52 protein-coding genes and 3 tRNA genes (2 of these 55 only partly in view) are annotated in these 57,671 nt (G+C 47.6%); 26 read left to right on the top strand and 29 right to left on the bottom strand.

Translation table 11 applies throughout. The features are described from left to right. The 3 genes in view from HGH91_RS23795 to HGH91_RS23785 are tightly spaced (at most 35 nt apart) and all read left to right on the top strand, a layout consistent with a single transcriptional unit that may run on beyond the window. Window positions 1-517, top strand: partial view of a glycosyltransferase family 2 protein gene (locus HGH91_RS23795; RefSeq protein WP_145671925.1) — the 3' portion only. The gene continues 221 nt to the left of window position 1, outside the view; the window shows 517 of its 738 coding nt (coding positions 222-738); the start codon falls outside the window, past its left edge; its stop codon occupies window positions 515-517. Between the two features lie 16 nt (window positions 518-533). Further along, a complete protein-coding gene (locus tag HGH91_RS23790; RefSeq protein WP_168741313.1) occupies window positions 534-1,331 on the top strand; it encodes an O-methyltransferase in 798 nt (265 codons plus the stop codon). Between the two features lie 35 nt (window positions 1,332-1,366). Beyond that, window positions 1,367-2,164 (top strand): alpha/beta hydrolase-fold protein, encoded by a 798-nt coding sequence (locus HGH91_RS23785; RefSeq protein ID WP_168741311.1) that lies wholly within the window; start codon window positions 1,367-1,369, stop codon window positions 2,162-2,164. Between the two features lie 75 nt (window positions 2,165-2,239). On the opposite strand, the gene HGH91_RS23780 is transcribed toward HGH91_RS23785, so the two are convergent. The 11 genes from HGH91_RS23780 to hemA form a co-directional block, all read right to left on the bottom strand. Then, complete coding sequence (locus HGH91_RS23780; protein ID WP_211092399.1) at window positions 2,240-3,673, bottom strand: TolC family protein; 1,434 nt, start codon at window positions 3,671-3,673, stop codon at window positions 2,240-2,242. After that, entirely contained in the window at window positions 3,666-6,806 is a 3,141-nt protein-coding gene (locus HGH91_RS23775; protein ID WP_168741309.1) for an efflux RND transporter permease subunit, read from the bottom strand. Before HGH91_RS23775 ends, HGH91_RS23780 begins: the two co-directional genes overlap by 8 nt. Before the next feature lie 31 nt (window positions 6,807-6,837). After that, a complete protein-coding gene (locus HGH91_RS23770; RefSeq protein WP_168741307.1) occupies window positions 6,838-7,956 on the bottom strand; it encodes an efflux RND transporter periplasmic adaptor subunit in 1,119 nt (372 codons plus the stop codon). Between the two features lie 136 nt (window positions 7,957-8,092). Then, entirely contained in the window at window positions 8,093-8,512 is a 420-nt protein-coding gene (locus HGH91_RS23765) for a hypothetical protein (protein WP_168741306.1), read from the bottom strand. A 189-nt stretch (window positions 8,513-8,701) separates the two neighbouring features. Continuing rightward, the gene (hemL, locus tag HGH91_RS23760) at window positions 8,702-9,988 is read right to left on the bottom strand and encodes a glutamate-1-semialdehyde 2,1-aminomutase (protein ID WP_168741304.1); all 1,287 of its coding nucleotides are present in this window, start codon (window positions 9,986-9,988) and stop codon (window positions 8,702-8,704) included. A gap of 37 nt (window positions 9,989-10,025) precedes the next feature. Then, window positions 10,026-10,997, bottom strand: a complete 972-nt coding sequence (gene hemB / locus HGH91_RS23755) for a porphobilinogen synthase (RefSeq protein ID WP_211092398.1) — start codon at window positions 10,995-10,997, stop codon at window positions 10,026-10,028. A gap of 22 nt (window positions 10,998-11,019) precedes the next feature. Continuing rightward, window positions 11,020-11,937, bottom strand: a complete 918-nt coding sequence (gene hemF, locus HGH91_RS23750; RefSeq protein ID WP_168741302.1) for an oxygen-dependent coproporphyrinogen oxidase — start codon at window positions 11,935-11,937, stop codon at window positions 11,020-11,022. 39 nt (window positions 11,938-11,976) lie between these two features. Further along, complete coding sequence (gene hemE, locus HGH91_RS23745) at window positions 11,977-13,005, bottom strand: uroporphyrinogen decarboxylase (protein ID WP_168741300.1); 1,029 nt, start codon at window positions 13,003-13,005, stop codon at window positions 11,977-11,979. Beyond that, window positions 13,002-13,745 carry a uroporphyrinogen-III synthase gene (locus HGH91_RS23740; RefSeq protein WP_168741298.1) on the bottom strand — a complete coding sequence of 248 codons (744 nt, stop codon included), beginning with the start codon at window positions 13,743-13,745 and terminating at the stop codon, window positions 13,002-13,004. The genes hemE and HGH91_RS23740 overlap by 4 nt, the downstream gene beginning before the upstream one ends. Beyond that, entirely contained in the window at window positions 13,735-14,655 is a 921-nt protein-coding gene (gene hemC / locus HGH91_RS23735) for a hydroxymethylbilane synthase (RefSeq protein ID WP_168741296.1), read from the bottom strand. The genes HGH91_RS23740 and hemC overlap by 11 nt, the downstream gene beginning before the upstream one ends. 3 nt (window positions 14,656-14,658) lie before the next feature. After that, entirely contained in the window at window positions 14,659-15,912 is a 1,254-nt protein-coding gene (gene hemA / locus HGH91_RS23730; RefSeq protein ID WP_168741294.1) for a glutamyl-tRNA reductase, read from the bottom strand. A gap of 227 nt (window positions 15,913-16,139) precedes the next feature. On the opposite strand from hemA, the gene hemH reads away from it, so the two are divergent. The 7 genes from hemH to HGH91_RS23695 all read left to right on the top strand — a co-directional run bounded on the left by hemH (window position 16,140) and on the right by HGH91_RS23695 (window position 24,330). After that, a complete protein-coding gene (gene hemH, locus HGH91_RS23725) occupies window positions 16,140-17,186 on the top strand; it encodes a ferrochelatase (RefSeq protein ID WP_168741292.1) in 1,047 nt (348 codons plus the stop codon). A gap of 9 nt (window positions 17,187-17,195) precedes the next feature. Beyond that, window positions 17,196-18,542, top strand: a complete 1,347-nt coding sequence (gene hemG / locus HGH91_RS23720) for a protoporphyrinogen oxidase (RefSeq protein ID WP_168741290.1) — start codon at window positions 17,196-17,198, stop codon at window positions 18,540-18,542. A gap of 60 nt (window positions 18,543-18,602) precedes the next feature. Beyond that, window positions 18,603-19,733 (top strand): Re/Si-specific NAD(P)(+) transhydrogenase subunit alpha, encoded by a 1,131-nt coding sequence (locus HGH91_RS23715; RefSeq protein WP_168741289.1) that lies wholly within the window; start codon window positions 18,603-18,605, stop codon window positions 19,731-19,733. A gap of 28 nt (window positions 19,734-19,761) precedes the next feature. Next, complete coding sequence (locus tag HGH91_RS23710; protein ID WP_145671870.1) at window positions 19,762-20,073, top strand: NAD(P) transhydrogenase subunit alpha; 312 nt, start codon at window positions 19,762-19,764, stop codon at window positions 20,071-20,073. 120 nt (window positions 20,074-20,193) lie between these two features. Then, a complete protein-coding gene (locus HGH91_RS23705; protein ID WP_168741288.1) occupies window positions 20,194-21,600 on the top strand; it encodes an NAD(P)(+) transhydrogenase (Re/Si-specific) subunit beta in 1,407 nt (468 codons plus the stop codon). A 63-nt stretch (window positions 21,601-21,663) separates the two neighbouring features. Further along, window positions 21,664-23,067: a methyltransferase RsmF C-terminal domain-like protein gene (locus tag HGH91_RS23700; RefSeq protein ID WP_168741286.1), complete on the top strand. Its 1,404-nt coding sequence runs from the start codon at window positions 21,664-21,666 to the stop codon at window positions 23,065-23,067. Between the two features lie 282 nt (window positions 23,068-23,349). Beyond that, a complete protein-coding gene (locus HGH91_RS23695; protein WP_168741285.1) occupies window positions 23,350-24,330 on the top strand; it encodes a LysM peptidoglycan-binding domain-containing protein in 981 nt (326 codons plus the stop codon). Window positions 24,331-24,401: 71 nt separating this feature from the next. Here HGH91_RS23695 and fmt read toward each other — a convergent pair whose 3' ends face one another. Together fmt and HGH91_RS23685 are read right to left on the bottom strand one after the other, a co-directional pair. Then, window positions 24,402-25,334, bottom strand: a complete 933-nt coding sequence (gene fmt / locus HGH91_RS23690) for a methionyl-tRNA formyltransferase (RefSeq protein WP_247651827.1) — start codon at window positions 25,332-25,334, stop codon at window positions 24,402-24,404. Window positions 25,335-25,372: 38 nt separating this feature from the next. Further along, window positions 25,373-26,539, bottom strand: coding sequence for an exo-beta-N-acetylmuramidase NamZ domain-containing protein (locus HGH91_RS23685; protein ID WP_168741283.1), 1,167 nt, complete (start codon window positions 26,537-26,539; stop codon window positions 25,373-25,375). 104 nt (window positions 26,540-26,643) lie between these two features. Here HGH91_RS23685 and HGH91_RS23680 point away from each other — a divergent pair, with 104 nt between their 5' ends. Next, complete coding sequence (locus HGH91_RS23680; RefSeq protein WP_145671860.1) at window positions 26,644-27,072, top strand: peptidylprolyl isomerase; 429 nt, start codon at window positions 26,644-26,646, stop codon at window positions 27,070-27,072. 62 nt (window positions 27,073-27,134) lie between these two features. On the opposite strand, the gene HGH91_RS23675 is transcribed toward HGH91_RS23680, so the two are convergent. Both HGH91_RS23675 and metE read right to left on the bottom strand, forming a co-directional pair. Continuing rightward, window positions 27,135-27,335, bottom strand: coding sequence for a cysteine-rich CWC family protein (locus HGH91_RS23675; protein WP_168741281.1), 201 nt, complete (start codon window positions 27,333-27,335; stop codon window positions 27,135-27,137). An 8-nt stretch (window positions 27,336-27,343) separates the two neighbouring features. Further along, window positions 27,344-29,641 (bottom strand): 5-methyltetrahydropteroyltriglutamate--homocysteine S-methyltransferase, encoded by a 2,298-nt coding sequence (gene metE / locus HGH91_RS23670; protein WP_168741279.1) that lies wholly within the window; start codon window positions 29,639-29,641, stop codon window positions 27,344-27,346. A 194-nt stretch (window positions 29,642-29,835) separates the two neighbouring features. Between metE and pepT the strand changes: the two genes are divergently transcribed. From pepT to HGH91_RS23655, 3 genes are all read left to right on the top strand, one after another. Beyond that, window positions 29,836-31,083: a peptidase T gene (pepT, locus tag HGH91_RS23665; RefSeq protein ID WP_168741277.1), complete on the top strand. Its 1,248-nt coding sequence runs from the start codon at window positions 29,836-29,838 to the stop codon at window positions 31,081-31,083. Window positions 31,084-31,168: 85 nt separating this feature from the next. Next, the gene (locus HGH91_RS23660; RefSeq protein ID WP_145671852.1) at window positions 31,169-31,885 is read left to right on the top strand and encodes a MotA/TolQ/ExbB proton channel family protein; all 717 of its coding nucleotides are present in this window, start codon (window positions 31,169-31,171) and stop codon (window positions 31,883-31,885) included. 11 nt (window positions 31,886-31,896) lie between these two features. Next, the gene (locus HGH91_RS23655) at window positions 31,897-32,292 is read left to right on the top strand and encodes an ExbD/TolR family protein (RefSeq protein ID WP_145671851.1); all 396 of its coding nucleotides are present in this window, start codon (window positions 31,897-31,899) and stop codon (window positions 32,290-32,292) included. A 122-nt stretch (window positions 32,293-32,414) separates the two neighbouring features. Here HGH91_RS23655 and prmC read toward each other — a convergent pair whose 3' ends face one another. Further along, complete coding sequence (prmC, locus tag HGH91_RS23650; RefSeq protein WP_168741275.1) at window positions 32,415-33,266, bottom strand: peptide chain release factor N(5)-glutamine methyltransferase; 852 nt, start codon at window positions 33,264-33,266, stop codon at window positions 32,415-32,417. Between the two features lie 108 nt (window positions 33,267-33,374). Here prmC and ribD point away from each other — a divergent pair, with 108 nt between their 5' ends. From ribD to HGH91_RS23630, 4 genes are all read left to right on the top strand, one after another. Beyond that, window positions 33,375-34,418: a bifunctional diaminohydroxyphosphoribosylaminopyrimidine deaminase/5-amino-6-(5-phosphoribosylamino)uracil reductase RibD gene (gene ribD / locus HGH91_RS23645; protein WP_168741273.1), complete on the top strand. Its 1,044-nt coding sequence runs from the start codon at window positions 33,375-33,377 to the stop codon at window positions 34,416-34,418. Between the two features lie 25 nt (window positions 34,419-34,443). After that, complete coding sequence (locus HGH91_RS23640; protein WP_168741271.1) at window positions 34,444-35,046, top strand: IMPACT family protein; 603 nt, start codon at window positions 34,444-34,446, stop codon at window positions 35,044-35,046. Window positions 35,047-35,322: 276 nt separating this feature from the next. Beyond that, window positions 35,323-37,131 (top strand): type VI secretion system Vgr family protein, encoded by a 1,809-nt coding sequence (locus HGH91_RS23635; RefSeq protein WP_168741269.1) that lies wholly within the window; start codon window positions 35,323-35,325, stop codon window positions 37,129-37,131. A 19-nt stretch (window positions 37,132-37,150) separates the two neighbouring features. Further along, window positions 37,151-38,524, top strand: a complete 1,374-nt coding sequence (locus HGH91_RS23630) for a hypothetical protein (protein WP_168741267.1) — start codon at window positions 37,151-37,153, stop codon at window positions 38,522-38,524. Between the two features lie 57 nt (window positions 38,525-38,581). Here HGH91_RS23630 and HGH91_RS23625 read toward each other — a convergent pair whose 3' ends face one another. Both HGH91_RS23625 and HGH91_RS23620 read right to left on the bottom strand, forming a co-directional pair. Continuing rightward, on the bottom strand, window positions 38,582-39,472 hold the full coding sequence (locus HGH91_RS23625; RefSeq protein ID WP_168741265.1) for a 3-hydroxyacyl-CoA dehydrogenase family protein: 891 nt from the start codon (window positions 39,470-39,472) through the stop codon (window positions 38,582-38,584). A gap of 60 nt (window positions 39,473-39,532) precedes the next feature. Continuing rightward, window positions 39,533-40,198 carry a carboxypeptidase-like regulatory domain-containing protein gene (locus tag HGH91_RS23620; protein WP_168741264.1) on the bottom strand — a complete coding sequence of 222 codons (666 nt, stop codon included), beginning with the start codon at window positions 40,196-40,198 and terminating at the stop codon, window positions 39,533-39,535. 129 nt (window positions 40,199-40,327) lie between these two features. Here HGH91_RS23620 and HGH91_RS23615 point away from each other — a divergent pair, with 129 nt between their 5' ends. Next, window positions 40,328-41,425, top strand: coding sequence for an Mrp/NBP35 family ATP-binding protein (locus HGH91_RS23615; protein WP_168741262.1), 1,098 nt, complete (start codon window positions 40,328-40,330; stop codon window positions 41,423-41,425). A 333-nt stretch (window positions 41,426-41,758) separates the two neighbouring features. Next, entirely contained in the window at window positions 41,759-42,583 is an 825-nt protein-coding gene (gene pyrF / locus HGH91_RS23610; protein ID WP_168741260.1) for an orotidine-5'-phosphate decarboxylase, read from the top strand. Between the two features lie 63 nt (window positions 42,584-42,646). Here the strand turns inward: pyrF and HGH91_RS23605 are convergent, their stop codons facing one another. After that, a complete protein-coding gene (locus HGH91_RS23605) occupies window positions 42,647-43,084 on the bottom strand; it encodes a YciI family protein (RefSeq protein WP_168741258.1) in 438 nt (145 codons plus the stop codon). An 81-nt stretch (window positions 43,085-43,165) separates the two neighbouring features. Here HGH91_RS23605 and HGH91_RS23600 point away from each other — a divergent pair, with 81 nt between their 5' ends. Together HGH91_RS23600 and HGH91_RS23595 are read left to right on the top strand one after the other, a co-directional pair. Next, complete coding sequence (locus HGH91_RS23600; RefSeq protein ID WP_168741256.1) at window positions 43,166-44,344, top strand: acyl-CoA dehydrogenase family protein; 1,179 nt, start codon at window positions 43,166-43,168, stop codon at window positions 44,342-44,344. A gap of 48 nt (window positions 44,345-44,392) precedes the next feature. Continuing rightward, entirely contained in the window at window positions 44,393-45,409 is a 1,017-nt protein-coding gene (locus HGH91_RS23595) for an FAD:protein FMN transferase (RefSeq protein WP_168741254.1), read from the top strand. Window positions 45,410-45,484: 75 nt separating this feature from the next. Here HGH91_RS23595 and HGH91_RS23590 read toward each other — a convergent pair whose 3' ends face one another. The 8 genes from HGH91_RS23590 to HGH91_RS23555 all read right to left on the bottom strand — a co-directional run bounded on the left by HGH91_RS23590 (window position 45,485) and on the right by HGH91_RS23555 (window position 52,055). Then, window positions 45,485-46,105: an outer membrane beta-barrel protein gene (locus HGH91_RS23590; protein ID WP_168741252.1), complete on the bottom strand. Its 621-nt coding sequence runs from the start codon at window positions 46,103-46,105 to the stop codon at window positions 45,485-45,487. A 32-nt stretch (window positions 46,106-46,137) separates the two neighbouring features. Beyond that, window positions 46,138-46,776: a DUF4136 domain-containing protein gene (locus HGH91_RS23585; RefSeq protein WP_168741251.1), complete on the bottom strand. Its 639-nt coding sequence runs from the start codon at window positions 46,774-46,776 to the stop codon at window positions 46,138-46,140. Between the two features lie 209 nt (window positions 46,777-46,985). Beyond that, entirely contained in the window at window positions 46,986-47,603 is a 618-nt protein-coding gene (locus tag HGH91_RS23580) for an HAD family hydrolase (protein ID WP_168741250.1), read from the bottom strand. A gap of 30 nt (window positions 47,604-47,633) precedes the next feature. After that, window positions 47,634-48,926, bottom strand: a complete 1,293-nt coding sequence (locus tag HGH91_RS23575) for a DUF2130 domain-containing protein (protein ID WP_168741249.1) — start codon at window positions 48,924-48,926, stop codon at window positions 47,634-47,636. Window positions 48,927-49,165: 239 nt separating this feature from the next. After that, on the bottom strand, window positions 49,166-49,588 hold the full coding sequence (locus HGH91_RS23570) for a hypothetical protein (protein ID WP_168741248.1): 423 nt from the start codon (window positions 49,586-49,588) through the stop codon (window positions 49,166-49,168). A gap of 157 nt (window positions 49,589-49,745) precedes the next feature. After that, window positions 49,746-50,480 carry a DUF3800 domain-containing protein gene (locus HGH91_RS23565; RefSeq protein WP_168741247.1) on the bottom strand — a complete coding sequence of 245 codons (735 nt, stop codon included), beginning with the start codon at window positions 50,478-50,480 and terminating at the stop codon, window positions 49,746-49,748. A 259-nt stretch (window positions 50,481-50,739) separates the two neighbouring features. Further along, window positions 50,740-50,826, bottom strand: a tRNA-Leu gene (locus HGH91_RS23560). Window positions 50,827-50,906: 80 nt separating this feature from the next. After that, window positions 50,907-52,055, bottom strand: a complete 1,149-nt coding sequence (locus HGH91_RS23555; RefSeq protein ID WP_168741246.1) for a sensor histidine kinase — start codon at window positions 52,053-52,055, stop codon at window positions 50,907-50,909. A gap of 119 nt (window positions 52,056-52,174) precedes the next feature. On the opposite strand from HGH91_RS23555, the gene HGH91_RS23550 reads away from it, so the two are divergent. The 4 genes from HGH91_RS23550 to HGH91_RS23535 all read left to right on the top strand — a co-directional run bounded on the left by HGH91_RS23550 (window position 52,175) and on the right by HGH91_RS23535 (window position 55,364). Then, window positions 52,175-53,194: a glycosyltransferase family 2 protein gene (locus HGH91_RS23550; protein WP_168741245.1), complete on the top strand. Its 1,020-nt coding sequence runs from the start codon at window positions 52,175-52,177 to the stop codon at window positions 53,192-53,194. A 468-nt stretch (window positions 53,195-53,662) separates the two neighbouring features. After that, window positions 53,663-54,889, top strand: a complete 1,227-nt coding sequence (locus HGH91_RS23545) for a PepSY-associated TM helix domain-containing protein (RefSeq protein ID WP_168741244.1) — start codon at window positions 53,663-53,665, stop codon at window positions 54,887-54,889. Window positions 54,890-55,115: 226 nt separating this feature from the next. Beyond that, window positions 55,116-55,188: transfer RNA gene (locus HGH91_RS23540), tRNA-Gly, on the top strand. A gap of 103 nt (window positions 55,189-55,291) precedes the next feature. Continuing rightward, window positions 55,292-55,364 (top strand) — tRNA-Gly (locus tag HGH91_RS23535). Window positions 55,365-55,564: 200 nt separating this feature from the next. On the opposite strand, the gene HGH91_RS23530 is transcribed toward HGH91_RS23535, so the two are convergent. Together HGH91_RS23530 and HGH91_RS23525 are read right to left on the bottom strand one after the other, a co-directional pair. After that, window positions 55,565-56,734: a hypothetical protein gene (locus HGH91_RS23530; RefSeq protein ID WP_168741243.1), complete on the bottom strand. Its 1,170-nt coding sequence runs from the start codon at window positions 56,732-56,734 to the stop codon at window positions 55,565-55,567. Then, on the bottom strand, window positions 56,718-57,671 hold the 3' portion of the coding sequence (locus HGH91_RS23525) for a DUF2157 domain-containing protein (RefSeq protein WP_168741242.1). It continues 30 nt past the right edge of the window; only the last 954 of its 984 coding nucleotides appear in the window; the start codon falls outside the window, past its right edge; it ends in the stop codon at window positions 56,718-56,720. The genes HGH91_RS23530 and HGH91_RS23525 overlap by 17 nt, the downstream gene beginning before the upstream one ends.

Raw genomic sequence — 57,671 nt, 5'->3', positions numbered from 1 at the left:
TTATAATAAGGCATTGGAGCTGGGCGCAGACATTGTAGTGATGCTGCATCCTGACTACCAGTATACGCCCAAGCTGATTACAGCCATGTGCAGCATTATTGCCAACGATGTATACCCGGTGGTGTTTGGCTCCAGGATCCTGGGAAAGGGTGCGCTGAAAGGCGGTATGCCGATGTATAAATACGTATTTAACCGTTTCCTGACACTGACACAAAACATCCTGATCGGCCAGAAGCTGAGTGAGTATCATACAGGTTACCGTACTTTTTCGGCAGAAGTACTTAACAATATCAATTACATGGCTGATAGCGATGACTTTGTGTTTGACAATGAAATGGTTTCACAGATCTTCATGAAAGGCTATGATATTGCTGAGGTGACTTGTCCTACCAAGTATTTCGACGAGGCATCCAGCATCAATTTTAAGCGGAGCGCCATTTATGGATTGGGCGTATTGAGAGTGTCGGTACAGCATCGTTTGCACAAATGGGGTATTATAAAAGCTAAGATTTATTAAAAATTTAATATAAGCAGTGGGTTTAGCGCAACAGTATAATTTAGCCGGTAAATACCTGAAGTACTATTTTACTTCGGGTAATCGTCACGATGTACATTCTCCTTTTGTATATGCATTGATAGAGGATGTGTTGCTGGATAAAAGCAAGCATGCCGCGTTTGCGGAAATAGAAGCGTTGCGCAAACAATTGCTGCACAGTGATGAAACGCTGCAGGTGACCGACCTGGGCGCCGGATCGCTGATTTCAGCCGGTAATGAACGGCGGGTAAGGGATATTACCCGTTATGCCGCCAAACAGCCCAAATTCGGGCAGTTGTTCTATCGGCTGATACAATACCTCCAACCGGCCCGGATCCTTGAATTGGGGACCTCTATGGGCCTTTCTACGGCTTATATGGCCAAAGCGGCTCCCAAAGCAAAAGTATATACCATTGAAGGCTGCCCAAATATTGCTGCCCGGGCAGCGAAAAATTTTGAAGCCCTGCATCTCCGCAATATCATCCAGGTAACGGGGAACTTTGATACCGTACTGCCGGACGTGTTAAAGCAGATGCAGTTGCCGGATTGGGTTTATATAGACGGCAACCACCGTAAGGAACCAACGCTGGCATATTTTGAGCAATGCCTGCAGTTTGCTGATGAGTACTCCGTTTTCATCTTTGACGACATTCACTGGACACCTGATATGGAAGCCGCCTGGCATACCATCCAGGCACATCCCCAGGTAACTTTAACCATCGACCTGTTTTTCATCGGGTTGGTATTCTTCCGGAAGGATTTTAAAGTGAAACAACATTTTACATTGAAATACTGACTTAGCGGTAGTATATTGGGTATAAAATTCCCGCTATGCAATACCTCAAAGTTTTGTTACTGGCCTGCCTGTTAACTACCGGTATGGTGGCCTCGGCGCAGGAGGACCTGTCTACCTATAGCTCCCAAACATTTATCCGTAAGGGAGATACCCTTCGTTACCGTCTTTTGCTACCGCTGCATTACGACGCCCATAAGAAATATCCGTTGATCGTATTCCTGCATGGCGCAGGGGAGCGTGGCGCCGACAATAATGCGCAACTGCTGCATGGCGGCACGATGTTTTTGCGCGATAGTATCCGGGAGCATTACCCCGCGATTGTAATTTTCCCACAATTACCATTAAACCAGACCTGGGCGCCTATGAATTTTGTAAGTGATAGCGCCGGAAAGTTTCAACGGGTAGATTTTCCGCTGGATGCTACCCCTTCACCAGCTACTACACTCGTCAATAGCTTACTGGATAGTCTATTGGCTTCTGGTAAGGTAGATACCAAACGTGTATACCTGGGCGGTTTGTCGCTGGGTGGCATGGGTACGTTCTACCTGATTACCAAACGGCCTAAGCTGTTTGCCGCTGCTTTCCCCATTTGCGGCGCCGGCAACGTAGAAGCGGCCGGTAATTTCGCTAAAAAGGTACCAGTATGGATTTTCCACGGCGGCGATGATAAGGTGGTACCGGTAGAAGCCTCCCGCGCTTATGACGCCAAACTGAAGGCCCTGGGAGCAGAAGAAAAGTATACGGAATATCCCGGCGTGGGACATAATAGCTGGGATAATGTGTTTATAGAGCCGGGATTAATGACCTGGTTGTTTGAACACCAAAAGAAATAATAACATTTTTAAAATAAATTGGGGAGATAGCAACCACCTGGTGACCGCTATCTCCCCATATTTTTTCCCTGCCTGCTATTGGGCAGCGTTAAACCCTCCGCCCAGGGCGCGGTACAGGGAAACCAGGCCCTGGTATACGTTTCGCCGGGTAGTGACCAGCGCCAGCTCTGCTTCCAGCACATTTTTCTGTGCGGTAATTACCTCCAGGTAATTGGCATAGCCGGTGGTAAACAGGATGTTAGCAGTAGATACTGCTTCCTGCAACACCAGCACCTCATTGCTTTTTAGGGTAAAAGCCTGTTGCTGGTTGTCTACTTTGTTCAGCGCTGAGGCTACTTCCTGGTAGCCATTCACGATCGCCTGCTGATAGTCATAGAAGGCCGTATAGGCGTTGGCGGTATTGATATTATACTGTGCTTTTAGCTGTTTTTTATTGAAGATAGGCGCTGTTAAATTGCCTACCGCGCCCCAGGCGATAGAACCGGGCGATTGAAACAACAGTCCCGCTTTAAAGGCATTAAAGCCGGTATAGGGCGTAATGGTCAGTGAGGGTAGGAAGGCAGCTCTCGCCGCTTTTACATCTGCTTGGGCAGCTGTAAGTTCCAGCTCTGCACGTTGTATATCGGGCCGCAACAGCAGGAGATTAGATGGAATACCTCCTTTCACCGCAGCAGGCAGCGGCTGTGTACCGGTAACGGTAGTACGTAAAATGGGTTGTGGCAGCCTGCCCATTAAGGCGTTTAACTGGTTTTCCAGCGAAGTAATTTCCTGTTTTACGCCAAACTCGAGGGCTTTGGTGCTCAGCAGTTGCGCCGTAAATTGCTGCACCGCCAGTTCGGTGGCGCGGCCCCCGGCTTTCTGTATATGTACAGTGGCCACAGCTGCTTCCTGCAGGGTGATGTTGCGCTGAATAATAGCCAGCTCGTTGTCCATCGCAGTGAGTTCATAGTACAAACCGCTAACGCCTGCTACAATTTGTGTTACCAGCAGGCGGCGCCCCTGTTCGCTTCCCAGGAAACGGGCATAGGAAGCCTGGCGCTGGCTTTTTAATTTCCCCCAAAGATCTATTTCCCAGCTGCTGCGTAAGCCGGCAAAGTATTCCGGCGTAGGACCGGGAATGTGCTGGTCTTTACTGATGTTGGGCGACAGGTTGGTATCGAAATTACCAACGCCGTTGAGGGTATAATCTGCGTACTTATCCACGCCGGCCGACAGTGCCAGGTTGAGCGATGGCAGCCAGGCGTTTTTAGCCATCACCAGGTTGGCCTGGGCTACGGCTACCCGTTGCGCAGCAGACAGCAGGTCGAAATTGTTATGCAATGCGGTATCTATCAGTCCCCGTAAGTACGGGTCATTGAATACCTGCGAAAAATTACTGAGCGAGAGCGTATCTGTAGTAACAGGCACGGTTATACGTTCTGGTAGCGACAGTTCTTTCTGGGTGCTGCAGGCGACTATGGTAACAGCCATACCTGCACTGAGTATATAGTGATATATTCGTTTATTCATTAGTGTAAGCTTTAAGTTCTACGGATTTTTTCCGGGTCATTGAGGCAAACAGCACATATAATCCGGGTATGATTAACACGCCGAAGATGGTGCCGATCAACATACCGCCGGCAGCGGCAGTACCAATGGAACGGTTCCCCATAGCGCCGGCGCCGGAGGCAATACAAAGCGGGATCAATCCTGCAATGAAAGCAAAGGAGGTCATCAGGATAGGACGCAACCTGGATACGGCGCCCTCTTTGGCTGCTTCCATTACTGTGGCACCATGCTTGTTCCGCAGGATGGCAAATTCTACGATGAGAATAGCGTTTTTACCCAGCAAGCCAATCAGCATCACCAGCGCTACCTGCGCGTAGATGTTGTTTTCCAGACCCAGTAGTTTCAGCGACAGGAAGGCGCCGAAAATGCCCGCCGGCAGTGATAATAGTACCGGCAGTGGTAAAAGGAAGCTTTCGTATTGGGCGGCCAGCAACAGGTATACAAACACCAGTACAATAATGAAAATGTAGATAGCCTGGTTACCGGAGAGGATCTGTTCCCGCGTCATACCGCTCCATTCATAGCTATAGCCCCGGGGCAACTCTTTTGCCGCTACTTCCTGTACGGCTGCAATGGCCTGGCTGCTGCTGAATCCGGGGGCTGCGTCGCCATTGATCATAGCGGCAGTGTACATATTGTAGCGCGTTAGTTGCTCCGGGCCATATACCCGCTCCAGCTTTACAAAGTCGGAGTAAGACACCATTTCGCCGCGATCATTTTTTACATGAAGGCGCAGCAGGTCGTCGGGTTTGGTTCTATAGCGGGGATCGGCCTGCACCATTACTTTATACATCTGGCCAAAGCGGATAAAGTTAGAGGCGTAAAAGCTTCCCAGTAGTGTTTGCAGGTTGCTCATCGCATTATCGATACTCACGCCTTTCTTGGCCGCCATGGCCTGATCCACATGAATTAAGTATTGTGGAAATTCTGCATCGAAGCTGGTGAAGGCGCTGCCTATTTCTTTCCGCCGTTTCAGTGCATCAATAAACTGGTTGGTGATCTGGGCCGTCTGGCGCAGATCGCCGCTACCGCTGCGATCCAGCAACCGGAGCTCAAAGCCGCTGGAGTTACCGAAGCCGGGAACAGTGGGAGGCGGGAAAAACTCGATGCTGGCATCAGCAATACCAGCAGTTTTTTGTTGCAGCACTTCGATAATTTTTTGTACCGACGCTTTGCGATCCTCCCAGGGTTTCAGGTTTACCATGCCCATCCCGTAAGAGGCGCCGGCTACTTCGTTTACCAGGCTATAGCCTGCCAGGGTAGATACCGATTCTACTTCGCCCAGTTGTTGGGCGATAGCCTGTACCTGGTCCAGTACTTCCTCTGTACGCTCTACAGTGGCGCCGGGGGGCGTGGTCACGTTTACATAAATCATTCCCTGGTCTTCCGTAGGAATAAAGCCGGAAGGCAGGATAGCGCTTACGCCCCAGGTGGCTGCAAAGAAGAAGAGCAGCGCTGCCAGTGTGATGAGGCGTCTGCCGGCGATGAAACCTACCAGTTTGGCGTATTTATTTTCGGTGGCATTATAACCTTTATTGAAGCCGTTGAAGAACCGTTGTAATAAGTTCTTTTTACGGGGTTTGCCATGGGTATCTTTCAGCATGATGGCACAGAGTGCAGGCGTTAACGTTACCGCGTTGATACCTGAAATCACGATGGAGATGGCCAGGGTGAGGGAGAACTGCCGGTAAAATACGCCCACAGGGCCAGAGAGGAAGGCAACGGGAATAAATACCGCCGACATCACCAGGGTGATCGCTACCAGCGCACCGCTGATTTCCCGCATGGCAGAGAGGGTGGCATCCATAGGTGAAAGATGTTCTTCACTCATTTTTACATGTACCGCTTCTACCACCACAATCGCATTGTCGACCACGATACCGATGGCCAGCACGAGGGCAAAGAGCGTGAGCAGGTTAATGGAAAAGCCCATCATCTGCATGAAGGCCAGGGTACCGATCAATGCTACCGGCACCGCCAAGGCTGGAATGAGGGTAGAGCGGAAATCCTGGAGGAAGATAAATACTACGATGAATACCAGGAGGAAGGCTTCAAACAGGGTGCGTACCACTTCATGAATGGAAGCATCCAGGAAGCGGGATACATCGTAGTTGAAATTGTAGGTCATGCCGGGAGGAAAAGAGCTGTTTTTCATCTCTTCCATCTTCATTTTCACGTTGTTGATAACATCGCGGGCGTTGGAACCAGGCCGTTGTTTGAGCATGATGGAGGCCGATGGTTTACCATCGGTTTTGGATACCATACTGTAGGTGAGTGAGCCGAATTCCACATCGGCAATATCTTTCAGGTGAAGTACTGATCCATCTTGTCCTGCACGTAATACAATCTGCTGGTATTGTTCCGGTTCAAAAAATTTACCGGTGTATCTTAACACGTACTGCAGCATCAGGGGATTTTTATCGGAGCTTTCGCCCGTTTTACCGGGGGCGGCTTCAATATTCTGGCGACGGATGGCTTGTACCACTTCTTCAGCAGATACGTTGTAGGCCAGCATGCGGTCGGGTTTCAGCCACACGCGCATTGCGTATTCCTTGGCGCCCATGATTTCCGCACGTCCTACGCCGTCAATACGCTTCAGCTCCTGCAGTACGTTGATGTCTGCGAAGTTGTAAATAAACTGTTCATTGAGCGTAGTGTCTTCACTCATCACATTGAGGTAGAGCAGCATACTGTTTACCTCTTTCTCCGTGGTCACCCCGGCTTTAATAACTTCTTCCGGCAGCTCATCGATAATGGTGGCTACCCGGTTTTGTACGTTTACGGCTGCCTGATCGGGGTCTGTTCCTACCTGGAAAAATACCTGGATAACAGTGATCCCGTCGTTGCTGGAAACAGACGACATATAAGTCATGCCCGGTACGCCGTTGATGGCCCGTTCCAGGGGAGTAGACACGGCTTTGGCAGATACTTCTGCGTTGGCGCCGGTATATTTGGCTGTTACCGTTACCGAGGGCGGTACGATATCGGGAAATTGGGTTACCGGCAGGGTAAAGAGCGCCAGTAAGCCTACCAGGGTGATAATAAGCGATATGACCAGTGACAGCACTGGCCTTTTTATAAAGATTTCAAACATTATTCCGTGATTTCAGCTGGGTCAGCTGTGATTATAAACTCAGTAAACTATCCATGGGCAGGCTGCGCGGGGCGATTTCGATACCATCGCGGATATTGCGCACGCCTTCGCATACAATGCGTTCGCCGGGATTAAGACCGGATTTTACAATGTAGAAATGTGCGAAGCGGGCCTGCGGGATGAAGTTTTTCATTTTCACTTTGTTGGCAGCATCTACCACGAAAACATAGTTTTTATCCTGCATTTCAAATACAGCTTTCTGCGGAATAATGACAGCGCTATCCATTTCGGTGGTGAGCCGCACTTTACCGCTGGCGCCGTGTTTCAGGAGTTTGGACGGGTTGGGAAAACGGGCACGGAAGGCAATGGAGCCGGTATTTTCTTCAAATTCTCCTTCCATGGTTTCTATATTGCCGGGCTGGTTGTAGTCCGACCCATCTGCCAGTATGAGCGCCACTTTGCGGTAGCTGTTATCGCCTTTGGCGAGTGCCTTATTGTATTGAAGGTATTCCGTTTCTGATACGTTGAAATAAGCGTATACTTCGCGTGTATCCGATACCGTAGTTAACAGGGAACCTTCGCTGATGAGACTTCCTTTTTTCAGGGGAATACGGTCAATGATACCGTCGAAAGGTGCGCGGATACTGGTATAGGAGAGACGCATTTCCGCATTGGAAACAGCGGAGCGGGCTTCTTCTATTTTGGCCTGAGCCGCTGCCAGCTTGGCGTTGGCTACTTCCAGTTCGGAGGGGGCGATTACTTTTTTGTCTACCAGCAAAGTAACGCGATCTACTTCCAGTGCGGCCGCTTTACTTTCTGCGATCAGGCTGCTCAGTACTGCTTTGGCTTTTACCAGCTCAGCCCGGTATTCGGCGTCGCTGATGCCGAAGAGCAGTTGTCCCTTTTTTACTTCCTGTCCTTCATCAACGAATATTTTATCGAGAAACCCGTTTACACGGGCCCGTATTTCTACATTTTGCACTGCCTGTATATCCGTTACGTAAGAGCGGTGGAGGGTAGTATCTTTTGTTACCAGGGTGGTAACAGGTAATGATTTCAGTGCCTCTTTGTTGGTACTTTCTCCCTTGGTGGCACAACCAGCCATAAAAAGAGCGGTCAGCGATGTTAAGATCCCTGTATAATAACGCATAGCAATAAGATATTGATCCCGGTTTAACCGGAATAAGTGAATACAACACAGCAGCTACCTGTTTGCCGGAATAACAGCAAATGCAGGCATCTCCTTAAACAATAAAAATGGTTACAATCGCAAAAGAGGGTGGTATTCAGAAGGGGGTAAACCGGAAGAGAAAGGAATAGTAGGCGGGCAGAAAGGATTTCTGGCGCACGTATTCACCGGTTTTATTTTCAGTGAGATAAACACTTCTCGCCGTGTTATCCGGATCGAGGTATACAATACGGGTAGCCGTACTTACCTGTGGTGCGGATGCAGTGAGGTACCAGCGCGTTTTACGGCGATGTTTGGTCACCTGCCATACATCCATGCCGTCGTCATCGGCTTCCAGTTGCACTGGTATTTTGTGTACCAGGTGCAGTAGTTGGTCCTGCTGTGCCTGTTGTACCCGGATCTCGTGCAGGAAATGACGATGTGCCGCAAACGTAGGTACAAAGCCAGCTACCAGCTGTATACACAGCAGGAAGGCGACAGTTATCCAACGTTTTAATATAGGCAGCTGGTTATTCATGAAGGTCCAAAAATAATATTTTTTGAATTATTGGCAGGTTAGTTTATTGTAAAGGGAATATAGCCGGATAAAAGGTAAGGAGCCCGATGAATAAAAGGTGGCCAGGGGAGCAGGTTTGAAGGTGAAAATAAAAGGCCGTCTCAGGGTATGAGACAGCCTTTTCCACTCAGCACAGGATTGAATTGTTAACTATTTGATTGCCTGCATGGCAGATTTAGCAGCAGTAATGGTTTGATCCAGGTCTTCGGTAGTGAGTGCATTGCACATGAACCAGCTTTCGAAGGCAGAAGGTGGCAGGTATACGCCGCGTTCCAGCATAGCATGGAAGAAACGCCTGAATATTTCGTTATTGGCGGCAGAGGCAGACGAGAAATCGATGATAGGATACTCGGTAAAGTGTGCACTCAGCATAGAGCCTATCTGGTTAATACTATGAACGATACCGGCTGCGCCGAAGGCTTCTTTTAAGCCATTTACCAGGTAGGTGGCTTTTTCGGCGAGTTGCTGGTAGATCACCGGGTTGTCGTTGAGCGTTTGCAGTAAGGTATAGCCTGCGATCATAGCGATCGGGTTGCCACTCAGGGTACCGGCCTGGTATACTTTTCCTGCAGGAGCCAGGTTTTCCATGATTTCCCTTGGACCGGCGATGGCGCCTACAGGCATACCAGCCCCGATAATTTTACCGAAGGTAACCAGGTCGGCTTTAATGCCCAGCAGTTCCTGCGCGCCGCCACGGGCCAGCCGGAAGCCGGTCATCACCTCATCAAAGATCAGTACGATATTGTGCTCATCGCAAACCTTGCGCAGTCCTTCCAGGAATCCCGGTTGTGGCAGGATACAGCCCATATTGCCGGCTATCGGTTCTACGATGATAGCTGCAATTTGTCCTGCATATTCTGCTACCAGTTGTTCTACTGCTGGCAGGTTATTATAGGGAGCGGTAAGTGTGTCATCGGCTACAGTAGCAGTTACACCGGGAATAGACTGAAGGCCCAGCGTAGCAACGCCGCTACCGGCGCTCACCAGGAAGGCATCGGCATGCCCATGGTAACAGCCTTCAAACTTGATGAATTTATTCCGGCCGGTATAGCCCCTGGCCAGCCTGAGGGCCGTCATACAAGCTTCTGTACCGGAGTTGACCATGCGTACCATGTCGATGTTAGGTACCATGCTCACAATCAGTTCAGCGATTTTTATTTCCAGTTCGGTGGGTGCACCGAAAGAGGTGGAGTAGGTGGCATATTCCTGGATAGCCTTTACCACGGGCTCATAAGCATGGCCGAGGATCATAGGGCCCCAGGAATTAATATAGTCAATATAGCGGTTACCGTCTACATCGTACATGTAGGCGCCTTTCGCGCGTTCCATGAATATAGGATTGCCGCCAACGCTTTTAAATGCACGTACGGGAGAGTTTACGCCGCCAGGGATCACCTCTTTGGCCTTCCCGAATAACATTTCACTTTTACTGTACATCTGTGGGATGATTTATTGTTTTACGCAAGATACTGAATTATGCATTCAGCAGTTTTACGGCGTCTTTCGCGAAATAGGTAGCAATCAGGTCCGCACCTGCACGCTTAATGCTGGTAAGGCTTTCCAGGATGGCCTTGTTTTCATTGAGCCACCCTCTTTCTGCTGCTGCTTTGATCATGGAATATTCTCCGCTTACATGATAAGCACTAACGGGAACGGTTACACGATCTTTGATAATACGCATAATGTCGAGGTAGGCCATGGCTGGTTTTACCATCACGATATCTGCGCCTTCTTCAATGTCCATCAGTGTTTCCTTGATGGCTTCGCGGGAGTTGGCGTAATCCATCTGGTAGGTTTTTTTATCACCGAATCCGGGCGCGGAGTCGAGCGCATCCCGGAAGGGACCATAGAAGCAGGAAGCATATTTGGCGCTGTAGGCCATAATGCCGGTTTTATCGAAGCCATTTTCCTCCAGGATATTGCGGATGGCAAGGATTCGGCCATCCATCATATCACTGGGCGCAACGATGTCGGCGCCTGCTTGCGCATGACTGAGGCTCATACGTGCCAGTACTTCCACGGTAGGATCGTTCACAATTTCAGTACCTTCTACAATGCCGTCATGGCCGTAGGAGGAGTAAGGGTCCAGGGCCACATCAGTCATCACCACCATTTCCGGGATGGCACTCTTGATGCCCCGGATAGCACGTTGCATCAGCCCGTTTGGATTAACGGCTTCCGTTCCTTTATTATCTTTTACATGGTCGGGCGCTTTTACAAACAGTAAAACACTTTTAATGCCGAGGCTCCAGAGCTCTTTGGCTTCTTTAATAGTCAGGTCCAACGAGTACCTGAAATAACCTGGCATAGAGCTGATCTCTTCTTTCACATTTTCTCCTTCGGTAACAAATAACGGCGCAATGAAGTCGCTGGGTGTTAATATAGTTTCCGCTACCATTGCACGAATGGCGGGAGATACTCTTAGGATTCTGTTTCTTCTGATCATCTTTATAAAAGTTTTATTGTTTCTATTGGGCTGTCTTTGTCCAGTCGCGCGGCTTTAAAAACTCTTCCAGCTGTGCTTCGGGGCTTCCCGGAGTAGTGTGGAAGTCGTATTCCCAGCGGGCTACCGGCGGGAGGCTCATGAGGATGGATTCGGTGCGGCCGTTGGTTTTTAAGCCAAACAGGGTGCCCCTGTCATGAATGAGATTGAACTCTACATAACGTCCACGTCTATACGCCTGCCAGCTTTTATGTTCTTCCGTGTAAGGAATGTTTTTAGTTTTTTCCACGATAGGGAGGTAAGCCTCCAGGAAGGCGTTGCCATTGGCTTTGGAAAAGGCGAGCAGTTCCTCTGCTGTTTTGCTTTCGCCGGGCCGGAGGTAATCGTAGAAAATACCGCCTACACCGCGGGCTTCGTTGTTGCGATGTTTATTGATAAAATATTCATCGCAGTGTTTTTTATATTTTGGGTAGAGGTCTGTGCCGAAAGGATCGCAGGCATTTTTAAAGGTCTGGTGAAAATGGATGCCATCTTTTTCGTCCAGGTAATAGGGCGTGAGGTCGGCGCCGCCGCCAAACCAGCTGTCTTTCAGTGTACCGTCGGCTTCATACAGTTCAAAGTAACGGAAGTTGGCATGTACGGTAGGAACAAATGGATTGAGGGGGTGAATAACCAGGGAGATGCCACAGGCCATGAACTGGCTGTTGGAAACGCCAAACTGCTGTGCCATGGCTTCCGGCAGGTCGCCATGTACCACGGAGGTGTTTACGCCCCCTTTTTCAAATACATTTCCATTGGCGGTTACGCGTGATTTTCCGCCACCGCCGCCGGCCCGTTCCCAACGGTCTTCCCGGAAGGTAGCTTTACCGTCCATTTTTTCCAGGGCAGCGCAAATTTCGTCCTGTAAGCCGTGTATAAAAGAGATGAAATCGTTTTTAACCATAGTACCTTACTTTTAAAGATCAATCGCCTGTATGCCTTATTACCCGTGCGCTTTCACAGTTTCCACGAATGCTTTTGCGTGGTCTACCGGTACATTGGGCAAAATACCATGTCCCAGGTTAGCGATGTAACGCTGTCTGCCGAAGCCTTTCAGCATTTCCTTCACTGACTTTTCAATTTCAGGGATGGGAGCCAGCAATTTAGCCGGATCAAAGTTGCCTTGTAAGGCGATGTTGTTGCCGGCAAACTGGCGGGCCAGTTCCGGTTTAATGCACCAGTCGATACCCAGTCCATGGGCGCCGGTAGCGGCCATGTCTTCCAGGGCAAACCAGGCGCCTTTGGCAAACACGATAGTAGGGCAGATATCTTTCATGGCGGCTACTATCTGGCGGATATATTGTAGAGAAAATACTTCGAAGTCCTGCGGGCTCAGCAAACCACCCCAGGAGTCAAATACCTGTACGGTATCTGCGCCGGCGGCTACCTGTGCTTTCAGGTAAGCGATGGTGGTATTGGTAATCATTTGCAGCAGCTGATGGGCTACTGTGGGTTGCTGATAGCAGAATGCTTTTGCTTCGTCGAAGGTTTTGGAGCCTTTCCCCTGTACCATATAGCAGAGCAGTGTCCAGGGGGCGCCACCAAAGCCGATGAGCGGCACGCGGCCATCCAGTGTCTTTTTCGTGAGCTTCAGCGCATCGAATACATAGTGCAGTCTTTCCTGTACATCCGGCACGCATACACGTTGCAGGTCGGCGGCCGACTTAATGGGGGCAGGTAGCAGGGGACCTACTTTTTCCACCAGTTGTACTTCCAGGCCCATGGCTTGTGGTACTACCAGGATGTCAGAAAAAATGATGGCGGCATCAACGCCTACCTGGTCTACCGGCATAACGGTTATTTCTGTGGCCAGCTCTGGATTTTCGCAACGTTCAAAAAAGGAATATTTATCACGCAGTTTGATATAATCCGGGAGGTAGCGACCAGCCTGGCGCATCATCCATACGGGTGTGCGGGAAACGGTTTCACCTTTAAGGGCCTTCAGTAATAAGTCGTTCTTCAATGCGCTCATTCGTAGCAATTAATGTTGTTAAAATAAAATATAGCTGTTTGCACCATGTACGCTTCATCTGTACCGGGGCTTATTATAATCTTGTTGTCGGTGTGTTCTTTCAGTGCAGTGGCTGTTGTTCGGCCAATGGCAAAGCAAACCGTTTTAGGCGCCAGTTTATTGGCGGAAAAGTAGCTTTTAACAGCGCTGGGACTGAAAAAGAATATACCATCATAATCGGTGTCGACTACTTCCGGTGTGGGAATATTTTCGTAGATCACGTATTCGTTGACAGTAATCCCTGCTGCTGTCAATATACCGGGTAGTTCATCCCTGCGCTGTGTACCGCAGAAGAAATTTACCTCGGTGATATTGCCCAGTTGGATGATGGCAGCTGCCAGGTCTTTGCCATAGGCTGCTTCCGCGAGTATTTTACAATCGAAGAAAGTTTCTTCCAGCAATTGTTTTGTTTTTCCGGAGATGCAACAGATGTTGGCGTCCCGGATAACGTACCAGTCGGCCCCTTGCCTGATGTAATATTTGGCCAGTATTTTTACGGCATTCGCGCTGGTAAAAACCTGTACAGTACCGGGGCGGAAGAGGTGGAGCATTTTTTCCTGGCCCCATAGGGCTTCGTTGGGAAGCGGTTTTATCTGGATAAAATCTTTGACGTCTATATGAATACCATTTTCACCAGCAACAGCGATGGAGCTGTCTGTTAGAGGCCTGGTGCATAATATGCGGTATTGATCATTTGGCATTTCTGATCTGAGCTACAATTTCAGCGCCACCTTGCGCCATAATTTCCTCTGCGGCACGTTGACCCAGCTGTTGGGCCTGATCCAGGGATACTTCATGTGAAGTACTGAAAAACTGGGATCCGTCCAGGCTGCAGAGTTCTCCGCTAAAGTGAACGGTATGGTCTTGTATATAAGCATACGCGCTGATAGGGGTGGTGCATCCGCCCATCAGGGTACGTAAAAATTCGCGTTCTATTTGTGTGGCCAGGGCAGTATCGGCATCGTTAAAGGCGGCACAGGCGTCCAGGCAAAATTGGTCATCTTCCCTGCATACGGCTACTACGGCGCCCTGAGCGGGAGCTGGCAGCATCCAGTCGAGATAGATGGACGTGGCCGGGCGTACATTAATCCTCTCCAGTCCTGCGGCGGCGAAGATAGCGCCGTCCCAGTTTTCAGCGGCCAGTTTCTGGAGGCGGGTATTTACATTCCCGCGCAGGTTGTGCAGCTGGTGCTGTGGATATCTGCGCAGCCATTGCGCTTTACGGCGCACGCTGCTGGTAGCGATGTGAGCAATGTACCCGGGCTGTTCCAGGAAGTCGGTATTGGTTTTATATACCAGCAAATCTTTTACCGGGCCACGTTTCAGGATGGCGGCATGTACTATTTGCTGCGGTAATTGTGTAGGAACGTCTTTGAAGGAATGAACGGCAATGTCTATACGATTATTGAGCAGTGCCAGGTCCAGGCTTTTGGTAAAGATACCTTGTACGCCTATTTCATAGAGGGGTGTTACCAGGTCAATATCGCCTTCGCTTTTGATGGGCACCAGTTCGGTGCGGTAGCCCTGTGCGGTGAGCAGATCGTTTACCTGGTGTGCCTGCCAGAGTGCCAGCTGACTGTCTCTTGTACCTATCCTGATAACTTTTTCCATTGTTTATTCCTGGTTAACGCCGGTCTCGAAAATATCGTTGATCATAGCAATGTACTGGTCGCTTTTATCGGCTTCCTTGCGTACTTTACCTGCCATGAGATTAATCATTTTTTGTATGATGCGGGAAGATACCAGTTCTATATCTTCCAGTTTATAGTGTTCTCCGTTCTTCTGCTGTTGTATTTCGCGGGTATGTATTTCCTGCAGTTTATCTTTCACTGCTTTCAGTACCACGGCGTGTTTGCGCATTTTGTACCAGTAGAGGAATTCTTCCATGTACTCATCGATGATAGCCATGGCTTTAGGAACTTCACCCAGCCTGTTTTGCAGCGTTTCATCCTGTACTTTGGACAGTTCATCCACATTTACCAGCTGGATATGTGGCAATTCTCCTACGGCGGCTTCTACGTTGAATGGTATAGAAAGGTCGATAATGAGTTTAGGAGAGGAACCCTGGAAATGTTCTGCCAGCACGGTAGGTTGTGGTGCATTGGAGGCCACCAGGATTACATCTGCCTGTTGCATTTCGCTGACCATATTTTCATAGGGTGCGTATCTCAGGCCATGTTGATCTGCAAAATCTGCGGCTACCTGTTCGGTGCGGTTAATGAGGGTAATTTCCTTTACACCGAGGTATTCGATCATGTTCTTGCAGGTGTTGCGGCCTATTTTGCCTACACCCAGCAATACCACTTTTTTATTTTTGATATCGGGGCAGATACGTTCCAGCATCCGTACGGTGGCAAAAGCCACAGATACGGTTCCTTTGCTGAGTCCTGTTTCTGTTTTAATCAGTTTGGAAACCTGTAATACGCTGTTCACCAGTCTTTCGAGAAAACTACCGAGGCTTTGTTGCGCTTTGGCAAATTTGGCGGCATTGCGGATCTGGCCGATGATTTCATAATCACCGAGGATCTGGGAGTCGAGGCCGGTGCCTACCTGGTAAAGATGCCTCACGGCTTCTTCACCTGATTTGGCATAGGCTAATTCTTCCAACTGATTTCTGTCACCGTTTGATTCCTTGCACAACAAGTCTATCAACTGCCCGGGATGCGCGGCAAATCCGTATACTTCTGTTCTGTTACAAGTGGATAGTACAAAAAGATCGTTTAGTTGTACTGTCCTGGCATGCTCCAGGAGCTGTTGGTATTGGGCCGGATTGATGGCGTATAATCCCCTGATAGCAGCGTCGGTTTTCTTATAGTTGATCCCAACGATATGAAAATTTGCTATTTCTTTTGAATGACTGACCTGCATGTTCTTGTATAAGCTTCCGGGTGCAAAAGTACTTGCATACGTTGCAAACAAAAGGGTTTAGGCTGTCATTAGTGTGTCATTTCTCCTACTGGTAATCATCACCATGAAAAAATGATTTTTATCAGGTTTTGTATTTACAAAATAATGACAGTGGGCATGTAAAATGCGAAAAGCCTTGTGCTTTTAGCTTTCCGCTTTTTCCTTAGCTTTGCTGCAATTTATAAGAAATGGTGTCTAAATCTGATGTAGGAATAATATTGATGAACCTCGGGTCGCCCGATTCTACCGCCGTACCGGATGTAAAGCGTTATCTGATAGAGTTTCTGATGGACAAGCGTGTGATAGACTATCCATGGTTGTTTCGTAAAATATTAATTGAAGGGATCATTGTACCCAAACGTGCCGAACAATCTGCCAAAGCGTATGCTTCTATCTGGTGGGACGAAGGTTCTCCGCTGGTGGTGTTAACGAAGCAGTTACAGATGGCCGTGCAGAATGATATGGAAGTGCCGGTGGAGATAGCCATGCGTTATGGGAATCCCAGCCCGGAAGTGGCATTTGAGAACCTGCTCAAACAAAACCCACAGCTGAGGGAAGTAGTGGTGTTGCCATTATACCCGCATTATGCCATGTCGTCTTATGAAACAGCGGCAGAATATGCGCAGGAGATATTCAAAAAGAAGCAATATAAATTTAAGCTATCGATCATACCGCCGTTCTACGATGAACCGGATTATATTCATGCCTTGGCTGAAAGTATGCGCCCTTACCTGCAGCGCGATTACGACTATGTGCTGTTTAGTTATCACGGGTTGCCGGAGCGGCATTTGCGTAAGGGCGATCCTACTGGTGCGCATTGCATGAAAGTAAATGATTGCTGTCACGTAAAATCACCGGCGCATGATTTCTGCTATCGTCACCAGGTAACGATTACATCTGAATTGGTGGCGGAAGAGCTGGGATTGCCCCCGGAAAAATGGGGCATCTCATTCCAATCGAGGCTGGGACGGGAAGAGTGGATGAAGCCTTATACGGCCTCCCGGCTGGAAACTTTACCGGCGGAAGGGAAGAAGAAACTGCTGGTGGTGTGTCCGGCGTTTGTGTCAGATTGCCTGGAAACGCTGGAGGAGATTGCGGAAGAAGGTAAACATAGTTTCCTGCAACATGGGGGAGAAACCTTTACGATGATACCTTGTTTGAATATCCATCCTTTGTGGGTAAAAGCGGTAGTAAAATATTGTACCCAGATCGTCACACAGCAGACAGCTGTATAATTTTTTCTTATGAATGAACAACCCGTATTGATCATTGGCGCCGGTTTATCCGGGCTGAGCATAGCGTATGAACTACAGCGGCAGCAGGTGCCCTACCTGGTGCTGGAGGCCTCGGATCATGCGGGCGGAGTCATGAAATCGTTACATACCGATGGATTTGAGCTGGATGCCGGCGCTAATACCGTTGCTGCTTCCCCGGAAGTACTGGCTTTTTTTAAAGAGCTGGGATTGGAGGGGGAGATTTTGCAGGCAACGGCTGCCAGTAAACACCGTTTCCTGGTAAGAAATAACCAATTGCATGGGGTGTCCCCTCATCCGCTGAAGATCCTGTCTTCACCCTATCTGAGCGGAAGTAGCAAGTGGCGCCTGTTTACCGAGCGTTTTCGGAAGCCGGCACCTGCCAATGGCGAAGAAACCGTAACCGCTTTTGTTACCCGCCGGTTTAATAAAGAGATCGCTGATTATGTATTTGATCCTGTATTATCGGGCATCTATGCGGGCAATCCCAATGCTATGAGCATCGGCGAAGTATTGCCGGCTTTGCCGCGCTGGGAGCGGGAATATGGGAGTATTACCAAAGGACTGATGAAGGATAAAAACGCCATGGGAGGCAGGAAAATCATCAGTTTCAAAGGAGGCAACCAGGTATTGACCAACCGTTTACAACAGTTGCTCTCTACCCCGGTACGATTTAACTGCATCGTCACCGGCATTTGCAAGGCGGATGGAGGTTACACGGTGAACGTAACCGACAACGGGGCATCCACTACCTATACGGCGGCCAGGGTGATATTTACCACGCCTGCCTATGTAACCGCCGATACCATCGGCACGCTGGACCAGTCGTTGGAAAGCCTGTTGCGCCAGGTGGCTTATCCACATATGGGCGTATTACACCTGGGATTTGATGCCACCGCGTTGCCCCAGCCGCTGGATGGTTTTGGTTTCCTGGTACCGCATGCAGAAAACAAGCATTTCCTGGGGGCCATTTGTAATTCAGCTATATTCCCTGATAAGGCGCCAGCCGGAAAGATACTGTTTACTGTATTCCTGGGTGGAGCACGGCAGGAGCACCTGTTCCGCGAAATGGATACGACTACTTTGCAACAGCGCGTGATCGCGGAAATTACTGCCCTGCTGGGCCTTACCGCCGCCCCGGTGATGCAGCAGCTCAGCGAGTGGAAACATGCCATTCCCCAGTTGAATGTGGGACATGCGAAGTTGCGCGAAGCGGTGCGCTCGTTTGAAGAAAAATACCCTGGATTAATTATCAGCGGCAACTATGTGCAGGGCGTGGCTATTCCCGCTTTACTGCAGCATGCTGCTACGTTAGCCGCTTCACTGAAGAAAAATTAATCAAAAAAATAGTTCGTTGTTGCCGTTTTTTCTTTAAATTCCATTATAAATTTCCACCAGATGATTGCAGGAATTCTAAAGGAAAAAAACGGCGAAACCAGGGTGTCGCTAACGCCCGAAGTAGTAAAGCAACTGCGGCAAATGTCGGTGACCGTGTGGGTGGAGCAGGGTGCCGGCGACAGCGCATTTTATAACGATGACGCCTATATGCAGGCGGGCGCGCTGGTTAAAACCGGGGAGGCCATTCTCTCTGGCGCAGATATTATCTTCACCCTGCAAGCTCCTTCCCGCGAATGGATAGACCAGATCCCTCCCGGTAAAATCATTACAGGTATTTTACAACCACTATATCGCGTCAGCGAGGTGGAATACTGGGCTTCCCGGAATATTACGGCTTTCAGCCTGGATACCATTCCCCGTACTACGCGGGCACAGGTAATGGATGTGCTTAGTTCTCAGGCCAATATTGCCGGCTACAAAGCGGTATTACTGGCAGCGTATAGCTATTCCCGTTATTTTCCCATGTTTATGACGGCAGCAGGCAGCATTGCCCCGGCCAAGGTATTGATATTGGGCGCCGGCGTAGCCGGTTTGCAGGCCATTGCCACCGCCCGCCGGCTGGGCGCAGTGGTGGAGGTATTTGATACCAGGCCGGCCGTGAAAGAGGAAGTGATGAGCCTGGGTGCAAAATTCGTGGAAGTGGAAGGCGCCGCAGACGCCTCCGGCGCCGGGGGATATGCAGTAGAACAAAGCGAAAGCTATAAACAACAGCAACAACAACGTATTGCTGAAAGCATTGCCAAAGCGGATATTGTGATCACCACGGCACAAATACCCGGCAAAGCAGCCCCTGTACTGGTTAGCAGCGACATGCTGGACCGGATGCGCCCCGGCGCTGTTATTATAGACCTGGCGGCAGCTACCGGCGGCAATACCTCCGTTACGAAGAACAATGAAACCGTGCATTACAAAGGCATTACTATTATCGGGGATTCCAACCTGGCTGCTACCATGCCAGCCGATGCCAGTAAACTATATGCAAAGAATGTGTTTAATTTCCTGAAACTCCTGCTGACCAAGGAAGGAACACTGCACCTGAATTTTGAAGATGATATCGTGAAAGGTGCCTGTATCACACACAATGGAGAAATAGTGAACGATCGTGTGAAAAGTATGATGCAACCGGCATAATTGTCAGGACCGTAAACATCCGCTCAATATGGAATATATTTTATCGTTTTTGCATCAGCATATCGACCTGATTTATATCGTTATCCTGTCTATCTTCCTGGGAGTAGAAGTCATCTCCAGGGTGCCGTCTGTATTACATACGCCCCTGATGAGCGGCGCCAATGCCATTCACGGCGTAGTCATCATCGGCGCTATCATTGTAATGGGGAAAGCAGAACCGGATAATTACCTGGCATTGATTATCGGGTTCCTGGCAGTGATACTGGGTACTATCAACGTGGTGGGAGGCTTCGTGGTAACTGATCGTATGCTGGAAATGTTTAAAGGAAAAAAGAAATAGCAAACGGATTGGCGCTTGTGTGCAGCATTTTAGCCAATGTTGCAGCTGAAGTGGTACTGATGGCGCCGCATTTACTAACAGCCAAAGACGGAAGGCTAACGGCTTTAAGTACTATTCATTATGGGATCCAGCATTTTATCAATTATCTACCTGATCGGCTCTATTACATTTATCCTGGGACTGAAAATGCTAAGTAAACCGGATACTGCCCGCAAAGGCAACCTGGTGGCGGCTGCCGGCATGACGCTTGCTATCCTGGGCACTATCTTCCTCTATAAAATAGATGATGTTCCCCTGCACAATTACGGTTGGATTTTTACCGGTTTACTCATCGGTGGGATCATCGGCGTATTATCTGCCAAAAAAGTGAAAATGACGGCTATGCCGGAAATGGTGAGCATGTTTAATGGTATGGGGGGCGCCTGTGCGGCATTGATATCTATTGTAGAATTTAATCACCTGGTGGCTTCCGGAGCCAGCGCGGGCGGTATGGTGGCCATTATCCTCCTAAGCCTGGTGATTGGCGCGGTTTCCTGCGCCGGCAGTATTATCGCCTGGGGCAAGCTGGCGGGAAAAATAAAAGACTTTTCGTTTAATGGTCAGCATATACTGAACCTGGGAGTGCTGGCTGTCATTATAGGCCTCTTTGTTTGGCTGGTACTGGGTGTGGGGGCTACTGCCACCAGCCTGGTGGTGTTCTATACCGTACTGGCGCTGGCCTTGTTCTACGGCATTCTCTTCGTATTGCCCATTGGCGGTGCAGATATGCCGGTGGTCATCTCTCTCTTAAACTCCTTTACCGGCGTAGCCGCTGCCTGTGGGGGATTTCTATACAATAATCCCGTGATGCTTACCGGGGGAATCCTGGTGGGCTCTGCCGGTACTATCCTGACTATCCTGATGTGTAAAGCCATGAATCGTTCGCTGAAGAACGTACTGATTGGTTCCTTTGGAGGTGGCGCTACCGTTGCTGCTGGCGGCAACAAAGATCAGGGGCACTATAAGGAAATCAGTTTAAATGATGCGGCCGTCGTGATGGCCTATGCCAATAAAGTAATCATTGTGCCGGGATATGGATTGGCCGTAGCCCAGGCCCAGCACGCCTGTCATGAATTGGAAAAGCAGCTGGAAGAAAGAGGGGTGGAAGTAAAATATGCCATCCACCCGGTAGCAGGGCGTATGCCGGGGCATATGAATGTACTGCTGGCAGAAGCCGATGTACCCTATGAAAAGTTACTGGAGATGGAAGATGCCAATACCGAGTTTCCCACTACAGATGTGGTGCTGGTATTAGGCGCCAACGATGTGGTGAATCCCGCCGCTAAAAAAGATCCGGCCAGCCCTATCTACGGGATGCCTATACTGGAAGTAGAGCAGGCAAAGGTGGTGATCGTAAATAAGCGTAGCATGAAGCCGGGATATGCCGGTATCGAAAACGATCTTTTCTTCCAGCCTAAAACATCGATGTTGTTTGGCGATGCCAAAAAGGTATTGCAGGAACTGCTGGCTGCTATCAAAGAAGTGTAGGCACTATTCTTCATCCACCTGCACAAAATCTTCATTTTCATTATTTTTGCGGAAAAAATTCCTTTGTCCAGTCATTTACCAGCTGCCCTGCTTGATTCGTTAGCGGGACTTCCGGGGTATAACCGGGAAACATTTGAACGAGTACATGCTGCGGCTGAAAAGATTACTTCACTGCGCCTTAATCCGCTTAAAATAACTACCCCTGAACGTATGCAGCAGGTGCTGCAAGCTTTATCGGCCAACGGGGTGCAAAGAGTGCCCTGGAGCAGCGAAGGCTATTATTTGCCTGCCAGGCCTTCTTTTACCTTCGATCCTTATTTTCATGCGGGCGCCTATTATGTGCAGGAGGCATCTTCCATGTTCCTGGAGCAGGCGGTACGTGCTACGGTAGATTTATCCGCGCCGCTGAAGGTGTTGGATTTATGTGCCGCACCGGGCGGAAAATCTACGCTGTTGCAATCGCTGATCAGCGAAGATAGTTTGCTGGTAACCAATGAAGTAATAAAGCCACGGGCAGCCTTGCTGGCGGATAACCTCACCAGGTGGGGCGCTGCCAATGTGGTGGTTAGCAACAACGATCCGCGTGATTTTTCCCGTTTACCGGGTTATTTCGACCTGGTAGTGGCAGATGCTCCCTGTTCCGGTTCCGGTTTATTTCGCCGCGATCCGGAGTTGGTATCGGAGTGGTCGCCGGAAAATGTAACGCTCTGTAGCCAGCGTCAGCAAAGGATCCTGGCAGATATATTACCCGCCGTAAAGGAAGATGGGGTCATCATCTATTCTACCTGTTCTTTTTCTGCAGAGGAAGATGAAGTAATACTGGATTGGCTGGCGGATCATTTTGAATTGGAAAATATTACCATCCCGCTGGATACAGCCTGGAAAATTGTACCAACGGTAACGAATAAACGAAATTATACCGGTTACCGTTTTTATCCCGATTTATTAAGGGGGGAGGGCTTTTTTATTGCCTGCTTCCGTAAAAAGGGCAGTAGCCAGTCTATACGCAAACAGAAAGAGTCCAGGCAGGTGGGGCTTACCGCCCGGCAACGCGAACTGGTAGCTCCCTGGGTGAATATGCCGGCTTCCTGGCAGTATTTCCTGCACCAGGACGAAGTATTGATTTTACCGCCTTTGTTGGCAACAGACATTACAATGTTGCAGCAACAATTGTATATTCGCAAAGCGGGGGTTAAGGCCGGGCAGCTGGGACAGAAAGAGTTAATACCCGATCACCAGCTGGCAGCAAGCACTATATTGGCCGAAACATTACCAGCGGTGTCACTTAATTTACAACAGGCGTTATTATACCTGCGTAAAGAAGATCCGGGCGTAACCGCCGATATACGGGGTTGGGCGCTGATAAGCTATGAGGGAATGCACCTGGGCTGGGCCAAGTTTTTACCTAACCGTATGAATAATTATTATCCGAAAGAGTTGCGGATTTTGAAGGAGATTAACGGGTAATGAGGGGAGCATATACCGCGGTCTATGTCAACGGGAAATATAATGCCAACGAGTGTTTGAAAGGAATGTTAAAAGCTGCCGGCTGCTACAACAAAAGAGATCTTTGTTCGTTTGGTGTAGTAAGTAAAATTGTCAATTTTAACGCATATATTCGTTGCCCGAATCAGCAAATGAATTTTTCAGATTTTTGATGCTGCAATGGTATACTTGGGTTTCCAGCTTTTGTGGGAAGCAGAAATATCCTGAGCAGCAGGCAAAATATCAATCATAAACAGAGTTAGTATGATAAAATTGATGTTATCAATCGCCTTGTTTGGTGTAAGCGCAGGAGCGGTGCAGGCGCAGGACACGCTGCAGGTACAGGGTACCTCGCCGTCTCTTTACATATCCCATGTAGTAAAGAAAGGAGAAAATTTTTACAGCCTTAGCCGGGCATATGGAATTCCTCCCAAAGAAATTGCCGCTGCCAATAAAGTAACGATGGAGCAGGGATTACAGCTTGGACGTACGCTCCATATCCCGCTTACTGCCGCCAACTTCTCGCAGAAGGCAGATGCCAGCGGTACGCCGGTATATCATAAAGTAACTGAAAAGGAAACTTTATACCGGGTAAGTGTCAACTATAACAAAGTACCACTGGACAATATTCGTCAATGGAATAGCTTTTCCGGAGATGGGCTGAAGAAAGACAGCTATGTCATCATCGGCTATGTGAAAGGGGGTGGTGTAGCAGCAGAAGTAGCTCCTAAAGCAGAAAAAGTAAAAGAGAAAGCAGCAGCTCCTGTAACAGAACCGGTAGCCGCTAAAACGGAGGATGAACCAGCACCGGCGCCAGCGCCCGTAAAACAGGCGAAGGAAATGGTGAAGAAAGAAGAAGCTTCCCGCCCGGTAACAGATGCCGCCATTGCCCCGGCGCCAGCGGCGTCAAAGCCTGTTGCCGTTAGCACCAATACTGACTTTGAACAGTTGTACGAACAGCAAACCAATGGCGGTAAAAAAGCATCTAGTGAAAAGGGGCCTGGTACCTGGTTTAAAAGCAATGCTGTAGGTAAGTATTACGCTCTGCATAATACCGCGCCACGTGGTACCATTATCAAGGTAACCAACCCCCTGAATGGTAAAGCCGTGTATGCCAAAGTACTGGATGTTATTCCACAGATGAAATCCAACGCTGGCCTGATCATTAAATTGAGCGACAGTGCTATGCAGGCATTGGGTAGCAATGAAACCCGGTTTTATTGCGAGTTGAGTTACGAGAATTAACAGTTTTAAATGATAACAAAAAAGCCGGCTCTACTCAGTAGAGCCGGCTTTTTTGTTATCATTTATTTTCATTATTCCTGGAAGCGGTAGCCTCTCAGAAATGCTTCAATATCCATTTTCTTTTTGCCTTCCAGCTGAATTTCATCCAGGTAGAGGTATCCATCCTGCGCCGCAATTTTTACATATGTTTTTTGATCCGTTTCAAATTCTCCTGGTGCTTTGGAAGGCGTGGTGTGCTCTTTATGCGCCTTGTATATTTTGAGATTTTTTCCCTGGAACACCGTCCAGGCTGCGGGATAAGGACTGAGGCCGCGTACCAGGTTATAGATACTGCTGAGCGGTTGTAGCCAGTTGATCTGGCAGGTATCCTTGAAAATTTTAGGCGCGTGTTTAATGGCCGCTGCGGGAATATGTGCCTGCGGTGTTCCGGCTATATTACCAGCGGCAATGGCCTGTACCGTTTTTAGTAACAACGTGGCGCCGGTATGCATCAGTGCATCATGTAATTCACCTGCGGTTTCATCTTCCCGGATGGCTACAGTGTCGCTGAAAAGGATATCGCCGGTGTCTATCTCGTGTTGCAGTTTGAAGGTGGTAACGCCGGATTCTTTCTCCCCGTTGATTATCGCCCAGTTAATCGGCGCTGCTCCCCGGTAATTAGGCAGCAGGGAAGCATGTACGTTGATAGTGCCTTCGGGTGGCATATTCCATACCATTTCCGGCAGCATACGAAAAGCTACTACTACCTGCAGGTCTGCTTTTAAATCGCGCAGGGCAGCAATGAAATCAGGGTTTTTCAGCTTTTCAGGTTGTAAAACCGGTAATCCTTTACTGACAGCATACTGTTTTACGGCACTTTCATGCAGCTGTAAACCTCTGCCAGCAGGCTTATCGGGTGCGGTGATAACGGCTACTACATTAAAACCGTTTTGCACCAATATATCCAGCGACGCCACGGCAAAATCGGGCGTACCCATAAAAACAATGCGGAGATCTTTATTCATAGGGTGCAAAAATAAAGAGGTTTGACCGAATGATACGCCTAGTACAGCAAGTATTTTGCGCGTATTACTTTGAATTTGGCGAGACCGGGTTCCCAGCTTTTACGGATATCCGCTTCCGGCATTCCCTTGATGATTTGTTGCTGTAATTGTGTATTGCCGGCCACTTTACTGAAGAAAGGGATAAAGAATTTACTCTTATCCGGGTAGGCGCGATAAGCATCGATCAGCCATTTCAATTCAATTTTGCGACCCGGGTGTGGTACTGTTTCCGGTGCATTGCTCAGGTCCACACCATAGCAACGCTGATCTTTCAGCACAGGCGTAGGATTGGTGGCGCTGGCACGGGGAATAAAGGAAAAACCTTTGTCGGGCAGCAGGGGAGAGCCATATACCTGGAAAGGCTTGTCCGTGCCGCGTCCCAGGCTGAGCGCTGTTCCTTCAAAAAAGCAGAGGGACGAATACAGGTTGATAGCTGCCATGTTGGGTAAATTGGGAGAGGGCTTGATGGGTACGCGATAAAAGGTTTGGTGACTATAATTTTCACACGGAATTACCTTGATATCGCAGTGCAGCCCTTTGCTCAGCATATGTTCGCCATTGAGCATCCGGGCGTATTCTCCTACCGTCATGCCATGTACAATCGGAATGGGTTGCATGCCTATGAAAGAGCGGTAGGCGGTATCGAGAATGGGGCCGTCTACATAGTCGCCGTTGGGATTGGGGCGATCGAGTATCACCAGCGTTTTCTTGTTTTCAGCAGCAGATTCCATCAGCTCCTGCAGGGAGGAAATATAAGTGAAGAAGCGGGTGCCTACATCCTGAATATCGAAGAGCAGGATATCCACATCTTTCAGATCTGCAGCAGTAGCTTTGCGATGTTGTCCGTACAGGGAAACGATGGGAATACCGGTAGCAGAATCAATGCTGTTGGCCACTGTTTCGCCGTGACCTGCATTGCCACGGAAGCCATGTTCCGGGCTGAATATCTTCTGAATTTTTATATGCAGTTTCAACAGGGAATCCACCAGGTGGGTATGGTCGATGGTAGCTGTTTGGTTAACCATCATGGCTACCCGTTTGTTTTTCAATAACGGCAGGTAGCGGGCTGTTTGTGTAGCGCCTGGTAATACATGATCCGCATATTGAGCGGAAGCTTCCCTGAAAAGGCCTGCGAGGAGGATACAGATAAGATATAAACGGTTCATGTTGTTAAGATACGGTAAAGGTTTATTGACTGTATCAAAAAATAGGGATTATAGCAGCTTTTCGTATCTTGCGCGTAATTATTAACACTAAACAATTAATTTTTATGCAAGCTGTTAAAAACGGGGATACCGTGAAAGTGCATTACCATGGCCGTTTAACGAATGGAACTACTTTTGATTCCTCCGAAGGTAGAGCTCCACTTGAATTCAAGGTAGGCGCCGGTATGGTTATCAAAGGTTTTGAGAATGGTGTGCTCGACATGAAAGTGGGAGACAAAAAGACCATTCATATCCCTGTTGATCAGGCATATGGTCCTAAAAGTGATGAGATGATCATGGATTTTCCTAAGGAAAACATTCCGGCTGATCTAAATCCTGAAGTGGGTATGGAGTTGCAGATGAGCAACCCACAGGGCCAGGTATTCCAGGTAAAAGTAGCTGCTATCGGCGATACTTACATTACTTTGGATGCTAACCACGCGCTGGCGGGTGAAGACCTGATTTTTGACCTGGAACTGGTAGAAATCGTTTAATATTAAGATTTTTGTTGGCCGGATACAGCGGATGGCTGCTGTATCCGGCTTTTTTATGCCTGTTAATGTGGTGATTCCGAAAATACTATTTTCATTTCGCGTAAACAGTCGGCGCAAAGACATCCATGATATTGCTGCCGGATGAAGTCCAGTTCATTTTCCGTTAACGGTACTTCCTGGCATTGGCAGCGAAGAATGGTGCCTACGCGGCATTCAAAGTCGCGATGGCATCGCGGGCAGGTAACTGTTTCATGACATGGCATTCACCAATTTACGAAGCTTTTTCCTTTTTGCTTCGCATATTCCTGGCCGCTACCACCATATTGAGCAATGCCTGTTCTGTTTCCGGCCATTTCCTGGTTTTTAATCCACAGTCGGGGTTTACCCAGATATTGCGTACGGGGAGTAATTGTGCTGCTTTATCCAGTAATCCTTCCATTTCCGCTACGGTAGGCACCCGTGGCGAATGAATATCATATACGCCGGGTCCCGTTTCATTGGGATAAGAGAAGTGGGCAAAGGCCTCCAGCAGCTCCATTTGTGAACGGGAAGTTTCGATGGTGATCACATCTGCGTCCATAGCAGCGATATGTTCAATGATATCATTGAATTCAGCATAGCACATATGTGTATGAATCTGGGTGGCGTCATCTACCGTGCTGACGGCCAGCCGGAAGGCTTTTACTGCTTCATCGAGGTAAGCCGCCCGTTGCGCTTTACGCAGGGGAAGTCCTTCGCGCAGGGCGGGCTCGTCAACCTGGATGATGTTAATACCGGCATCTTCGAGGTCTTTCACTTCATCGCGGATCGCCAGCGCCAGCTGAAAGGCTGTTTGCATACGGGGTTGGTCATTCCTTACAAACGACCATTGCAAGATGGTAATGGGGCCGGTAAGCATCCCTTTTACCGGTTTGGTGGTGAGCGACTGGGCATAGTGGCTCCAGGCCACGGTCATAGGTGCGGGACGTTGTACATCTCCAAAAATAATGGGAGGCTTTACACAGCGGGAGCCATAGCTCTGTACCCAACCATTTTGCGTGAATACGAATCCATCCAGTTGTTCACCGAAATATTCCACCATATCATTCCGTTCAAACTCGCCGTGTACCAGCACATCCAGGCCCAGGCTTTCCTGGCGGTAAATGGTTTCCGTGATGGCCTGGCGGATATCGGCCTGGTAGGTTTCTTCGGTGATAACGCCTTTTTTAAGGTCGGCGCGCAGCTGCCTGATTTCCGTGGTTTGTGGGAAAGAGCCGATGGTGGTGGTAGGAAACAGGGGAAGCTGTAATACCGATTGCTGCAATACCTGCCGGTGTGGGAAGATACTGTGGCGTTGCATGTCTACGTTGCTGATATCGGCCATCCTGGCTTTCACCGCAGGGATATGAATAGCGGCAGATGTTTTACGGCTGATCATGGCGCTTTGGTTATCGGCGAGGGGCGATAGATCGCCAGCTGCTATTTGTTTCAGGTCCATTACCTCTGCCACTTTCTGTTGGGCAAAGGCCATCCATTGCCTGATACCCGGATCCAGTGCGGTTTCCTGGTCGAGATTATAAGGCACATGCAGGAGGGAACAGGAGGTGCCCAGCAACAGGCGTTCTGTTCCTATTTTGTTGACTGCTTTTTCAATGAGCGAGAGGGATTGGGCATAGTCGTTTTTCCAGATGTTGCGTCCATCTACCACGCCGAGCGACAACCACTTATCTTCCGGGAGGGCGGGTAAGATGGTATCCAGTTGCTCTGGTGCGCGTACCAGGTCAATGTGCAATGCTTTTACCGGCAATTGTAAAGCCAGCACCGTATTATCTTCCAAGGCGCCGAAATAGGAGGTCAGCAGTACGTTGAGCTGGGGCAATGCCTGGCGGATAGCGCTATAGGCGCGATGATAGAGGTCACTCACAGCGGGATCGAGGTCTGTTACCAGGAAGGGTTCATCGAGTTGTACCCAGGCAGCGCCGGCCTGTTGTAAGGATTCCAGGAGTTGAATATACACCGGGAGCAGTTTTTCGAGCAATTGTGGATAACTCAGTGCTGCATCTTTTATTTTCCCACACAACATTAATGTCACGGGCCCTGGCAGTACCGGTTTGGTAGTAATGCCGAGGCTGAGGGCTTCTTTGAATTCGGCCACACATTTAGGTTGGTATAGCTGGTATTCCTGGGCGGCCTCAAATTCAGGTACCATGTAATGATAGTTGGTATCGAACCATTTGGTCATTTCCAGGGCGGTGATGTCGAAATTATTTTTCTGGTATCCCCGGGCCAGGGCAAAGTACAGCTCGGGGCAGTTGGGATTGGCGAAAGTAGCTCTCAGGGCCTGGAAGCGGGCCGGTATGATGCCCAGTGTAACGCACATATCCAGTATCTGATCGTAGTAAGAAAAGTCGTTGGAAGGGATCAGATCGATGCCGGCTGACTGCAGGAAGGTCCAGTTTTCTTTTCGTAGTTGCCTTGCCGTTAGTTCTAATCTTTCCAGTGAAATTTTTCCGGTCCAGTAACTTTCGCAGGCCTTTTTCAGTTCGCGCTGGCTACCTATTCTCGGGTAGCCTGGAATGTTGGTGATCATGTGTAGGATATATTTTATTCTATGCAAACCTATTATTATTGATCATTTGTTCGAATAGTTGGCTAAAATTCAGTTTTTTGTATTAAAATTTGATGTTTATTTAGAATAAATTACTGAAATGAATATTGTGAGCGGTGGTAAAACAGAATAATCTACGGTGGAGGTGTGAAGGTGATTTTCGTTACGTTTGCAATATGTTTACAAATTACTCATATACAGTCGATACACGCTTCATGCGTTATGCGCAAATAGATACGCAATCAGATCCACTGAGTTCCACTTTTCCTACCACGGAAAAACAAAAGGATCTTTCCCGCCTGCTGGTAAAGGAATTGCTGGAAATGGGCATTACAGATGCCGAATTAGACGAGCATGGTTATGTATACGCTACTATTCCTGCCAACACAGATAAACAGGTACCGGTGATTTGTTTCTGTTCACATGTCGACACTTCTTCTGATAGTAGTGGCACAGGAGTAAAACCCATTGTGCACCGGCAATATGATGGAGGAGACATTGTACTGCCCGATGATGAAAATGTGGTGATCAGCGCCAAAGAGCATCCTTACCTGGCCAGCAAAAAGGGCGATGATATCATTACCGCCAGCGGTACTACGCTGCTGGGCGCCGATGATAAAGCCGGTGTAGCTGAGATCATGGATGCTGCCCATTTCCTGGTTACCCATCCCGAAGTAAAGCACGGTGCTATCCGCATCCTGTTTACGCCCGATGAGGAAGTAGGCCGTGGGGTAGAGAAAGCAGATATGAAGAAACTGGGCGCCAGCTTTGGTTATACCATGGATGGCGGCGAGCTGGGTTCCCTGGAAGATGAAAACTTTTCCGCCGATGGGGCCAAAATAACCGTACATGGTATCAGCGCGCACCCCGGCGCAGCAAAGGATAAGCTGGTCAGCGCGATTAAAATAGCCGGTGAGATCGTAGATGCATTGCCGAAAGACAGCCTTTCTCCTGAAACCACGGAAGACCGGGAAGGCTTTATTCACCCGGTTCGTATACAGGGTACGGTAGAAAAGACAGAGATAGATTTTATTATCCGGGATTTTGAAACGGCGCAACTGGAAGCACATGAAACATACCTGCGTCGCGTGATGGATAAGGTATTGGCGAAGCATCCGGGCGCCCGGGCTACGTTGAAAGTAACGGAGCAGTATCGCAATATGAAGGAAGTACTGGTACATCATCCCGAGGTAACGGCTTATGCCGCGGAAGCTATGCGCCGCGCGGATGTGCAGCCACTGAGAATGAGTATCCGTGGTGGTACCGATGGTTCCCGCCTGTCTTTTATGGGCTTGCCTTGTCCTAATATTTTTACAGGTGAAATGGCGCTTCACAGTAAGCAGGAGTATGTAAGTATCCAGGATATGAAGAAGGCGGTACAGACAATTGTTTATCTGGCACAGCTTTGGGAGGAGAAGGCGTAAAATATTGCGAAGAACTTTCGCAAATATTTTACTACTTTAACCGTTTATATAGTGATCTACTTATGCACCCGTTAAAATATAGTTCATGTTGTTAGGTTTAATTACATTATTACAGGATTCTTTATTACAACCGAAAGCAGATACTGTGGCGCAGGGCATTGGCGTTGCTCCGGCTGCTACACCGCAGATACACCTGATAGATATGCTGATGAAGGGTGGTGTGCTGATGATCCCATTGGGGATACTTTCCCTGGTGGCGGTATATGTATTTGTGGAAAGGGCTATTACCATCAGTAAAGCCGGTAAGCTGCCTGATAACTTTATGCCGATGATCCGCGATCAGATTACCTCCGGTAATATGCAATCTGCCAGATCACTGGCTAAAAACACTGCAGGGCCTATTGCCAGGATGATTGAGAAAGGGATTCAGCGTATTGGTAAGCCGATCGAGAATATTGAGAAATCTATGGAGAATGTGGGTAAACTGGAAATTTACGGCATGGAAAAGAACCTGGTCATCCTGTCTATTATTGCAGGTATTGCGCCCATGTTCGGATTCCTGGGTACCATTGCCGGTATGATCCAAACTTTCTTCAACATTTCTATTACGTCTGATATCACCCTGGGTACTATTGCCGGTGGTATCTATGTAAAGATGATCACCTCTGCGTCTGGTCTGATTATCGGTATCGTGGCCTTTATCGGTTATAGCTACCTGAATGCGCAGATAGACAAGGTCGTAAACAAGATGGAGGGCGCTTCTGCTGAATTCATCGACATTTTGCAGGAACCAACCCGCTAAAACAATCACTCATGAATTTACGCAGGCGAAATAAGCGGCATGTGGAAATGCACAACTCTGCACTGAACGATATCCTGTTCATTCTGTTGTTGTTTTTCCTGATTGTTTCCACACTGGCCAATCCGAATGTTATCAAACTGCTGTTGCCCAAAGCCAAGAGCAATACCAAGGCCAAACAAACCGTGGTGGTGAGCATCAACGACAAACGTGAGTTTTTTGTGGGTACCAATAAAGTACCGTTCGATCACCTTAAACAGGCATTGGCGCCTTCTATCGCCAATGAAAAAATAGAGCCTACTATTGTGATCAATGCAGAGAAATCAGTACCAGTGGAAGATGTGGTGAATGTGATGGAAGTGGCCCGGGAAATGGGCGCTAAGGTAGTGTTGGCAACAGCGCATAAATAAGAGCTGAAAGCATATCGCACAAGGCATAAAGCTATTGAAGCGAGTGATCTTAGGGGATATTAACCCGCTTTGATCACTCGCTTCAATAGCTTTATGCTTTGTGCTTTCAGCTTTCTGCCTGGTTATATTTTTCCTTTTACCATGCGGTCTTTCCCAAACATATCCTGTTTCAGCGTTACCTCTTTAAATCCAAGTTCTTCCATTAATGCCACTACTTCTTTGCCCAGTGCTTCGTTGATTTCGAAGTAGAGTGCGCCACCGGGAAGCAGCTTTTGTTTGGCCATCATGGAAATATGACGGTAAAACAAGAGCGCATCGCCATCGGGAACAAAGAGCGCGATAGAGGGCTCATAGCCCCAAACCTGCTCCTGCATGGACTGTTGTTCACTTTGTGTAATATAAGGGGGATTGCTCACAATCAGGTCGAATGACGGCAATGTGTTTACCTGTGCAGGATTCAGCGCATCCATCAATAAGAAATTCACCTCCAGGCGGAGCCGGGAAGCATTGTTGCGGGCTACTTCCAGGGCGCCTTCACTCACGTCCACGGCGGATACCTGCGCATCGGGTAACGATTTTTTCAGGGCCAGGGGAATACAACCGCTGCCTGTGCCTACATCCAGCAAATGAAGCCGGTGCCGGTGTGCGGCGTCCTGTACTATCCATTCTACCAGTTCTTCTGTTTCAGGCCGGGGAATCAGCACATTTTTATTAACCAGGAGCTCCATGCCATAAAACCAGCCAGTACCGGTAATGTATTGTACGGGTTCCTGCCGTTGCAAGGCTTCTATTGCCGTTTTCAGCCGTTGCTTCTGATCGGGGGAGAGCATTTTTGTTTTGTGAACAATACGATCCAGTTTGCTCATACCCGTTAGATGCTCCATGATGATATGCGCTATACTGGCGGCTTCCCGCTCGTCGTATAATTCACTGATGGCACCTGTGATATAGGTAAAGGCAGTTTGTATAGTCAATATGAATAGTTTAAGGAATACACCCGGAAAAATGCAAACCGGGGAGAGTAGCATTTTCCATTGGCTAAAAACGATACTTTTGCAAAGTTATTATATCACCCTGGGATTATGGATAGCACATTAGATGAATTTTTTATGCAGCGCTGCCTGGAACTGGCCGCTATGGGAGCCGGCAGGGTAGCGCCTAACCCGATGGTAGGCGCGGTGCTGGTGCACCAGGGCCGCATTATAGGTGAAGGATACCATCAGCAGTATGGACAGGCACATGCGGAAGTGAATTGTGTGCACAGTGTTGCGGAAGCCGATCAGTCACTGATTTCGCGGGCTACCATGTATGTGAGCCTGGAACCCTGTGCGCATCATGGTAAAACGCCTCCCTGCGCCGACCTGATCGTATCGCAGGGCATTCCAAACGTAGTAATCGGTTGTGTAGACTCCTTTTCGGCGGTAGCAGGAAAAGGTATTGAGAAATTGAAAAAAGCAGGCATTACCGTAAAAACGGGGGTGCTGGAAAAGGCCTGCCGTGCTATAAACCGGCGCTTTTTCACTTTCCATGAGCAACAACGCCCCTATATTGTACTGAAATGGGCACAAACCAGCAATGGCCTGGTAGCCGGTGCCGATGGCGCACCAGTGAAGATATCCAATCAGTACAGCAATCGCCTGGTGCATAAATGGCGCAGCGAAGAAATGGGCATACTGGTAGGCACCCGCACTGCGATGATAGACAATCCCCGGTTGAATAACCGGTTGTGGACGGGCAAAGACCCGGTACGGCTGGTAATTGACCGTGAGCTGAAAGTGCCGCGCACTCACCACCTCTGGGATGGGAGCATTCCAACGATCTTTATTACCGCCGCTGCGGCTGATACACATGGCCTTACAGAAACCATGCAGGTGGATTTCCGGGAGTCACTGCTACCCCAGCTGCTGCAACAGTTGCACCAGCGGCAGCTGCAAAGCATCCTGGTGGAAGGGGGACCCTATATCTTGCAACAGTTTATTGATGCTGATTTATGGGATGAAGCCCGTATTATTACCGGGGCACATAGCCTGCCGGAAGGGCTGACAGCACCGGTGCTTATCCGCGGGGTGCGGCAACATACCCTGCCCCTGGCCGGCGATCGCATTGATTTTTATCATCATGTGTAGATTTTAGAAGTATTAAATTTTATTGATGGAGGTTTATTTTACAATAGATAAAACAGCAGTAGCAGAATTCAAAGACAGGGGCAGCAAATTTCTGGCATATGCCTTCCCTGTTAAAACAACAGACGCCGTGAAAGAATGCCTGGCGGAAGTGAAGAAAGAACACCCCAAAGCCACCCACCATTGCTATGCCTATCGCCTGGGCACCGGAGGATTACAGTTCAGGGCCGCCGATGACGGAGAACCGTCAGGATCGGCCGGAAAACCCATTCTCGGGCAGATCGACAGCAAACAGATTACCGATGTGCTGATCGTAGTAGTGCGGTATTTTGGCGGCAGTCTGTTGGGGGTGCCCGGTTTAATAAATGCCTATAAGATGAGCGCTGCGCTCGTATTACAACTGATCCCCGTTATCCAGAAAAATATTGAAGCAAAGTATCATCTCAGCTTCGACTATACTATCATGAATGATGTAATGATGGTGGTAAAACAACATAACTGCACAGTAATTTCCCAGGAACTGCAATTATTTTGCGAGATGGAAATAGGCGTCCCTAAATCAACGGAAGAGCTGTGCTTGCTACGTCTGAACGATATTTACGGATTGGTAGTGAAGAAAGTGAAAGTATAAACCGATATGGATGATCCTGTTTACATATCTATGTTGCAACAGGAAGATAGGAATCCGTACTTCGCAGGATCATCCAGCCCCGAAAAGTTTTTTCTGCGTTTGTGTAAAATTGATATCGCCTTAATATAATTTCCTTAAATTTAGTTTTGTTAACTGGTCACTAAATAGCCCGTTTTATTGACGTTGTTTTAAAAGAAGAAATTGCTGAAAACGCAATGTCCTTCTACCCGATTTTAAGGCATGAAACCATATTTTTATTAAAAGTCCCCTTTGTATATGTTACATACCATTACCACCGTATCTATCGCTGGCAAACAGTTTAAGCAATTCCATTCGCTCCGCCTGGAACAACCCTTACAGGGGCATCATCATTTCGAACTGAAAATAGGGTATGACTGGTTGCAGGAGCTCGGCCCCGGTATTGTATCTGCTACCAAAGCTTTCCTGGGAAAAGAAGTAAGTATTACCATCCAGCCTTACGAACCGTTACAACATTATGAACCGCTGGTATTTAACGGCATTGTGATGTCGGTGAGCTCCGGTAAGGAAAGCGATGGCACGCATGGTTTTTGCGTTATCCGTGGCTATAGTCCCACCATCCTGCTGAGTAACGATCCTCATATACAATCGTTCGAAAACCAGGACCTGGGCGGCATAGTGAATACAGCCCTGAAAAGCTGTGGTCCTTACCTGGCGCGTCCATTGGTGGATCCCAATACCACCACTTCCCTGAAATATATTGTACAGTATAAAGAAACGTCGTTCGATTTTTTACATCGTATGTCGGAACGCTACGGGGAATGGTTTTTCTACAATGGGCAGCAGGTAGTTTTTGGAAAATATCAACCCCGCGATATTTCCCTGGTACACCTGGTAGACCTGATGAACTTTGACCTGGAGATGAAGGTAGAGCCCAATAATCAGCATCTCAACGGATATGACTACCGCAGTAATAAAGTGGTAGACAATACTACATCAGCGCAGCCGGCAGGTAAAGTAAACGACTATACGCAGCATGTACAGGGGCTCAGCGAAAAGCTGTACAGCAATCCTTCCCTGTTTAAAATGACACATGCATTTACCAGCAATGCCAAGGCAGAACTGGATACCCTGGTTACCCGGCAGAAGAAGGGGCGCATGGCTTCCATGGTGCAATTGAGGGGTAGCAGCAAACAAACTTCGCTGCGGGTAGGTGATCATATTTCCATACAGGAAAATGTATATGCAAAAGACGACCATGGCAAATTTATGATCTGGGGCTTAACCCATCATGTTACCGGCAACGGCGACTACTACAATGAATTTGAAGGTATCCCGGCAGATGCAGCAGCGCCGCCGGTAAACCTTGAAAATATTCCCAATTGTGAGGCTCAGAGCGCCACAGTAGTCGATAACCACGATCCGAAAGACCTGGGCCGGGTGAAGGCACGCTTTAAGTGGCAGCAACAAGGCACTACTCCCTGGATGAGGGTAGTATCGCCACATGGCGGCGGCAGTAAAGGCATGTACATGGTGCCGGAAAAAGGAGAGGAAATAGTGGTGGATTTTGAAGGTGGCAATCCCGAATTACCCTATGTATTGGGCACCACCTATAATGGAGAAGGGAAGTCGGGCTTTGGTACAGCTGCCAACGATATGAAGGCGATCCGCACCCGCAGTGGTATTTCCGTCCTGCTCAATGATGCTGATGGTAGCGTTACCATTACTGATCCCGGAGGTAATCGCATATTTATGGATGGAACGGAAAATATATCCATTTTCGCCAAGACGAAGATTGATATTTCTTCCAAAGAAATTGAAATTTCTTCCAAGAAGTTTTCTATTACTGCTTCAGAAGAGGGTACGATTGTAGCTACCAAAACTATTTATGTCGAAGGCACGGAAAGCCTGGCCCTGAAAGGAAAAGATGCGGTGGTGAAAGGTGATAACACCCTGACCATGCTCACGAAAGAGCTGGTGGCACAGGGTTCCACCAGCGCGCATGTAACCGGGAATTCGGTGAACCTGGTAGGCAAGAACGATCTTTCTGTAAGCAGCACGGCCGACCTGGTGGTTTCCGGCGGTCTTGTAAAAATTAATTCCTGATGTTAGCTATTGTCAACATATGAGTACCACCGCATCGATTGGACAAGAATTTTATAAAGTACGGGAAACATGGGCTGCAGCTGAAAGGGGGCAGCAGTGGCAACTTGCCATATGGCTGGTACAGTATGCCGATGTGGATATTATCGACAAATTCCTGGAAACAGAACGTACCGCCATTGGTGTTTTCCGGGAGATATTTTTCCGCTTTGATACGCCCTTCCAGGAAGACCATACCGCGTACGAAAAAGCACTCTGGGAGGAATACCTGGAGTGGTTTAAACCGGCGCCTAAAGAGGAATATGATATTTACCAGGTATTAAAGAAAGACCGGTTACTGAAAGCAGATTATGCGCCAGACTTGCGCCTGCCAGCTACTTTGCAAAGTATCTGCCAGGAGTTGCTGCGGTTGAAATCCTGCATTATCGGCCTGGAAGACGTGGGTTGCTGTATTTATTTTCCTCCACTAAGGCCGGATCAACCGGATGCAGGAGATTGGTTTACCCAGGTGCTGCAGAAAGGCGTACCTGCCGGTATTCGCCTGGTAACGATCGATATAGTGACCAACCCCAAGGTGATGATTGGCCGGAAGATTCCCACCGCGTTGGTGAGGATATTACAGCCTTCGCTGGATATGCCCGCTGCTGTTAAAAATGAAATGGATAAAGGAGGAGGCAACAGTGATAGTGTAAGTGTGGATGCCCGTTTCCGTAAACAGATCCGCAAGGTAATGGACTGCACCACGCAGGCAGATACCAGTGTAATGGATAGTGAAGTGGGGATATTATTAGGGCTTTGCAGGAAGATGAATGGCCCTGCACATGCGGTAGCGGGACAAATGATTGCTGCGCAGGCTTATTTCATGATCCGGGAGCATCGTAAGAGCAGCGCATATGCCGACAAAGCTATTGCACAGTCGAAGCAGTTGATGGAGGCGAATGATCCCGCGGGGTATTCTACCTGGAAATCCTGCGTCATGATAAAAGCCGCTATACTAGTGGGCAGGAAGAAGCGAAAGCAAGCCATTGCCCTGTATGAGGAGCTGGCATACGAGGCGGCCAACCGTGCAGATGCCTTTCTCATCATGGAAGGTCATCGTCTTTGCGGGCATTTGTATTATGAGCTGGGGCAACTTAATATCGCATTTGAAAACCTGCTGCTGGCGCTTACGGGCGGTAGTTACCTGGCGCTGGACGTGCGGCGGCAGTCTACTTTTTTACATGCAGCTGTAATGGCCGTTCATCTTTGCGAAAAAACAAGAGGGCCAGAGGACCTAAAAATATTGCGGGACAGGCTACAGGAGTTATTGGGAGATGACTGGGCGGCACTATTACAGTCGGATGGTATGGATCATGCGACGGTGCGGCGCAAGGCCAACTTGTTTGAATTTAATTAATTATAAAAGTAAAGCCTCCCAATGTACCGGGAGGCTTTACTTTTATATCGGTTGCTATTATTGATTAAATCGTTCACTTACAACCAGGTCTTTACTACCGGCAGTGTATTTATAAAATCCTTCTCCGCTTTTTACGCCGAGATAGCCTGCGGTCACCATGTTTACCAGCAGCGGACAAGGGGCATATTTAGGATTGCCAAAACCATCGTGCAGTACCTGCAAAATAGACAGGCAAACATCGAGTCCTATGAAATCGGCCAGCTGTAAGGGCCCCATGGGATGTGCCATGCCCAGTTTCATCACCGTATCAATTTCTGCAACACCCGCTACTCCTTCAAAGAGGGAACAGATGGCTTCGTTGATCATAGGCATGAGAATGCGGTTGGCAATAAAGCCAGGGTAGTCGTTTACAACACAGGGCACTTTATCCAGTTTTTCGGATAAGGCCACAATAGCGCTGGTAACGGCTTTATCGGTAGCGTACCCATTGATGATCTCTACCAGTTTCATTACCGGTACAGGATTCATGAAGTGCATGCCTATTACTTTGGCAGGACGTTTAGTGACTGCGGCAATTTTGGTTATGGAGATAGAAGACGTGTTGGTGGCCAGGATAGCGTCGGCAGGTGCATGCTGATCGAGGTCCTGGAATATTTTCAGCTTCAGGGCAATGTTTTCTGTTGCTGCCTCTACTACCAGCGATACATCTTTTACGCCGGCGGCGAGGTCGGTATGCAGGGTAATATTGCTGATAGTCTGGTCTTTGATGTCAGGGGGGATGGTGCCCTTGGCAACTTGCCTGTCGAGGTTTTTGGTGATCGTTTGCAGGGCTTTTTCCAGTGCCGGGGCCGCAACGTCTATCAGGTTTACGGCGTAGCCGTGTTGAGCAAATACGTGGGCAATACCATTTCCCATGGTACCCGCGCCAATGACCGCAATTTTTTGCATGGTGTAGTGATTTGTCAAAAATGAATAAGCCACTAATTTAAAGAAAATTGGGGTTACGTATTAATCTCCGTAACTCACATCTTTTCTTTTAAAGTCGCCACGTTTCCAGGCTTGTATAAACTGGGCCCAGGCAAGGGGGTTAAAGATATTTTGTGGCGGCGGCTGACCGGCATAGTAGAGATTCTGTGCCTGTTTGTTGAAATACTGGTTCACGCCTTCCCGGCCATCGACTGGGAGGAAGCGTGCCATGGCCCTTAACCGGGCATTGCTGGTATTTTTTCGTGCTACTTCGTAGGCATCATCGGGAATGTCCATATTGGCGAAGGCCCGTTCAAATTCTTCCCTGGAAAGATAAGGTTTGATGATGGTCACCGGCAGATAAGTGGTATCTTCTACCAGCAGCTGTATCAGGGAGAAGCTATTCCCTTTGATGTCGGGTGGTACCCGGTAGTTTTTATGTTTAAAGCCCACGGCGCTGAAAGAGAGGGTATCTCCTTTAAACACCACGATAGAAAAAATACCGCTCCGGTTGGAAATGGTACCTCTGCCCTGGCCTCTTACCATAATACTAACAGCGGGAATGGCCCGTAAGCTGTCGGCAGTCATGGTAATACCTGAAATCTGTATAACGCTGTCTCTGAATTCCGCGATCTGCGCTTTCAGCAGGAAAGGAGACAATAGGAAAACAACTAAAAGTGACAGTATGTAGGATCTTTTCTGATGCATGCCGGTCCTAAGATATAAAAATTTGTTTACGTGTCTATATGCAGTTGATCAGCTGCACCAGATTGAAATTGTAAATTAAAACCCAATTGGGTTAACTTTGCATATTGGATTCAAAATTAACAACAATTTATGATCACTAAAGAGCAGGTTTTAAAGGCCTTGAGCAACGTAGAAGAGCCGGATCTGGGGAAGGATCTGGTTACGCTGAACATGGTAAAAGATATAGAGATTGACGGTAATAAAGTGAAATTTACGGTCATTCTTACGACCCCGGCGTGTCCGTTGAAAGATATGATCCGGAATGCCTGTGTGAATGCGATTCATATGCTGGTAAGCAAGGAGGCGGAGGTAGAAGTTGTCATGACCGCCAATGTAAACACCAAAAGAGCTGGGGGGCAGGGTATCCTGTCTAAGGTGAAAAATATTATCGTGGTGGCTTCAGGTAAAGGTGGCGTAGGTAAATCTACCGTAGCAGCCAACCTGGCCCTGGCTTTGGGCAGGGATGGCGCAAAAGTGGGGCTGATGGATGCCGATATTTACGGACCATCCGTACCTATTATGTTTGGTTTGCGTGGGGAGCGGCCAATGATGGTAAATGTAGAGGGTAAGGGCATGATTCAGCCGATAGAGAAATACGGCATTAAAGTAATGTCTATTGGTTTGCTGATCGATGAAAGACAAGCTGTTGTATGGCGTGGGCCTATGGCCAGCAGTGCATTGAAGCAATTCATTACCGATGTATTCTGGGACGAACTGGATTACCTGATCATAGATATGCCTCCCGGAACAGGTGATATTCACCTGACGCTGGTGCAAACTGTGCCTGTGACCGGTGCAGTGATCGTTACCACGCCGCAGGACGTGGCCCTGGCTGATGCGAAGAAAGGTATTGCCATGTTCCAGGGACAACAAATCAATGTGCCTATCATTGGTTTAGTGGAAAATATGGCCTATTTCACACCTGCCGAGCTACCTGAAAACAAATATTATATTTTCGGTAAAGATGGTGGTAAACACCTGGCAGATGAAATGGAAATTCCATTCCTTGGCCAGATTCCGCTGGTACAAAGCATCCGCGAAGGTGGTGATGCTGGGGTGCCTGCTATGGCTGGTGAAGAGAAAGTTACCCGCAAAGCATTTCTGGATGTTGCCGGCGCCGCAGCCCGTAGTATTGCGATGCGCAATGCGAATGTAGCGCCTACTAAGATTGTGGATATTATAGTTTAGCATAAAGCATAAAGCAAAAAGCAGAAAGCTATTATAGCGAATGACCGATGCAATTTAAATATCCGCAAAGATCATTCGCTATAATAGCTTTCTGCCTTTTGCTTTGCGCTTTCTGCTATTTAAAAATATTTTATCTTTCCGCTTGATGATCATAATCACAAAAAGAAATATCTTTAATTCATCTGCCTCAAAAAAAAGTCCAGCATTGTCGGTAAACCACAGCTACCACAGTGGATATTTAAAGTTGTTTTTCAATTATAGGTAATCATAATATGTTTAAAGCAGCGTCAATGCTTAAGTTTTACTTAACTTTGCGCCCCAAATTAACCGACTATGAATCGACAGGAATTGGTGAATCTGATTAAGGAAAAGCAGTCTTACCTCTGTGTAGGATTGGATACAGACATACAAAAGATTCCAAAACACCTGCTTTCTCATGCAGATCCGGTGTTTGCCTTTAACAAGGCGATTATTGACGCCACAAAGGATCTTTGTGTGTCTTATAAGATCAATACCGCCTTTTATGAAAGTATGGGCATCCGTGGCTGGGAAAGTTTGCAACGCACGGTAGAATATATCCCTTCCGGTATATTTACCATCGCAGATGCCAAGCGCGGAGATATTGGTAATACTTCCACTCAGTATGCCAAAACATTTTTTGAAACTTACAAGTTCGATGCTGTGACCGTGGCGCCTTATATGGGAAGAGACAGTGTAGAACCGTTTTTACAGTTTTCTGAAAAATGGGCGATTGTACTGGGATTAACTTCCAATGAAGGCAGCCAGGACTTCCAGCTGCAACCTGTTGGCGACGGATTTTTATTTGAGAAAGTACTGAAAGCCTGCATGGAATGGGGTACTCCTGATAACATGATGTTTGTGGTAGGGGCTACGCAGTCCTCTTCCCAGTTGGGATATATCCGTAAACTGGCGCCAGATAACTTCTTCCTGGTACCAGGTGTAGGAGCGCAAGGCGGCAGCCTGGAGGAAATTTCCCTGCAAGCTATGAATAAAGACTGTGGCCTGCTGGTGAATGCCAGTCGCGCTATTATTTATGCCGGCAACGGAGAAGATTTCGCAGATGATGCCAGGAAAGTAGCCCGGCAATACCAGCTGGAAATGGCCAGCTACCTGAACAAAATGGTGGCTGCTGTATAAATTTTTTTTAAAGAAATTGGTATTTGGTTGTTGTGTATAACGGTAACTGAATACCAATTTTTTTTATTTAAAAACGCAATTCTTAGCTGTCCACCATGGTCTTATACTGAAACTCAGCTGTCCTGCTTTTACCGCCGGATCCTGGCTGACCAGGGAAACGACTTCTGCACTGTCTTTGCAATCCATGATAAAAATACCCCTTAATGCGCCATCATCGCCGAAAGGGCCTGCCACCAACAGCTTCCCGGCATTAGCCAGCTGGCGGATATTTTGGAGATGACCTTCCTGAAGCTGTGCTGCCAGCGCAGTATCATTGGTCCGATGGGCGCCCCTTTCCAGGAAAACCATCCAGTAACGTTTTAGATCATAGTTAGCGCCAGGATTTACTTTTGGGGGAAATATTTTCAGCGCGGCTGATTGTAATGGTCTGGGGTGAAATGATAACATCACAATGACTAAAAATCCCAATAGCAACAGCGCAGGTAGAACTTTGCTTGCCATAACTCCCGATTTTGAAGGAAAGGTACGAAATTCCCGCTTTCCACTTATTTTCTTACATTGAGTATCCTAAACCTGTAGTTCATGCAACAAGATTTGTTTCAGTCACCGGATTATTTTGGCGTAGATGAGTTGTTGAAAGAAGAACATTTGTTAGCCCGCGATGCGGTAAGGCAATGGGTAAAAAAAGAAGTATCTCCGATTATCGAAGATTATTGTCAACGTGCCACTTTTCCCTCACAGATATTAAAAGGACTGGGGGAACTGGGTTGTTTTGGTCCTACCATTCCGGCGGAATATGGCGGTGGTGGAATGGACTATATTTCCTACGGTTTAATGATGCAGGAACTGGAGCGTGGTGATAGCGGGGTTCGTTCTACCGCATCTGTACAGGGTTCGCTGGTGATGTTTCCTATTTTCACTTTTGGCAGCGAGGCACAGAAACGGAAATATCTTCCCAAATTGGCCACTGGTGAAATGATGGGTTGTTTTGGCTTAACGGAGCCCGACCATGGTTCTAATCCGGCAGGCATGCTCACCAATTTCCGCGAAGAGGGCGATCATGTGATATTGAATGGCGCTAAAATGTGGATTTCCAATGCGCCTTTTGCAGACATTGCCGTGGTATGGGCCAAAGATGAAGCAGGCGTGATCCGTGGGCTGATCGTGGAAAGAGGCATGGAAGGATTTTCGACCCCTGAAACAAAAGGAAAGTGGAGTTTGCGCGCCAGCGCTACCGGTGAACTGGTGTTTGACCAGGTACGGGTGCCGAAAGAAAATATTTTACCTGGCGCCAAAGGATTGAAAGGTCCTTTAACCTGCCTTTCTTCTGCCCGCTATGGTATTGCCTGGGGAGCGGTAGGTGCTGCCATGGATTGCTATGATACTGCGCTGCGTTACGCAAAAGAACGGGTACAGTTTGACAGACCCATAGGTGGTTTTCAGCTTACCCAGAAAAAACTGGCGGAGATGGTAACGGAAATCACCAAAGCGCAATTGCTCAACTGGCGTTTAGGCGTATTGAAAAATGAGGGTAAAGCCACGCCTGCACAGATTTCCATGGCCAAGCGAAATTCCTGTGAAATAGCCGCCAATATTGCCCGTAATGCCCGCACGATTCTGGGTGGCATGGGGATTACCGGCGAATTTTCCGTGATGCGCCACATGATGAACCTGGAAAGTGTAATGACTTACGAAGGCACCCACGAAATACATTTACTGATCACTGGTATGGATGTTACCGGTTTGGATGCATTTAAATAGCAATCGATATGGAGAACAGCGCTGGTAGCTGCTCTCTCTTTAAATACCATGACGAAATTATTTTTATTGGCAGGCGCCCTGTTATGCGCTACTGCTGTAAGGGCGCAGCAATCGCCCATGAAACTGATGGCCTGTGAAGGAAAGGCACAGGGTACCTATTACATTGTGAAATATTTATCTGCCGACACTGCTTCCCTGCAACCACGCATTGATTCCATTTTTCGTGTCATTGATCAGTCTTTATCCCTGTACAAGCCGGGATCCGTTATTAACCAGTTTAATGAAACCGGACGGGTGCAGATGGATGAGCATATGAAGGCGGTGATAGAAAAGGCTTTATCAACGAATAAAGCCACTAACGGCCTGTTTGACATTACGGTGAAGCCATTGGTATACCTGTGGGGATTTGGTGTCACAAAACCGGGCTTTAAAGGTGTTCCGCCAACAGACAGTATTAAAGCTGTTCTGACGTTGGTGGGTTCCCGTTATCTCCGGGTAAAAGGGAACGAGCTGTATACTGTAAAGAAGGGCGTGCAAATAGATTGTAATGGTATTGCACAGGGATATACGGTAGATGTAATCGGGCACTTCCTGGCATCGTTGGGTATTGAAAATTACCTGGTGGATGTAGGAGGGGAGCTATGCGCCCGCGGCCACAATCACTTGCATAAGGTGTGGAGTGTGGGAATAGAAAGACCATCGCCAGGTGATACCACCTACGAGCCCGTGCAGGGGCTGGTAAGGTTGCCCGACAAGGGAATAGCTACCAGCGGAAATTATCGCCGTTTTTTTGACCAGGGACGTACCCGTTTCGCGCATACTATTCATCCGCTTACAGGGATTGCTTTACACAATAACATTATCAGTGTAACGGTGATTGCGAAAGATTGTTTTACAGCTGATGCCTTCGATAACCCGTTAATATTAATGGGAGTAGATAAGGGGATGGCCTTTATTAACAGACACCCGGAGTACGGACTGGAAGCTATTTATATTTATAAAGATAAAGACGGAACTATCAAAGAGGCTTTCAGTAAAGGCTTTAAGCAGTACATGGAGTTCTAAAAAAATGTCCCATCCGCTGTAATAACGGATGGGACCCTCGCTCACATTTCTCACAGTATATTGGTAAACCGGATGTTAGTTCAGGTGGAACTTCAATCCTATGTTGCCTTGTACGCTGTTGAAGCTGGTAATATCATTGTATTTGTACGGCGCATAATTGTAGCGTACATTGGCGTTAAACATCAGTGGCGACGCCTTGCCGAACGGCACATTGATACCAATTTCAGGGCTTACCAGGAATTGCCAGCTGTTATTCTTCTCCACAAACTCACCCCAATATTTCTCATAATTCATACTGGCTGCACCCACGCCAACCGTTGCATATGGAATAACGGCGGATTCAGGTTTAGTAAATGCATAGCTCACCGTTGCCTGTATCGGAATTACCTGTAATGTGCGTGTTTGCACAGCAGATACATCGCCTTGTTTATCGGGATACACTGCGCGTGGCAGTTTTTCGTAAAAGTCCTGGTAACCAGAGCGTAAGCCTACCGACCACTGGTTATTCAACATATATTGTAACCCGGCACTCCAGCCACGGAAGCTGGTTTTGTCGGAATAATCCTTTAACGAGCCAAGGGGTTGTGCAATGGAGTAATTGACATCCACTGATAAGGGTGGACGAACCTGTGCGGATACTGCCTGGGCAGTAAAACAGCCTGCAAAAACCAATATCCAGTTTATTATCTTTTTCATCTTCCTGTCAGTTTAAAAGTTCGTGATCAACATTATTTGTTTGTCAGGTAGGGTGATTGGGCGAAAGAAGCCTGTACCATGGAATCGATATTATCGATGTTCCATACACCTGAACCGCGCCAGAGGGAATTCCACACGGCAACAAATTTGCTGTTTTTCGGATTTTTAAGATCGAAGGCATCGATAGCTACCTGTTTCTCATTTACGCGGTATACCGTGTAATAAGAAGGCCAGTACCAACCGCCACCGGGGTAGCCCCAGTAGCCGGGATCCCAGTAGCCCCATCCGCCCCACCATCCTGGATTCCAGGAGATAGTGCTGTAGGAATTGTCGATGCGGGTAAGATTGATGCCAAGGTCTGGTTTCGCATTTTTACTCACCAGTGTGTAACCTTTTTGCTGCATGGCAGCGGTTACAGACGAAATCAGTTTTTTGTCGTAATCCGTCAACGCTTTTTTAGCGCTGTCGCCAGCCAGTGTTAACACCGCTACCGAGTCTACTATGCTAAAAGTTGAATAGGCTTTGAAGTTGGCGGTACTATCGTGATTAGTAATATAGATCCGCGACTCCTCATTGGTCATGTCTTTCAAAGGATCTTTCCGACAACTGCTGAATGAAACCATCGCCACCACCGCGGCAGCGGCACTGAATAAAAACAATGTTTTTTTCATGTCCGAGCGTATTAATTTTAAAAATAGATTCTACAAGGTTAACGTTCATGTAGCCAAACAGGTTTGAGTTCCTGACAATCATGTTTTCCGTTGTATTCCTTTCTTGAACGGTTTAGATAGCTGATTGTTACAGGAAGTTTAGCAGTGGAGTGTTAATGAAATCTTAAAGTGAAAGAAGGGCTAACAAATTCAGTTATTAATAAAGTGCATTAAACGATAATAGATCGTTTTTCTAATTCATTTTTTAACTGATGTGAATTTTCAAATAAAATGCTGTCGATGCCAAACTCACGCGCAGCAATAATGTTGCGTATGTTATCATCGATAAATAATGCCTGTGCTGCAGGTACCTGGTAACGGTCGAGCAACAACTGATAGAATGCATGATCGGGCTTGCGCATTTTTTCTTTTCCGGATACCACGATGCCATCAAACCAATGAAGAGAGGGATAGATGGCCCACGCAACAGGGAATGTTTCATTAGACCAGTTGGTGAGCGCATACAATTTATATTGTCCGCTTTCTTTCAGTTGCTGCAATATATTTTTAGTGCCTTCTATTTCACCGCCGAGCATTTCTTCCCATCTGCCGTAGTAAGCGCGGATATTGGTTTCATGTTGCGGAAAACTTTTTATCAACAGGTTAGTGCCTTCTTCGAGGCTTCTGCCTTCGTCTTGTACTTCATTCCAGTCGGACGTGCAAACATCGCGCAGGAAGGTTTCCATTTCTTCTTCGGAAGAAAAAATTTTACGATAGAGATGACGAGGATTCCAGTCTATCAATACTGCTCCCAGGTCAAAGATAATGGTGCTGATAGGTTGAGGCATAGATGGAGATATGTTTTTTAAGAATTAGAATCAATCCAATAATTCATCCGCTGCATCTTCCAGCAATTGCAGATCTACTGAATCGCTGCCGGCAATACCTTCAATAGATCCCCTGATATGAGCGGCATTGAGTAATACTTTTTCCAGTTGTTTTTCGCGGGCCTTCCAGAGTTTTTCCATGGCATCGCGTTCCCGCTGAATAGATAGTTTCATAGCCATAAATCCTTCCCGGATCGCTTTCCATTGTTCGGCAAACTCTCCACCGGTAAGGTATTCATAGAGCATGTGCATTTTGTCGCCTTTGTTTTCCTGGGAGCGGAGTTTGCTGGAAATTTTGATGATGCCATCGCGCAGCACATGTGCGAGCGCTTTGGCTTCGGAGAAAGTACAGATCCAGACGCCGTCTTTTTCACCAAAGCGTTCCATGTCTTTAGGCATGGTTTGGGTAACGAGTATGGCTACTTCAACGCCCTGGCTGCGCATATCGGCTTTGAGTTTTTCTACCCAGTCGCGGGTAAACTCCTTGGTGCGTTTACTTTCATAGATAATGCGGCCGCATTCCTGGCCGTATTGGTTCCGTACCAGCTGGATACAATCCGCGCCACGCACGCCTTTGCCCACAGGTGTAATTTCATCGAAGGGGAAATGGGTACGCAGCATTTCTTCCAGTACCAGTTCCTGTGCCTCTCCTTGCAGTTGAGTAGAACCTTGCTCTGCTTTACGCTTCATTTCTTCTGCGAGTTTGCGCTGGTCGTCGAGTTGTTTTTCCAGTTCTTTTAAGCGCATATGGTATTCGGTATCTTTCAGCGCGTTGCGTTCTGCTTCTTCGCGACGTATTTTATCAGCCAGTTCAGAGCGGGCTTCCAGCAGTTTTTTTTGCAGGTCTATTTCAAGTTCCTGTTCCCTGGCTTTTAGTTCCTGTTCCTTGCGCAGAAATTCGAGCTCGTGTTTCCTGGCTTCTTTCAGCTTTTCTTCCTGTTCCAGGTTGGCTTCTTTCAGCACTGCCAGCTGGTTGTCGAGATCGGCAGTGATAGATTTGCGTAACTCTGCTTCCAGGTTTTCCTGCAGCCGTTTTTTCTCCGCCAGTACACGTTTGGTTACTTCTTCTTCCTGCTGTTGTTTGAGCAGGTCTATTTGCCGGCGTTCCTGCGTCATCCGGTCTTTTTCCGACTGGAGCGTATCTTTTTCTTCCTGGAGGGCTTTCAGACGTTTACGCCATTCACCTTCCATTTTACCACGCATTTCTTTTTCGATATCCGCTGCAAAGGCATCCTCCATGACAAATTGGTGCCGGCAACTGGGACAGGTAATTGATGTTCCCATAGTATTCAGTAAAAAAATTACGTAAAGATAGGGGATTGGCAGCCGGAATAAAAAAGGAAGGGATTTTCGCCACCTTCCTTGCTAATCAACGTTAAGAAAAACAAACAACAGGTAAGAGGTTTTCCCGGATAGCAACCAGGGTAGGGATATGCATGTAAATTCAACCATTATTGTTAGCCGCATATTAAGCGGAGGTTAGCTAATTGTTAAGTATGATATGTATAATTTGTATAATGAGTTTAGTTGATCGTCAGTTCGAGATGGGAATAGTAGTAGCCGGGAGCGCCAGCGGCAAACTTTACCGGTCCTTCCACCAGCAGGGAACCATCGGCAGATCTAATGCGGATCTTCCATTGGTTAGAACTGGGATGTTGTACGTCCAGCAGGGCTACCTGCTCTTTTTTTATCAATACGGTTTTTTGAAAGAGGCCTACCCCGCTTACTGTCCAGCTGTGGGTAACAGACCTCACCACGCCACTGTCTTTCTCGGACGCCGTATATTTTATAGGACCGAAAGGTGCGCTGGTCTGGGATTCCACTTCATAAATAACCTGGAGCATATCTGAAGGGGTGCCATCGTTGGATTTTTGGCAGGATAGCAGCGCGCAGAGCAGCAAAGCAACCAGGATGCCAGGCAGGAGGTTTGTTTTCCGGAATTTCAATGTGATATGTTTTTGGTTTTATTTATTTGCTCTTTTCAGTTTGAAGAAATAAAAAACGTATATTTGTGATGTGAATTTCGAAATAGTGATACAAAAATATTGGACTGGGGTGTCCCCGATCGGTATAAAGCCTGGTGTTGAGCTGGGCTTTATATTTTTATGGAAATACCTTTAAACCGTACATTTTGCCATTCTTTGTATAGATTTTACTGGCTATTATCTTGAAGGCTAAATTTACGCGTTTCATATCTATAACAAAGGTAGCAATCGGGTAAGCAATTAAATCCGATAATTGAAGTCCGTTAATATTCTCTTTTTTGCCTTTAAATATAATAGATAGGTTATATGTCTTCAATCTCTCTGCATTAACATATCCGGTTCCTCTGGAAAGCAATCGTTGAAAATGTTCCTCCAATTGTTTATCTTCCTTTTTACCTCGTTTTTCTATTATAATTTCCAGTTCTTTTCCACTAGCTCTTACGTCATCCAGGAAAAATATAGCTCTTTCAATTATAAAGGATAATGCAATCTCATAAACACCACTAGAGAGTAACCCATATCTTTTGATGTATTCGTCCTTTTGAATTGCGGAAGCAATGACTACATAATTATTCTGGGATATAAGGTTATTTATCCTTTCATAAAACCTCTCCTTTACATTCAAATCGAATAGAATTGCGAATTCGTTGTTACACTTCCTAATATCCCTGGAATGGAAAATTACATGCTTATTTCCCCAAAATTCATTTTTGATGGCATTTATATTATCTCGTAAGGCCGGATAATCAGTTTCAGAAAGCAATATTCCGCATAATAAGAACACAGGAAATCCGCTATTTATTTGGGTTAATCCATGATCGCCACTTTCATCTAAGTAAAGACAGAATTTCATTTAGCTTTGTTTATGCAGATGTGATAATGCATAAACTACCCACAGAAAGTAGCATTAGTACTCAATGAATGGGAGAAATCAAAATATTTCTAATGCTCTGTCCTTTCTTATTTCAAAATGTACGAAGGCCATATGCTGGTAAGATTGTAATGAGCAGGCCGGAAATGAAAGGAATTTTGTAATAACCAGCAGGGAAGCAGGATATGATTTTCGCCCAAAAGAAAACGGGACAGCAAGTATAACTTGCTGTCCCGTTTGTTGGTGCGAAGGAGGAGATTCGAACTCCCAAGCCCTTTCAGGCACTACCACCTCAAAGTAGCGCGTCTACCAATTTCGCCACCTTCGCATCTGGTAGAATGGGGTGCAAAAATAACGGGTTTTTTGAAATAAGCAAATTTATTTATTCATATTTTTCTGAGAGGCCCGCTATTTCCTCAGTACAATACGGAAGATGGTGCCTTTATTCAGCTCGGAGGACTTTACATATAACCGGCCCCGGTGGTATTCTTCAATGATGCGTTTGGAGAGGGAGAGGCCGAGGCCCCATCCGCGTCTTTTGGTGCTGAATCCGGGTTTGAATACTTTTTCGAAGTTCATTTTAGGGATGCCTTTACCGGTATCGGCTACATCGATGGTAATGAAAGTAGAGTGATTTTCTATGGAGATGTCTATTTTCCCTTTACCTTCCATGGCATCGAGTGCATTTTTTAGCAGGTTTTCCACCACCCAGTCGAAAAGCGGGGGAGATATCATGGCGGGGAGCTCCTCTTCAGCGCTGTGTACCTGGAGTTGTACTTTCTGAGGGGCTCTTTTGCGGATATAGTTGGTCATGTTTTCGATCTGCATAACGATATTGGTTTCTTCCAGTTTAGGCACGCTGCCTATTTTGGAGAAACGGTCGGTGATCAGTTTGAGACGGTCTACATCTTTCGATAGTTCGGTTACGATGGTAGTATTGGCTTCATTTTCCCGCAATATTTCCAGCCAGGCTTCCATGGAAGACAGGGGCGTGCCCAGCTGATGAGCCGTTTCTTTGGCGAGTCCTACCCATACCTGGTTTTGTGTGGCACGATTGGTGCTGGAAAGGGCGAAAAGTACGATACCGATGAAGAGGGTTACTACAATCAGTTGTATATAGGGATAGTAGCGGATTTGCCGGAGAATGAGGGAATCGCCGTAATAAATGTAGTTATACAGTTTTTGTTTGGCGTCGACCTCCATGATAAAGGGGGGATGTTGTTTTTTGAAGGCTTTGAGCTCCTGGGGCAGGTAATTGGGATCCTGTACAATCCTCAGGGAGTCGAAGTTACGGCTATCCAGTATTTTTCCTTCTTCGTCGGTCAGTATCAGGGGGATAGTGGTATTGTTGGTAACGATATCGATAGCAAGGTTTAAGTTGGCATCTGTTTCGGCCCGCAGCAGTTCGCGGTTGGCTTCTACCCAGGTGGCTACTTTTTTTCTTTCTTCGTCCTGGATGTTTTTCGACAGATTACTGACGAACCATATGGTGGTCCCGATAATGAGCACTGCTACGCTGGTCAGTACGAACTTCCATCCTATAAACTGTTTAAACATACTTCTAATTTAAGCCTTATTCGGCTTTCCTGATTCTGTAATGATTGGCAAATATTAAAATCCTTTGTTGCATATTTGCATCTCAAAAAATAATTGTTCACGCATAAACGTCATATCAGTTGCCCGTATTGCCATCAGTAGCAGTTGTTATTTTAAATTGGAACGGAAAGGCTTTCCTGGAGAAGTTTCTGCCGTCGGTATGCCGTTCCACTTACGGCAATTTGCAGTTGGTATTGGCGGACAATGCTTCTACCGACGACAGTGTGGCGTTTGTGGAAGCGAATTATCCGCGGATCCGGGTGATCCGTAATGCCCGCAATGACGGTTTTGCGGGGGGATATAATGATGCCCTGCAACATGTAACGGCCGACATTTACGTGTTGCTGAACCAGGATGTGGAGGTGGAAGCCGGCTGGATAGAGCCGGTGGTGGCCCTTATGCAGGAAGATCCGCGAATTGCGGCCTGTCAGCCTAAAATGCGGGCTTACCTGCAGCCGGACGAATTTGAGTATGCCGGTGCTGCCGGCGGCTGGATGGATTTCCTGGGATATACTTTTTGCCGGGGGCGTATTTTGTATACCGTGGAAAAAGACTACGGGCAGTATAATAACGCCAATGATATTTTCTGGGCCACCGGTGCAGCGTTGTTTATCCGTTCCGAATGTTTCCACCAGCTGGGCGGCTTTGACCGCGATTTCTTCGCCCATATGGAAGAAGTAGACCTTTGCTGGCGTTTACAGCGGGCCGGTTACCGTATCTGCTACTGCCCGGATTCGACCGTATTTCACGTAGGCGGTGGGAGCCTGCCGCAGGGAAATCCCCGCAAGCTATACCTCAATTTCCGGAATAACCTCATGATGCTGTGGAAAAACCTGCATAGCGAGGACCGGTGGATTGTGCTGGTGCAGCGTTTCTTCCTGGATATCCTGGCGGCGGTAAAAAGCCTGGTGGCCGGGAAACCAAAGGATATGGCAGCCATCTACCGGGCTTACCGCGATTATTACCGCTGGCGTCGTAAATATGTGAAAAAGGATAATTTGCCGGAAATGAAGCTGATGAAAATGACCGGGGTGTTTCATGGTATTATGATCTGGCGATACTATTTTTTGAGACGTAAGAAATTCTCGGAATTGATATAGGGGCGGGTTTCAGAGGAAGATCCTACTGGCTTAAAATTACTGCCGGGGAAAATTCGAAAATTTCAAAATATTATGTAGGTTTGCACCGGAAATAAACTGATTATGGAACAGAATACAGTAGAAAATAAGAATGATATTACCTTAGATAAGGTTTCCCGCTCCCGCTGGCTTTTTTACGTGCAATTGTTTTGTTTTATAGCTTTCATGCTGGGTGGTTGCTATAATCTTTACAAACACAAATATCAAGGTAAGCCAGATGTAAAGGTGCAGGAAAGCACACTGTATAATCCAAAGTATAAGTAAGCAACAGCTTCAACATAATTATCCTGCCTCCACCGGAAACCGGTGGAGGTTTTTTATTTCCGGGAATTCCCTATTGCGTAAATGAATTTCCCGATCCGATGCCTGTTTATATGGCTTTAGCCAGACTTTTGTATCTCCGGCAGATATAGGCCCGGCGGAAGTAATATGTTTAAGCGAACAGATAAATTAAAGAAGCAATCGTCCAAATCCAGGTTCCGTATTGTCGTAGATAAGTTGCATCTCTGGCTGGGCCTGGGATCGGGCCTGATTGTGCTCATCATCAGCATAACCGGCTGTTTATTTGTTTTCCAGAAAGAAATCAATGATTACTATTACCGCAAGCAGCTGTTTATTGCTCCACAGCAAACGCCGGTGCTCCCGTTGAGCGAGCTGAAAAAGACAGCCCAGGAGACTTTGGGAGCCAATAAATCCATCCTGAGCATTACTACTTATACCCGTCCGGATCATGCCTGGGAATTCCTGGCTTATAAGGGTAATGATACGGCACTGACCTATTTTGGCGGGGTAGAATATTACGATGTGGTCTTATTGAATCCCTATACCGGCCAGGTAACAGGTAAGATCGACTATAAACATAATTTCTTTTCCATTGTAAAGGCGATCCACTGGAGCCTGTTGCTGAATACGCCTTATGGGCAGCCCATTGTAGGCTGGAGCACTTTCATTTTCGTGCTGTTGCTGATCACCGGTTTGATCATGTGGTGGCCCAAAAAATGGAATAAAGCAAACCGGGAAAAGAGCTTTAAAATCAAGTGGAAGGCCAGTTTTAAGCGGGTGAACTACGACCTGCACAACGTGCTGGGTTTCTATGCGCTGGTTATCGCCCTGGTGATTGCGCTAACGGGTATGGTATGGGCATTTACCTGGTTCCAGGCTACCGTATATGTGGCGGCTGCCGGTACTACCACGCCTCCCGACAGGGCAGTAAAGGAGTCGGCGAAAAGCACGGTTACCCTTACGCAAGATCCGCTGGACGCTGCATTCGGGCAGGCGCAGGGTATCCTGAAAGGCGCCCGCCGTATATTTATATACCCGGCCAGGGGAGAAAAAGGGGTTAACCTGATTGGCGGATATAAAGGGAAAGAAACGTATTACGGATCGGATGAGTTGCAATTTGACCAATACAGCGCCAGGCTGCTGGGACGACGCAATGATGCACATAAGAACCGGGGAGAGCGGTTGATAGAAATGAACTACGATATTCACGTAGGCGCCATTGCCGGATTACCGGGAAAGATCCTGGCTTTCGTTATCAGTTTTATCTGCGCTTCGCTGCCGGTAACGGGCTTTTACATCTGGTGGGGGCGGCGGAAGAAGTCGAAAAAGAAGACGGTGATAGTGCGTGAAGCCGCTGTTACGGACATGATGTAAATAAAAAGTATTCTATTTTTTTGTTGTAAATGCTTCACCGTATTGTGTTTCAGGAAGTTGATATACCTTTCCGTGCAAAATTTTTTAAGAAAAGTTTGAAAAAAAATTTTGTGTTTTCAGTCCGTTTCCTATCTTTGCAATCCCAACGAAAACGCCACCGGGCAAAGCAAACGAACGGATGCGGTTAGTCGGAAAAGATCTTAAAATAACGAAGTTCTTAATACCTGCGAAAGTAGCTCATTTGGTAGAGCACGACCTTGCCAAGGTCGGGGTGGCCGGTTCGAGCCCGGTCTTTCGCTCTGATATTCGTGAGGGATAAACGAATATAAACATCCGGTGATTGATCCGTCATAAGTTGATGATCCGTTGATGTGACACTGGTCCCGAAGTTCTTAATACTATGCGAAAGTAGCTCATTTGGTAGAGCACGACCTTGCCAAGGTCGGGGTGGCCGGTTCGAGCCCGGTCTTTCGCTCTTTAAGCCTGATTGAAGATAATTCAATCAGGCTTTTTTTATGCCCGGAAGGCACGCAAAGACGCAGAGGGGCAAAGAAGCAAAGAAAAAGGGAAAAGAAGAAAAATACTTATTTCCCTTATTTCCCTTCTTTCCCTTTTTTCTTTCTTTCTTTTCTTTCTTTGCGCCTTTGCGCCTTTGCTCCTTAGCTGCTTTGCGTGCTAGTAATCGCCCGAGGCGCCACCACCGCCGCCACTGCCACCACCGAAATCCATATTGTTCCCGGGCGTATGGGCAACAGGTGCATAGGTTTGCGCAATGATGAGTGACTCAATTTTTAGCTTATCTGCCAGGGAAGGATCTGTATCTTCTTCGTAAGTGAAGCCGTGGCGCGGCACTTTCAGGTAACGGATCAACGCCCAGGCGCCTACCGTTAACACCAACCCACCTGCCACCATGGCGGTTTCCAGCGGCATTACACTGTGATACACACGAATGGTAAATACGATGGCGGCCAGCAATATCATGCCGGTGCGTAACAGGATAGTATCTTTTTTACGGATGCCGAGATAGAGGTATACGAGGGGTACTACCACGGTATACACCCAGAAGAACGATGCACCGGGAATGCTTTGCCCTGGCTGTAACTGCAGGTCGAACAGTTCGTTGCTCAACTCCCGTACAACAAAGTAGTTGCCTGCTAAATATAATGTCAATAATGAAAGTACCGATACCACTGTTAAGCATGCGCGGTAATGTTTGCAGGCAGGTTGCGTGATCCCTTTCCTGGAGGCGTAATAAACGAGCAGCGAAAGCGCCATGATTAAAAACGGGACCACCGTTCTGGAAACGACACCGGTTTTAAGCGTGAGTACAAATACCAGCGCCAGCAGGGCCAGGAAAGCTGCTGCCGCCATCACCATATCCGCAAAACGTAGTGTAGCCATGAGCGTTAGTGCCAACACTGCCAGGCTCCAGGTAAGCGTGGAATCTGTACCGTAAATAGCGAGACTGCTCAGCAGGAGCGATACCGTGCACCATAGTAACGCATCATCTACACCAGCGCGGAATAACTTCTTCTCCCGTAAAAATAATTCCAGTGCCCCGTAGCACAACAGGCCAGCGAATATACAGAGGCCGCCAAAGTTTTTTTCATTATTCATTGCCGATAGCGATACCAGGGTCATGAATCCCAGCGACAGGCTTACAACAATGAGCGTGAGAATAAACAGCCCGGCCCTGATAACGGGATTGGGCGTATAAAAGTTGACCGGATGGGCGGTAGTAATTGCCTGGTACGTAGCTGCATCGATACAGTCTTTTCGCAGCGCTTTTTCTGCTTCTTCTTTTATGTCGAGATTGTTGAGGGTATCGTTATTGTACGCGAGCATGTTTCATTTTTTTATTGAGGTTAATCAGGAGCAGGATCACGGCGATGGCAGAGCCAATCATGTACAACAAGCCAATATATATGGCGCCAATATCCTGGGTGGCAAGGAGTAAACGCCCTACCAGTATACTTAACCCAATATAGCCATACAAAACGGTGATCAATACAAAGTAGAAGGAGCCTTCTTTAAACGCCTGCCGGAAAATATAAACAGCCACCAGCATCATAGCGCCAAGCCACAGGAGCCACTGCGAGTCGAATATAAACGTAGCGGCAATGCAGGCAATAAAAAAAATATGCGCGCCGAAGTTCTGGTACGTAAAGGCGAAGTGTTTTTTGAGATTCTTCCAGCCGGACAAAGTCGCCAGTAGCAAGAGAAATACACCCAGTAGTGCACCGGTGACCACAATACGCTCGTTACTGAAATCGTTGGCAGAAAGCAGTTGGAAAGGCGTTACTGCAATGCCCATCCAGGCAGCCAGGTTAGTAATAGCCATAGATAATACCCCCAGGTGATCGAAGTAGTAGGCGCTGAACGTAAGTACGGCCAGGGGGATGAAAGTAGCCAGTCCGTAAGCCGTGCCGAAGGTATTGTACTGAAACTGCAGGTACCCGATAAAGGTCACAAAAGTAAGACACCCTAACAGCAACGCATAATCGAAAAAGGCGTTGGGGGCTTTTACCTGTTGCCAGGAGAAGGGTAGTTTTTGCCGGATACAGTAACCGAAACAGCCGGCGCAGATTACGCCGATGATCAACAGGATTACCTGGTGGCCAATGGTATCTATATTTTTATAAATGAGGATACCGAGGCCGCCGCTGAGTAGTAATACGCCGAGATACAGCAATGTTTTGATTTCCCAGTGAACGGAAAACAGGCGGTTAGCTTCGCTGTTTTTTACAGCTTCCAGTGCAGTGTCGTTGATCAGTCCTTCCGC

The sequence above is a fragment of the Chitinophaga eiseniae genome (genome assembly GCF_012641265.1).
Classification (GTDB): domain Bacteria; phylum Bacteroidota; class Bacteroidia; order Chitinophagales; family Chitinophagaceae; genus Chitinophaga; species Chitinophaga eiseniae_A.
The sequence above is the reverse complement of the archived record's forward strand: the minus strand, read 5'-3'. Positions and strand labels throughout refer to the sequence as shown.

Excerpts from the sequence above, each read along its gene's own strand:
- HGH91_RS23685 (WP_168741283.1), bottom strand. The coding sequence starts at position 26,539 with ATGAACCGTTTATATCTTATCTGTATCCTCCTCGCAGGCCTTTTCAGG.
- HGH91_RS23630 (WP_168741267.1), top strand. The coding sequence starts at position 37,151 with ATGAGTACCACCGCATCGATTGGACAAGAATTTTATAAAGTACGGGAA.
- HGH91_RS23765 (WP_168741306.1), bottom strand. The coding sequence starts at position 8,512 with ATGAATAACCAGCTGCCTATATTAAAACGTTGGATAACTGTCGCCTTC.
- HGH91_RS23655 (WP_145671851.1), top strand. The coding sequence starts at position 31,897 with ATGAATTTACGCAGGCGAAATAAGCGGCATGTGGAAATGCACAACTCT.
- HGH91_RS23605 (WP_168741258.1), bottom strand. The coding sequence starts at position 43,084 with ATGGCAAGCAAAGTTCTACCTGCGCTGTTGCTATTGGGATTTTTAGTC.
- HGH91_RS23695 (WP_168741285.1), top strand. The coding sequence starts at position 23,350 with ATGATAAAATTGATGTTATCAATCGCCTTGTTTGGTGTAAGCGCAGGA.
- HGH91_RS23585 (WP_168741251.1), bottom strand. The coding sequence starts at position 46,776 with ATGAAAAAAACATTGTTTTTATTCAGTGCCGCTGCCGCGGTGGTGGCG.
- hemH (WP_168741292.1), top strand. The coding sequence starts at position 16,140 with ATGGTGTCTAAATCTGATGTAGGAATAATATTGATGAACCTCGGGTCG.
- metE (WP_168741279.1), bottom strand. The coding sequence starts at position 29,641 with ATGATCACCAACATTCCAGGCTACCCGAGAATAGGTAGCCAGCGCGAA.
- HGH91_RS23625 (WP_168741265.1), bottom strand. The coding sequence starts at position 39,472 with ATGCAAAAAATTGCGGTCATTGGCGCGGGTACCATGGGAAATGGTATT.
- ribD (WP_168741273.1), top strand. The coding sequence starts at position 33,375 with ATGGATAGCACATTAGATGAATTTTTTATGCAGCGCTGCCTGGAACTG.
- HGH91_RS23680 (WP_145671860.1), top strand. The coding sequence starts at position 26,644 with ATGCAAGCTGTTAAAAACGGGGATACCGTGAAAGTGCATTACCATGGC.
- HGH91_RS23555 (WP_168741246.1), bottom strand. The coding sequence starts at position 52,055 with ATGTTTAAACAGTTTATAGGATGGAAGTTCGTACTGACCAGCGTAGCA.
- HGH91_RS23620 (WP_168741264.1), bottom strand. The coding sequence starts at position 40,198 with ATGCATCAGAAAAGATCCTACATACTGTCACTTTTAGTTGTTTTCCTA.
- hemL (WP_168741304.1), bottom strand. The coding sequence starts at position 9,988 with ATGTACAGTAAAAGTGAAATGTTATTCGGGAAGGCCAAAGAGGTGATC.
- hemA (WP_168741294.1), bottom strand. The coding sequence starts at position 15,912 with ATGCAGGTCAGTCATTCAAAAGAAATAGCAAATTTTCATATCGTTGGG.
- HGH91_RS23740 (WP_168741298.1), bottom strand. The coding sequence starts at position 13,745 with ATGCCAAATGATCAATACCGCATATTATGCACCAGGCCTCTAACAGAC.
- hemC (WP_168741296.1), bottom strand. The coding sequence starts at position 14,655 with ATGGAAAAAGTTATCAGGATAGGTACAAGAGACAGTCAGCTGGCACTC.
- HGH91_RS23580 (WP_168741250.1), bottom strand. The coding sequence starts at position 47,603 with ATGCCTCAACCTATCAGCACCATTATCTTTGACCTGGGAGCAGTATTG.
- pyrF (WP_168741260.1), top strand. The coding sequence starts at position 41,759 with ATGAATCGACAGGAATTGGTGAATCTGATTAAGGAAAAGCAGTCTTAC.
- HGH91_RS23565 (WP_168741247.1), bottom strand. The coding sequence starts at position 50,480 with ATGAAATTCTGTCTTTACTTAGATGAAAGTGGCGATCATGGATTAACC.
- HGH91_RS23635 (WP_168741269.1), top strand. The coding sequence starts at position 35,323 with ATGTTACATACCATTACCACCGTATCTATCGCTGGCAAACAGTTTAAG.
- HGH91_RS23530 (WP_168741243.1), bottom strand. The coding sequence starts at position 56,734 with ATGCTCGCGTACAATAACGATACCCTCAACAATCTCGACATAAAAGAA.
- fmt (WP_247651827.1), bottom strand. The coding sequence starts at position 25,334 with ATGAATAAAGATCTCCGCATTGTTTTTATGGGTACGCCCGATTTTGCC.
- HGH91_RS23785 (WP_168741311.1), top strand. The coding sequence starts at position 1,367 with ATGCAATACCTCAAAGTTTTGTTACTGGCCTGCCTGTTAACTACCGGT.
- hemF (WP_168741302.1), bottom strand. The coding sequence starts at position 11,937 with ATGGTTAAAAACGATTTCATCTCTTTTATACACGGCTTACAGGACGAA.
- HGH91_RS23775 (WP_168741309.1), bottom strand. The coding sequence starts at position 6,806 with ATGTTTGAAATCTTTATAAAAAGGCCAGTGCTGTCACTGGTCATATCG.
- hemG (WP_168741290.1), top strand. The coding sequence starts at position 17,196 with ATGAATGAACAACCCGTATTGATCATTGGCGCCGGTTTATCCGGGCTG.
- HGH91_RS23615 (WP_168741262.1), top strand. The coding sequence starts at position 40,328 with ATGATCACTAAAGAGCAGGTTTTAAAGGCCTTGAGCAACGTAGAAGAG.
- HGH91_RS23675 (WP_168741281.1), bottom strand. The coding sequence starts at position 27,335 with ATGCCATGTCATGAAACAGTTACCTGCCCGCGATGCCATCGCGACTTT.
- pepT (WP_168741277.1), top strand. The coding sequence starts at position 29,836 with ATGTTTACAAATTACTCATATACAGTCGATACACGCTTCATGCGTTAT.
- HGH91_RS23595 (WP_168741254.1), top strand. The coding sequence starts at position 44,393 with ATGACGAAATTATTTTTATTGGCAGGCGCCCTGTTATGCGCTACTGCT.
- hemB (WP_211092398.1), bottom strand. The coding sequence starts at position 10,997 with ATGATCAGAAGAAACAGAATCCTAAGAGTATCTCCCGCCATTCGTGCA.
- HGH91_RS23660 (WP_145671852.1), top strand. The coding sequence starts at position 31,169 with ATGTTGTTAGGTTTAATTACATTATTACAGGATTCTTTATTACAACCG.
- HGH91_RS23780 (WP_211092399.1), bottom strand. The coding sequence starts at position 3,673 with ATGAATAAACGAATATATCACTATATACTCAGTGCAGGTATGGCTGTT.
- HGH91_RS23710 (WP_145671870.1), top strand. The coding sequence starts at position 19,762 with ATGGAATATATTTTATCGTTTTTGCATCAGCATATCGACCTGATTTAT.
- HGH91_RS23705 (WP_168741288.1), top strand. The coding sequence starts at position 20,194 with ATGGGATCCAGCATTTTATCAATTATCTACCTGATCGGCTCTATTACA.
- HGH91_RS23715 (WP_168741289.1), top strand. The coding sequence starts at position 18,603 with ATGATTGCAGGAATTCTAAAGGAAAAAAACGGCGAAACCAGGGTGTCG.
- HGH91_RS23545 (WP_168741244.1), top strand. The coding sequence starts at position 53,663 with ATGTTTAAGCGAACAGATAAATTAAAGAAGCAATCGTCCAAATCCAGG.
- HGH91_RS23590 (WP_168741252.1), bottom strand. The coding sequence starts at position 46,105 with ATGAAAAAGATAATAAACTGGATATTGGTTTTTGCAGGCTGTTTTACT.
- HGH91_RS23640 (WP_168741271.1), top strand. The coding sequence starts at position 34,444 with ATGGAGGTTTATTTTACAATAGATAAAACAGCAGTAGCAGAATTCAAA.
- HGH91_RS23770 (WP_168741307.1), bottom strand. The coding sequence starts at position 7,956 with ATGCGTTATTATACAGGGATCTTAACATCGCTGACCGCTCTTTTTATG.
- HGH91_RS23600 (WP_168741256.1), top strand. The coding sequence starts at position 43,166 with ATGCAACAAGATTTGTTTCAGTCACCGGATTATTTTGGCGTAGATGAG.
- HGH91_RS23575 (WP_168741249.1), bottom strand. The coding sequence starts at position 48,926 with ATGGGAACATCAATTACCTGTCCCAGTTGCCGGCACCAATTTGTCATG.
- hemE (WP_168741300.1), bottom strand. The coding sequence starts at position 13,005 with ATGAGCGCATTGAAGAACGACTTATTACTGAAGGCCCTTAAAGGTGAA.